40 protein-coding genes, 1 pseudogene and 1 riboswitch (1 of these 42 running past the window's edge) are annotated in these 57,671 nt (G+C 49.1%); of the genes and pseudogenes, 17 read left to right on the forward strand and 24 right to left on the reverse strand.

Annotated elements, in window-relative coordinates; translation table 11 throughout:
• A partial coding sequence (gene rbsK, locus ACK5NH_RS04055; RefSeq protein WP_416917909.1) for a ribokinase occupies positions 1 to 794 on the reverse strand: 794 nt, incomplete at its 3' end.
• 18 nt (positions 795 to 812) lie between these two features.
• Entirely contained in the window at positions 813 to 1,769 is a 957-nt protein-coding gene (gene rihA / locus ACK5NH_RS04060; RefSeq protein WP_416917910.1) for a pyrimidine-specific ribonucleoside hydrolase RihA, read from the reverse strand.
• Between the two features lie 207 nt (positions 1,770 to 1,976).
• On the opposite strand from rihA, the gene ACK5NH_RS04065 reads away from it, so the two are divergent.
• From ACK5NH_RS04065 to ACK5NH_RS04085, 5 genes are all read left to right on the forward strand, one after another.
• Complete coding sequence (locus tag ACK5NH_RS04065) at positions 1,977 to 3,338, forward strand: hypothetical protein (protein WP_416917946.1); 1,362 nt, start codon at positions 1,977 to 1,979, stop codon at positions 3,336 to 3,338.
• Between the two features lie 3 nt (positions 3,339 to 3,341).
• Positions 3,342 to 4,778 (forward strand): hypothetical protein, encoded by a 1,437-nt coding sequence (locus ACK5NH_RS04070; RefSeq protein WP_416917911.1) that lies wholly within the window; start codon positions 3,342 to 3,344, stop codon positions 4,776 to 4,778.
• A gap of 237 nt (positions 4,779 to 5,015) precedes the next feature.
• Positions 5,016 to 5,684: a hypothetical protein gene (locus tag ACK5NH_RS04075; protein ID WP_416917912.1), complete on the forward strand. Its 669-nt coding sequence runs from the start codon at positions 5,016 to 5,018 to the stop codon at positions 5,682 to 5,684.
• Between the two features lie 125 nt (positions 5,685 to 5,809).
• Positions 5,810 to 6,044: riboswitch (cobalamin riboswitch) on the forward strand.
• 108 nt (positions 6,045 to 6,152) lie between these two features.
• On the forward strand, positions 6,153 to 8,114 hold the full coding sequence (locus ACK5NH_RS04080) for a TonB-dependent receptor (protein WP_416917913.1): 1,962 nt from the start codon (positions 6,153 to 6,155) through the stop codon (positions 8,112 to 8,114).
• Positions 8,115 to 8,394: 280 nt separating this feature from the next.
• Positions 8,395 to 9,123 (forward strand): HDOD domain-containing protein, encoded by a 729-nt coding sequence (locus ACK5NH_RS04085; protein ID WP_416917914.1) that lies wholly within the window; start codon positions 8,395 to 8,397, stop codon positions 9,121 to 9,123.
• 55 nt (positions 9,124 to 9,178) lie between these two features.
• On the opposite strand, the gene ACK5NH_RS04090 is transcribed toward ACK5NH_RS04085, so the two are convergent.
• Complete coding sequence (locus ACK5NH_RS04090) at positions 9,179 to 10,084, reverse strand: LysR family transcriptional regulator (RefSeq protein WP_011624035.1); 906 nt, start codon at positions 10,082 to 10,084, stop codon at positions 9,179 to 9,181.
• Positions 10,085 to 10,284: 200 nt separating this feature from the next.
• Here ACK5NH_RS04090 and metE point away from each other — a divergent pair, with 200 nt between their 5' ends.
• Positions 10,285 to 12,567 (forward strand): 5-methyltetrahydropteroyltriglutamate--homocysteine S-methyltransferase, encoded by a 2,283-nt coding sequence (gene metE / locus ACK5NH_RS04095; protein ID WP_416917915.1) that lies wholly within the window; start codon positions 10,285 to 10,287, stop codon positions 12,565 to 12,567.
• A gap of 103 nt (positions 12,568 to 12,670) precedes the next feature.
• Here the strand turns inward: metE and ACK5NH_RS04100 are convergent, their stop codons facing one another.
• A complete protein-coding gene (locus ACK5NH_RS04100) occupies positions 12,671 to 13,333 on the reverse strand; it encodes a 3-oxoacid CoA-transferase subunit B (protein WP_011625148.1) in 663 nt (220 codons plus the stop codon).
• Between the two features lie 9 nt (positions 13,334 to 13,342).
• Positions 13,343 to 14,050: a CoA transferase subunit A gene (locus tag ACK5NH_RS04105; RefSeq protein ID WP_007645350.1), complete on the reverse strand. Its 708-nt coding sequence runs from the start codon at positions 14,048 to 14,050 to the stop codon at positions 13,343 to 13,345.
• 140 nt (positions 14,051 to 14,190) lie between these two features.
• Between ACK5NH_RS04105 and ACK5NH_RS04110 the strand changes: the two genes are divergently transcribed.
• The 4 genes from ACK5NH_RS04110 to ACK5NH_RS04125 all read left to right on the forward strand — a co-directional run bounded on the left by ACK5NH_RS04110 (position 14,191) and on the right by ACK5NH_RS04125 (position 20,556).
• Complete coding sequence (locus ACK5NH_RS04110) at positions 14,191 to 15,069, forward strand: 3-hydroxybutyrate dehydrogenase (protein ID WP_416917916.1); 879 nt, start codon at positions 14,191 to 14,193, stop codon at positions 15,067 to 15,069.
• Between the two features lie 154 nt (positions 15,070 to 15,223).
• A complete protein-coding gene (locus ACK5NH_RS04115) occupies positions 15,224 to 17,275 on the forward strand; it encodes a PHB depolymerase family esterase (protein WP_416917917.1) in 2,052 nt (683 codons plus the stop codon).
• Positions 17,276 to 17,659: 384 nt separating this feature from the next.
• Positions 17,660 to 18,772 (forward strand): agmatine deiminase, encoded by a 1,113-nt coding sequence (gene aguA / locus ACK5NH_RS04120; RefSeq protein ID WP_011624023.1) that lies wholly within the window; start codon positions 17,660 to 17,662, stop codon positions 18,770 to 18,772.
• Between the two features lie 77 nt (positions 18,773 to 18,849).
• Positions 18,850 to 20,556, forward strand: coding sequence for an amidase (locus ACK5NH_RS04125; protein ID WP_416917918.1), 1,707 nt, complete (start codon positions 18,850 to 18,852; stop codon positions 20,554 to 20,556).
• A gap of 178 nt (positions 20,557 to 20,734) precedes the next feature.
• Here ACK5NH_RS04125 and ACK5NH_RS04130 read toward each other — a convergent pair whose 3' ends face one another.
• Together ACK5NH_RS04130 and ACK5NH_RS04135 are read right to left on the reverse strand one after the other, a co-directional pair.
• Entirely contained in the window at positions 20,735 to 21,724 is a 990-nt protein-coding gene (locus ACK5NH_RS04130) for an alpha/beta hydrolase (protein ID WP_416917919.1), read from the reverse strand.
• A 2-nt stretch (positions 21,725 to 21,726) separates the two neighbouring features.
• Positions 21,727 to 22,902: an MFS transporter gene (locus ACK5NH_RS04135; protein ID WP_416917920.1), complete on the reverse strand. Its 1,176-nt coding sequence runs from the start codon at positions 22,900 to 22,902 to the stop codon at positions 21,727 to 21,729.
• Positions 22,903 to 23,059: 157 nt separating this feature from the next.
• On the opposite strand from ACK5NH_RS04135, the gene ACK5NH_RS04140 reads away from it, so the two are divergent.
• Positions 23,060 to 26,566, forward strand: a complete 3,507-nt coding sequence (locus ACK5NH_RS04140) for a PAS-domain containing protein (protein WP_416917921.1) — start codon at positions 23,060 to 23,062, stop codon at positions 26,564 to 26,566.
• A 102-nt stretch (positions 26,567 to 26,668) separates the two neighbouring features.
• Here the strand turns inward: ACK5NH_RS04140 and ACK5NH_RS04145 are convergent, their stop codons facing one another.
• From ACK5NH_RS04145 to ACK5NH_RS04155, 3 genes are all read right to left on the reverse strand, one after another.
• Positions 26,669 to 27,340: a response regulator transcription factor gene (locus ACK5NH_RS04145; RefSeq protein ID WP_011718251.1), complete on the reverse strand. Its 672-nt coding sequence runs from the start codon at positions 27,338 to 27,340 to the stop codon at positions 26,669 to 26,671.
• A gap of 131 nt (positions 27,341 to 27,471) precedes the next feature.
• The gene (locus ACK5NH_RS04150; protein WP_416917922.1) at positions 27,472 to 29,748 is read right to left on the reverse strand and encodes a TonB-dependent receptor; all 2,277 of its coding nucleotides are present in this window, start codon (positions 29,746 to 29,748) and stop codon (positions 27,472 to 27,474) included.
• Between the two features lie 192 nt (positions 29,749 to 29,940).
• Positions 29,941 to 30,867: an alpha/beta hydrolase family esterase gene (locus ACK5NH_RS04155; protein ID WP_416917923.1), complete on the reverse strand. Its 927-nt coding sequence runs from the start codon at positions 30,865 to 30,867 to the stop codon at positions 29,941 to 29,943.
• 351 nt (positions 30,868 to 31,218) lie between these two features.
• Here ACK5NH_RS04155 and ACK5NH_RS04160 point away from each other — a divergent pair, with 351 nt between their 5' ends.
• From ACK5NH_RS04160 to ACK5NH_RS04170, 3 genes are read left to right on the forward strand one after another with little or no spacing between them, the layout of a single operon-like run.
• Positions 31,219 to 32,430: an efflux RND transporter periplasmic adaptor subunit gene (locus ACK5NH_RS04160; protein ID WP_088210191.1), complete on the forward strand. Its 1,212-nt coding sequence runs from the start codon at positions 31,219 to 31,221 to the stop codon at positions 32,428 to 32,430.
• 2 nt (positions 32,431 to 32,432) lie between these two features.
• Positions 32,433 to 34,403, forward strand: coding sequence for a MacB family efflux pump subunit (locus tag ACK5NH_RS04165; RefSeq protein ID WP_416917924.1), 1,971 nt, complete (start codon positions 32,433 to 32,435; stop codon positions 34,401 to 34,403).
• 4 nt (positions 34,404 to 34,407) lie between these two features.
• Positions 34,408 to 35,841, forward strand: coding sequence for an efflux transporter outer membrane subunit (locus ACK5NH_RS04170; RefSeq protein ID WP_416917925.1), 1,434 nt, complete (start codon positions 34,408 to 34,410; stop codon positions 35,839 to 35,841).
• 86 nt (positions 35,842 to 35,927) lie between these two features.
• Here ACK5NH_RS04170 and ACK5NH_RS04175 read toward each other — a convergent pair whose 3' ends face one another.
• The 6 genes from ACK5NH_RS04175 to ACK5NH_RS04200 form a co-directional block, all read right to left on the reverse strand.
• Positions 35,928 to 37,052 (reverse strand): site-2 protease family protein, encoded by a 1,125-nt coding sequence (locus tag ACK5NH_RS04175; protein WP_416917926.1) that lies wholly within the window; start codon positions 37,050 to 37,052, stop codon positions 35,928 to 35,930.
• 188 nt (positions 37,053 to 37,240) lie between these two features.
• The gene (locus ACK5NH_RS04180; protein WP_416917927.1) at positions 37,241 to 37,618 is read right to left on the reverse strand and encodes a DUF4144 domain-containing protein; all 378 of its coding nucleotides are present in this window, start codon (positions 37,616 to 37,618) and stop codon (positions 37,241 to 37,243) included.
• A gap of 224 nt (positions 37,619 to 37,842) precedes the next feature.
• Positions 37,843 to 39,534 carry a DUF342 domain-containing protein gene (locus ACK5NH_RS04185; protein WP_416917928.1) on the reverse strand — a complete coding sequence of 564 codons (1,692 nt, stop codon included), beginning with the start codon at positions 39,532 to 39,534 and terminating at the stop codon, positions 37,843 to 37,845.
• Between the two features lie 565 nt (positions 39,535 to 40,099).
• On the reverse strand, positions 40,100 to 40,498 hold the full coding sequence (locus ACK5NH_RS04190; RefSeq protein WP_416917929.1) for a hypothetical protein: 399 nt from the start codon (positions 40,496 to 40,498) through the stop codon (positions 40,100 to 40,102).
• 162 nt (positions 40,499 to 40,660) lie between these two features.
• Entirely contained in the window at positions 40,661 to 41,212 is a 552-nt protein-coding gene (locus tag ACK5NH_RS04195; protein ID WP_416917930.1) for a GNAT family N-acetyltransferase, read from the reverse strand.
• A 128-nt stretch (positions 41,213 to 41,340) separates the two neighbouring features.
• Positions 41,341 to 41,796 (reverse strand): hypothetical protein, encoded by a 456-nt coding sequence (locus tag ACK5NH_RS04200; RefSeq protein ID WP_416917931.1) that lies wholly within the window; start codon positions 41,794 to 41,796, stop codon positions 41,341 to 41,343.
• Positions 41,797 to 42,374: 578 nt separating this feature from the next.
• Here ACK5NH_RS04200 and ACK5NH_RS04205 point away from each other — a divergent pair.
• A pseudogene (locus ACK5NH_RS04205) lies at positions 42,375 to 43,391 on the forward strand (IS110 family transposase).
• A gap of 561 nt (positions 43,392 to 43,952) precedes the next feature.
• On the opposite strand, the gene ACK5NH_RS04210 reads toward ACK5NH_RS04205, so the two are convergent.
• From ACK5NH_RS04210 to ACK5NH_RS04240, 7 genes are all read right to left on the reverse strand, one after another.
• On the reverse strand, positions 43,953 to 44,981 hold the full coding sequence (locus tag ACK5NH_RS04210; protein ID WP_416917947.1) for a methyltransferase: 1,029 nt from the start codon (positions 44,979 to 44,981) through the stop codon (positions 43,953 to 43,955).
• 225 nt (positions 44,982 to 45,206) lie between these two features.
• Positions 45,207 to 46,589, reverse strand: coding sequence for an alkaline phosphatase (locus tag ACK5NH_RS04215; protein WP_416917932.1), 1,383 nt, complete (start codon positions 46,587 to 46,589; stop codon positions 45,207 to 45,209).
• 73 nt (positions 46,590 to 46,662) lie between these two features.
• Complete coding sequence (gshB, locus tag ACK5NH_RS04220; RefSeq protein WP_416917933.1) at positions 46,663 to 47,610, reverse strand: glutathione synthase; 948 nt, start codon at positions 47,608 to 47,610, stop codon at positions 46,663 to 46,665.
• A gap of 85 nt (positions 47,611 to 47,695) precedes the next feature.
• Entirely contained in the window at positions 47,696 to 48,427 is a 732-nt protein-coding gene (rsmE, locus tag ACK5NH_RS04225) for a 16S rRNA (uracil(1498)-N(3))-methyltransferase (protein ID WP_416917934.1), read from the reverse strand.
• 8 nt (positions 48,428 to 48,435) lie between these two features.
• On the reverse strand, positions 48,436 to 49,212 hold the full coding sequence (gene endA / locus ACK5NH_RS04230) for an endonuclease EndA (protein WP_416917948.1): 777 nt from the start codon (positions 49,210 to 49,212) through the stop codon (positions 48,436 to 48,438).
• 127 nt (positions 49,213 to 49,339) lie between these two features.
• Positions 49,340 to 49,939, reverse strand: a complete 600-nt coding sequence (locus ACK5NH_RS04235) for a SprT family zinc-dependent metalloprotease (protein ID WP_416917935.1) — start codon at positions 49,937 to 49,939, stop codon at positions 49,340 to 49,342.
• A gap of 167 nt (positions 49,940 to 50,106) precedes the next feature.
• The gene (locus ACK5NH_RS04240; protein WP_416917936.1) at positions 50,107 to 51,264 is read right to left on the reverse strand and encodes a hypothetical protein; all 1,158 of its coding nucleotides are present in this window, start codon (positions 51,262 to 51,264) and stop codon (positions 50,107 to 50,109) included.
• A gap of 369 nt (positions 51,265 to 51,633) precedes the next feature.
• Here ACK5NH_RS04240 and blaOXA point away from each other — a divergent pair, with 369 nt between their 5' ends.
• On the forward strand, positions 51,634 to 52,431 hold the full coding sequence (gene blaOXA, locus ACK5NH_RS04245; RefSeq protein ID WP_342201708.1) for an OXA-48 family class D beta-lactamase: 798 nt from the start codon (positions 51,634 to 51,636) through the stop codon (positions 52,429 to 52,431).
• Positions 52,432 to 52,656: 225 nt separating this feature from the next.
• Here blaOXA and ACK5NH_RS04250 read toward each other — a convergent pair whose 3' ends face one another.
• Positions 52,657 to 53,568 (reverse strand): LysR family transcriptional regulator, encoded by a 912-nt coding sequence (locus tag ACK5NH_RS04250; protein WP_011621492.1) that lies wholly within the window; start codon positions 53,566 to 53,568, stop codon positions 52,657 to 52,659.
• Positions 53,569 to 53,690: 122 nt separating this feature from the next.
• Between ACK5NH_RS04250 and ACK5NH_RS04255 the strand changes: the two genes are divergently transcribed.
• On the forward strand, positions 53,691 to 57,671 hold the 5' portion of the coding sequence (locus ACK5NH_RS04255; RefSeq protein WP_416917937.1) for a biotin carboxylase N-terminal domain-containing protein. The gene runs 573 nt beyond the window's last position; only the first 3,981 of its 4,554 coding nucleotides appear in the window; the start codon lies at positions 53,691 to 53,693; its stop codon lies beyond the right edge, outside the window.

Below are 57,671 nucleotides of genomic sequence, written 5' to 3' on the forward strand. Positions count from 1 at the left end.
AAGCCCACGACTAGGGCGCCATTGAAGGTATCGCCAGCGGCAACCGTATCTATGGCTTGTACTTCAAGTGCCGGAATTAACCCGGTAAAGCCTGCGCTACTGATAAACGCACCTTTACTGCCTAAGGTAATTACCACAGTCGTCACCCCTTGTTGATGCAGCAGTTGGGCGGCTAAGTTGGCATCTTCTTCACTATTGACCTCAATGCCAGTTAACGCTTCGGCCTCGGTTTCATTTGGGGTAATAATGTCGACCCACTTGAGGTAATCTAGTTGTGAACTCACGGCGGGCGCGGGATTCAGCACTGTGGTAATGCCTAAGCGTCTGGCGGTTTGCAATGCATGGCTCACTGTATCCATCGGGGTTTCCTGTTGGATAAGCATAAACTGGGCATTGGCAAACAGAGCATAATGTTTGTCTATCTCAAGAGGGGTTAGATGGGCATTGGCGCCAGCGGCAATGCCGATGGAATTTTCGCCATTCTCGGCGACAAAAATCATCGCCGTGCCGCTATTCATATTGGCGACTTGCGTGATGCCATCGGCTTTTATCCCATCCTTGAGCCAATTGGCGCGCATCTCGTTTCCAGCGCTGTCTTGACCTAAGTGACAAATAAAATCCACTCGCGAATCGGCCTGACATAAGCGGGCGCAGGCCACCGCCTGATTCGCTCCTTTGCCACCATGCTCTAGTCGGTAGCTTTGACTCACTAAGGTCTGCCCCGGTGCGGGCAAATACTCAAAATTCATAACATGGTCGGCGTTGGCACTGCCTATAACGAGTATGTGACTCATGGAAGCGTTACCTTAAGTTCATCTGCGATTGAGATAGGTTGGTGTGTAGACCGCTAAACTGTCAACTAACAAGTCAACAAAGCCCTGTCTATCAATCCCGAATAGCACAGTGGCATTCGCGGGTTTACTCGTAAGCTGATAGCGATCGACGACTGTCATCCCCAGTGTGAGTGCGCTTTGGGTTTCAATGCCGACCCAGCAGTCTTGGGCATCAAACAATGCGGGGTTGAGTAACCAAGCTATAGTGCAAGGGTCGTGCAGCGGCGCGCCGACAAATCCCCACTTGGGATCTCTATGGTAAATCATAAAGAAATCTAGCAACTCGGCGACACATTTAGCCACGGGATTAGGAATGGCGCGAATGCGCTCGATATCTTCATCCATGATTTGTGCCTGATGGGTAACATCGAGGCCGCACATGGTAATGGGAATGCCGGATTTAAAGACGATATCGGCCGACTCGGGGTCGACAAAAATATTAAACTCGGCGGCGGGCGTCCAGTTACCCACACCCGCAGCGCCGCCCATCAACACAATGCGCTCAATCTTGGCGTGCAATTCGCCATGGCTGGCGAGTAGCAGCGCGATATTGGTGAGCGGCCCCGTTGGCACCAAGGTTACAGGCTTATCGCTTTGGCGGATTTTCTCGGCCATCAACTCGACCGCATTCACGGCCTGTGGTTGAAAACTCGGTGCAGGCAGAGCTGGACCATCGAGTCCCGTTTCACCGTGAACGTTATCGGCAATCATCAACTCACGGCTTAAAGGTTTAACCGCGCCGCCCGCAACTGGAATATCGCTGCGATTGAGCAGGGTTAAAATCCGTAGGGCATTATTGAGGGTTTTATCTGGGGTTTGGTTACCGGCGCTGGTGGTCACGGCCAGTGGATTTAGCTCGGGATGGGCGAGGGCTAAAATGAGTGCGATGGCATCGTCATGGCCGGGATCGCAATCCAAAATAATTGGGCGACTCATACTGTTACTCCTTTAAACAGCGGGAATGGAGGCTAAGAATAGCACGCCCACGTTTGCAGGCTAGGATGTGGCCGAGTCTTTAGGGCAAACTGTGAGCTTTTTCTGATTTCTATCAATAAGCTGCTACAATAGCGCCCCGCTTTAGGCAGAATCAAGTTCTCTAATGCTTTACCGATCATGGAATGATAAGGAAGTTCTGGCGTGTTGATGAATCGCAGTCAATTAACCTCGAGTGCACCCGCGCGTTTTTGGGGTTGGTTAGAAATACTCTTGACCTGTGTCCCTCTCTTTTTGGCTGGTGTTGCCGCGCTGTTTCTCTGGGATGGGGCGCAAAAGTGGTTTCTGGTCAATCAGTTACTAGAGCGTGGCGATGTAGCCATAGGTCGAGTGGTTGAGACGGCCTATCGCAGTGAGCGCAGTTCGACGGGCGTATATAACCAAAGATTGATTTGCTTGGTGGAGTATCGCACCGCAGAGGGCAACCTCGTTCGCCAATGGGAACTCGATGGCGTGAATTGCCAAGCGACCTATCAATTACGGCCGCCGCAGGGCGACACTCCTGGGGCATTAGTGCCCAACTACGGGCAAAGTTTTGTGCATTATCTTCCCGAGGTGCCAACACGGGCGAGCGCCGATCTTGAATTAACCCGCGATCGCGCCAAACTGGACTTCGGCTTTGGCATCGCAGGCATATTAGGCTGTTTGCTTGTCGGTTATTTCTGTTTGACGCTATTAAGGATCCGCTGGGCCGAGTTCCGTTATGTGCCAATACTTAAGGGTTTAGGGCAGCAACAGGATTACACTGGGATTATCCGTTCGCTTGAAACCTATCGGCAGCATCCCGCCGCGAATATTTTGGTCTGGGAGGCGGCTGAGCATTTAGGTCGCAGCCCTGAGCACTATCCGCGTTTGGTCGATTTATTCGAGCAAATGCAAACTTCACCGAGCAAAAAAAAGCTGGAATCGGTAGACGAATCTATTGTGATGATAAGCTTTTATCGTTTGAGTTCATTAGGATTTCACGACTTAGCGCTGGCGATGCTCGCCCGTAGTAAACAGGCGTTGTCGGCTAAAACCTTAGCCAGCTTTGTGTTGATGACGCGCACTAAGCAGTTGCTCTTTGCATTGGAATTAACCGCAGAAAAGTTAGCGGCATTGAAGGCGCTGTGCGAGGCCAAAGTACTAAGGTTCGGCTTGGCAGATGAAAAACAATGCTCCGTCGATTTTGCGGTGCACCTCGATTATTTACTCTGCTTGGCGACATTAGTGCTCGACAATACCGCACTGAATCGCCAAGTGGTGCAGGTTATCGGCCCAGTTCAACGGCTGCTCTTAACAGCCTTAACACAGGCGCAGGCGTTCGACACCCTAAGCCAAAACAGTGCGCAGGCGCTGGATAAACAAATTCAAGTTCTCTTAACCCGTATCGATTCGCGTCAGGGCTTTGAATACCAACTTAAGCCGTTACTCGAGTCGATATTAGCCAAATTAGCACAACCCAATCAGCAAACCGCGTTGTCAGTAACTAAAGTTTCAGCAACCAAAGTTTCAGCAAATACAGGGAAATAAGTAATGCAGTCTTATCCTATCTCACGCCCCTTGGCACTGGTGGCCGCCTTAGTGGCGTTACAATTAACCGCCTGTAGCCAACCTAAACCCGTAGCCGTCGTCGAAAATGAAAAGGAATCCTTGCTGCAATTTGATAACGGCAAGCTTATCCAGTTTCAGGAAAAGGCGAATCCGAACTATCGCCATATTCCCTGCGATTTACCCGCAGTTGAGACTGTGGTGACAAACAGCACGGCCTTCGCCGCATTAACTCAGTCGGGTGAGGTGATCACTTGGGGTGACAGTTTTGCTGGTGGCGATAGCCGTGAAGTGACAGAACAACTTAAGCAAGTGAAGCAAATTGTCCCGGTCAAAGACGGGTTTGCCGCGCTGCGTAAAGATGGCTCTGTGGTCTATTGGGGCAATTCGGGAAAATTAAGTCTGGACAAGGCATTGCAAGCGCGCATGACTAATATCACTAAGCTATTTGCCAACCGAGAGGCCCTAGCCGCGCTAGATGCCAATGGTAAGGTGCATACTTGGGGCTATGGGCCTTACGGCGGCAATAGTTTGCAGGTGCAAAATGACTTAGTCGATGTGGTCGATATCTTTGCTAAAGGGCGCAGTTTTATTGCCCTGAAAAAAGACGCCAGCGCTGTAGTGTGGGGTGAGGTTGAAAGTTCGACCAATATGAAGAAGTTGCAGTCGCAGCTGATGGATATTAAACATATCGAATATTTTCAAAATACCTATGCCGCTTTGAAAAAAGATGGCTCAGTGGTGAGTTGGGGCTGGCGCAGTGATGCTTATCCGATCCGCAGCGCTCTTAAGGATGTGGCGAGTCTCACGGCAAACAGTTGCGCGTTTGCGGTGTTAAGTCCGACGGGGGATGCCCATTTCTGGGGCGATGGCATTAACTGTGGCGTCGATTGGATCAAGAAAACCGATATCACAGGCGTGAAGGAGATTATCAGCGTCGGCCCGGGATTCTTGTTACTGCGTGACAACGCCACGCCGCAAATTCTCGCCGACGATACGGATTACGCCTATCTGTTTGGCTTTCATCATGCTCAAGCGATCCTCGACAAATATTGGCAGCAAGGCAGCAAAATTACCCTAGGTAAGTCCTCCTTTGCCTTTACGCGCCCCGACGGCAAAGTGGTACCCGTCGGTTATCGGGCAGATCTTAAAAATGTCGAGCAACTGATTGAACGCATTCCACGCCTCACTTGGCTAGCGCCGGCAAATGATGGTTTTGTGGGGATCAGTGAAAAGGGAGAATGGGTCTCTTGGTCGATGAATCTCGGAATGTTTGATAAATCACCGGTACAACCTGCCGATTCCTTGGTGGTTAAGCCGCTGGAATTCACCCCCGCTGCCCAATGTGAGACTCCAGAGCAACGGCAGGCGATTTTGAGTCAGGCAAGGCCGCAGCGGAAAATCAATTGGTCATTTGACTAACTCATTGTAGGGCATTTCTCTGCTGGTGAAAGTTCATTCACCAGCTTTTTAAATCCATCATCGACCCTATCTTTGGCTGCTATTTGCTGTTTTACAGTTGTTGTGACTGTATAAGTATCATTTTGTTTAGCTTTTTAACTGTTATCTTATTTACATCTTCGCTAGAATACTGGATGTTTTCTATGCAATTTCATATGTCGTATTAACCCATACCAATGCGATACAAGGATGATAATAATGAAATGTATACCCCATATGCAGGTGAGGTTATGGCAGGGCGCGAGCGTATTAATGCTGTGCAGCCTAATCGGATCTGAATCCGTCGAGGCGAAATTGGATATGCCTCGCAGCGAAAGTGGCGCGTCGCATACCCATGTATTGCCTGTCTTTAGTCAGCAATTAGGATTTAATCTGCCAAAGGGTTGGCGTCAAGCCTACCATGAGGAACGTGCGGGCATGTTTATGGCGGAATTTGTGCCGGAGCAGGAGGCGCTCAATCAATGGAGTGCACTGTTTTGTGTGCAAGGCTTTAAGGACATGGCCGAAAGCGTGAGCCCCGAGCAGTTTTTAGATGCGATGGCTGAAACTTACCAAGCGGCCTGTGACGGTGAAGTGGTGTATCAAAAACTGGGTGATACCCAAGTGGATGGTCATGAAGGTTTTCAGGCCATTCTCGGGTGTACCACAATGCCGCATGTCCATGGCGCAACTCAGTTCAATCCGAGTACCTTTACCTCAAATCCCCAAGGCGAAATTGGTTACTATACCGTGGTAAGTGGTAACAAGGACTTGTATTTACTGCATAAATCGATGCGTGGCGATGTGTTTTCTGCCGACAAACCTCCCTTGCAGGCGGCTAACAGTGCCGACTTTATTTCAGGCTTAGCGCCCTATTCATTAAAGTAGTTGTCAGTCGTGAGACGGATGAGCATGGACTTTCATCCGTATAGACGTCTATAATGCGCGCGCTCAGGCTTGATATGCCACGAGCCTTATTGGGCGTTAACTGGTTTTTCGCCCTCTGAACCTATTTTTAGTCAACCTTCTGTGGTGCTTGCGATGCATTCGTCGCGAGATAATCGGGAAGCCAGTGAAATTCTGGCACTGCCCCCGCAACGGTAAAAGGTGAGAGACGACCGCATTCGCAAGGTAGCTCAAGGTGAGCCAGAGAATCGAGTGTGTAAAGGTCAGTTTCGCGTTAGTCCTTCTATTGCTTGGATTAACATAGCCTAAGTCCGGAGACCGGCCCTAAAGGTGTTTTTGAGATTTCGGTGGGCAGATCTCAAAATGCGATAGTGACTGTCAGTATTTGTTACTGAATCAACGGTATCGTGGCGCCAATGCCCCGTTTTCCTTGCAGGAGTTAAAGGTAAAATGGGAACACATCCAACTAAAATCGCGCTGCTGATCGGCAGCCTTTGCAGCTTTTCTGTTATCGCCCCCGCCGTGGCGGCCGATGATGCCAGCGTTGCCAAAGTCGATGAGCATATCGTCGTCATTGGCCGTTCAGACAAGACCCCCTTAAATATTGCCGCCAATGTGAATGTGATTGATGCCGCTGCGATTGAGCAGAGTGGCGCAACCAGCTTGACCGAAGTGTTACGTGGTCAAAGCGGTATTCAGCTGTCCGACAATAATATTGGTACTAGTTTCGCGATGCGTGGCTTTAGCGCGAGCTCTGCGGTTAACAACACCTTGATTTTGCTCGATGGTCGCCGCTTAAATAATATCGATATCGCCGCGCCTAGCCTGAATGCGATTCCACTCAATTTAATTGAGCGGGTCGAAATTCTATCTGGCAGTGCTGGCGTGCTCTATGGCGACCAAGCGGTAGGCGGGGTGATCAATATTGTGACTAAGTCGCCTGAGAATACGGGCGGCAGTGTGCAATTATCCGGCGGCAGCTTTAATACCTACGAAGGTCGCGGCGATGTGTCGGGCGCAATCAATAAAGATTGGCATTACTTCCTGACCGGTAGCTACAACCAAGGCGATAACTATCGCAAACACAATGCCAATGAAACGGGTTCTATCCTTGGTCGTATTCAATATAAAACCGCCACTGACTCTTTCTTCGTTGAAACCAGCTATTACGATGATGACCGCGAAAATCCAGGCTCACTGACCGAAGATCAGTTCAACAAAGATCCGCAGCTTTCTTCAAATAGCAGCGAATATGTCCATGAGATGACCACAGCGGCGCGCAGCGGTTATCAGCATCAACTTAACCAGAATTGGGCGTTAGCTGCGGATTTGGATTATAGCGATACTTTAGTTAGCTCACTCAACTGGGGCGCGGGTAGCCATAACACTCGCTCACTACTGATGTTTAGTCCTAAAGCGCTCGCCAATTACAGTACCCGTCAAGGTGAGCTAAACCTAGTCACAGGTTTGGATATCAGCCGCGGTAAGGCCGAGTTTGACTCTATGGCGCGCAACAATGTGCAGGAAATGCAAAGTGCTTACCTGCAAGCTACTGTGCCATTAAGGCACACCTTAAGTTATGTGGTGGGCGGACGTTATGCGCGGGTGACCGACGATCTGGTTGATGGCAATGTTTATCCAAATGGCATCGATTTAGATGAAGATGCGACCGCATTCGAGTTCGGTTTAAACTATCGCCCGAGTGCTGAGCACAGATTCTATCTGCGTGGCGATGAAAACTTCCGTTTTGCTAAGGTCGATGAGCAAGCCTACACCCCGAAAGATGTGTATGGCTTAAAGCCGCAGACGGGCCGCTCCTATGAGGCGGGTTGGGATTGGACTGTTGCTAGCCAAAGCCTACGCGTCAGCCTATACCGCCTCGATTTAGAAGATGAAATCGTCTTCGATCCGAGTGCTGAAAAACCTGTTGGTGGCAGCTTCCAAGGCGCCAACGTCAATGCCGATGCCTCACGCCGTTATGGCGCGAGTGCCGATTGGGATTGGCAGGTCACTCAAGCCCTCACCTTAGGTTTGGAATATAACTATATCGATGCCGAATTTACCGACGGGGTGAATGATGGCAAGCAATTGTCTTGGGTGGCTGAGCATACGGGACGCGGTTATGTCAGCATGGATTTTGCCGAGCATTTCCAAGTGTTTGCCGAGGCAATTTACACGGGCGATCGTTTTATCGAAGGCGATAACGGCAACGAAGGCGATAAATTATCTAGCTATGTTTTAGGTAATCTAGCCCTGAACTATACCCGTGATGCTTGGTTAGCGAGCCTGCGTATCGATAACCTGTTTGATAAAGAGTATGTTAGCTCGGGTTACTACGGTGGCATTTGGGGTGATAGCTATTACTCAGGCCGAGGCCGTGATATTCGCTTGACTGTGGGTTACCGCTTCTAAGCTTGAAATAAATGCTTAACCGAATAAAGCCAGACTCAGTCTGGCTTTATTATTTCTGTTGTTTGGCTATGCGCAGAGAAAAATCCATTTTCTCGGTGTATTCTTTATAAGTTCAGCCTATTTTGAGATAGCCTAAGTCGTTGCTTGTGCTATAGATCACTTCATCTAAAGCATAGTCACAATTATTCTGCGACTTAGGGCTGAAATTCTCAGTAGTTTGGGTATGATGTGAGCGGTATTCGAATCATCTTATAGCTAATTAACAGGTGTAAAGTGTCTTATGACAGATCTTGAGCAACAGGTTTTTACTCAAGTGAGAGCCATCATAGCGAATGAAGAGCAAGTGATCGGTCGCCGTGGGATCTTAATTCCACTCAAAAAAGCGATCCTAGCCGAAGGCGACATTCGTAATGTGATCGATATTATTTCGAGCGATCCCGCGTTAGCTGCCCACATGTTGATGCGCAGTAATTCGGCGCAGGCTTCAGGCGTCGTAAATCCTAAATCTCGTTCCTTAAAAGACGCCCTAATCCGTTTAGGCCAGGTCAATATTTATCGTTATGCCTTCACCTTCTATTTGAAAGAACGCCTCGATGAATTACCCCAACCCTATAAGAAGTTGGTGCAAGGTTATTGGAAATTAACGGAAAATATCGCTATCGATGCGGTCGACAGCCTAGTCGATATGCAGGATGTCGAAGTTGACCCCGATGAAGTACAAACCTTGGCGCTGTTTAGCGTGTTCGGGCAAATCATTGCCTTAACGGCCTTTGCTTACTTAAATGCCAGCTCTGAGCAATCTTTCCCGTTAAGCGTGATTAAGTCATTGATTGATAATCAGCAGCAGACCTTAACCATCGAAGCCTTTGAGGCCTTAGATCTCGATCAGGATCTACGCCAAGAGTTTATGATCGCCCACAATTTACGCCAGACCCGTAATCAGAATTCACCTGGATTAATTCTGCGCCGTGTATTGTCAATGCGCGGTTTATTGCTTAATCCGCTCTAAGATCTTCTAATAAAACAAAGCCTGCGATTGCAGGCTTTGTTTTTATTTCAGTTAATTAATTGGATTTCTGCTGGCGAGCTAAGCCTTCGCTTGCCACCAATTGCAGCCAGTTTTGCACTAAGGCCGAGTTTGCGCTGTGGCGGCGATAAGCACCAAATAGTGGGCGTTTTAAGCCTTCTTGGCCAAGTTTGACTGAAGCTAAACTCAATCCATGTCCCTCATTGATTGACCAGTTGGGGAGGGCGGCGATACCGTCCTTGCAGGCGATGCGTTGCAATAACATCATGGTCAAATCGCAGGTCTTTTGTTCGCCCGCCTCAACACCAGCGGGTTCTAAAAAGTGGCGGTAAATATCTAAACGCGCCAGTGGCACTGGGTAGCTGATTATGGGTAAGCGAGCCAATTGCTTAGGCGTAACATAGGCTTCTTTCGCTAAGGGATGATCCTTGGCAACCACTAACTTCACTTCAAAATCAAACAAATGCTGATATGCGAGCGAGTGTCCCGGCACAGGATCTGAGGTCAGCACTATATCGAGTTCGCCCATTTCTAAGGCATTGAGCGAATCGAACAGATGCCGGCTCGACAGATCTAACTCGGCCTGCGGATGATCTTGCCTAAATTGCTCCATCACTGGCATTAACCAGCGAAAACAGCTGTGGCATTCAATCCCCACTCTGAGTTGATTGGTCTCTGTTTCCAGACCATTTTTCAGATCCGTTTCCGTTTCTAACACCTTAGGCAGGATCTCCTCGGCGAGGTGCAACAGGCGTGCGCCTTCCTGAGTAAAGGAGAGGGGTTTGCTTTTACGCACAAAAATGGGCGAATTAATTCGTTGCTCTAACTCCTTAATTTGATGGGAGAGAGCCGATTGAGTGACAAAACGTTTTTTGGCTGCGCCCGCCAAGCTGCCACTTTCCTTCAGTGCCATTAAGGTTCGCAGATGTCTTAGTTCGATCATGATCACTCCAAGTGAATTTCGCTCATGTTGTGCTTGAAATCAATTCGGTTGCTGGCATAGAGACTATCACAATAAACTTCTAGACGTCCAGACGCCCACTGTGATTTATCAAGGCTTAAATGCGAAAAATTGCCAAGAAAACACCATCAGCTGGGTGCAAGTGCCGAATATGGCTTATCTCAAATAAAGGAAGATATGGTATGCAATTAAACAGTCTTGGTTTTCCCCGTATCGGGCGTCGTCGTGAACTGAAATTTGCCCTCGAAAAATACTGGCGTGGTGAGAGCACTCAAGCTGAGCTGCATGAGGTGGCCAAGGAGTTACGCCGCACCCATTGGCAATGGCAAGTCGCCGCTGGGATTGAGCAAGTGCCAGTGGGTGATTTTGCCTTTTACGATCAAGTGTTAACCCTGAGTGCGACCCTGAACGCCATTCCAGATCGTCACCGTGGCGAGGGCGCTATCGATCTTGATACCTTATTCCGCGTTGCCCGTGGTCGTGCACCAACTGGCACCGATGCGCCAGCCTCGGAAATGACGAAGTATTTCAACACTAACTATCACTACTTAGTGCCAGAGCTTAAGCAAGACCAAGTGTTCTCTATCGCCTATGAGCAGTTTTTTGATGAAGTCGCCGAGGCGCAGGCGCTGGGTTACCAAGCCAAGCCAGTGCTGTTAGGCCCTGTGAGTTACTTGTATCTGGCAAAAACCGTGGGTCAGGATTTCGATAAACTCAGCCTATTGCCCAATCTGTTAAAGGCCTATGCCGACATTCTTGCGCGTTTTGCCGCGCAGGGCGTGACTTGGGTACAACTTGAGGAGCCGATTCTGGCACTCGAATTAGCCGCCGATTGGCAAGCAGCGATTAGCGAAGCTTATCAAGCGCTTAAAACGGCTCAAGTGAAGATTTTACTCACCAGTTACTATGGCAGCATAAGCCATCATCAGGCGCTGGTTTCCGCGCTGCCTGTTGCGGGTCTGCACCTCGATTTAGTGACAGCCCCAGAGCAATTGGCCTTGTTTGCCAATGCATTAAGACCAGATCAAATTCTGTCAGCGGGTGTAGTTAATGGCCGTAACGTGTGGGCGGCAGAGGTTGACCTGATTGTAGAGCGTATCGGCAGTGTTGCCAGGGACTTATGCTCACAAGACGGATCTCGCCTATGGATTGGCACCTCCTGTTCGCTGCTGCACAGCCCTGTGGATTTAGAGGTAGAGACAACCCTCACGCCAGCGCTACGTCAACAGCTCGCGTTTGCTAAGCAAAAGCTGTTGGAACTGGCCAATGTGCGTCAATTGTTACTGGCTCCTGAGTCTGTCGCGGCCAAAGAGATAGTTAACACTTGTTTGGCACGCCGTGAGGCTAAAGCACAGGCGGCGGATGCAAAAGTCATCGCCCGTGTGACTGCGCTGACCCAAGCCGACTATGAACGTGTGAGCGAATTTACTGATCGCCAAGCGGTGCAGCAGCGCAAGTATCGTTTGCCATTGCTGCCAACGACCACTATTGGTTCGTTCCCACAAACGCCTGCCATCCGTGGTTTACGTAGCCGCTGGCGCAAAGGGGAGTTAAGCGATGCCCAATATACCGAGCAGTTGCAGCAAGTGACCCGTGATACCATCGACCGTCAACTTAAACTCGGTATCGATGTGCTAGTACACGGTGAGGCCGAGCGTAATGACATGGTCGAATACTTCGGCGAGCAGCTCGAAGGCGTGGGCTTTACCAAAAATGGTTGGGTGCAGAGTTATGGTTCTCGCTGCGTTAAGCCGCCGTTGATTTATGGTGATGTGAGCCGCCCTAAGGCTATGACGGTTGAGTGGGCCGAATTCGCCCAAAGCCTGACGGACAAACCCGTCAAAGGCATGCTAACGGGTCCTGTGACGATTCTACATTGGTCGTTTGCCCGTGAAGATATCAGCCGCGATACCATTGCTACCCAATTGGCGTTGGCGATTCGTGATGAAGTGGTGGATTTACAAAATGCAGGCATTGGCATTATTCAAATTGATGAGCCAGCCTTCCGCGAAGGTCTGCCATTAAAGCAAAGCGAGTGGCAAGCTTACTTAGATTGGGCGGTGAATGCTTTTAAACTGAGTGCGGCGGGTGTTGTGGATGAAACCCAAATCCACACTCATATGTGCTACAGCGAGTTTAACGACACGATTGCCGCCATTGCCGCCATGGATGCGGACGTCATCACCATCGAGACCTCGCGTTCACGCATGGAGCTGCTCAACGCCTTTGAAGATTTTGAATATCCAAATGAAATTGGCCCAGGCGTTTACGATATCCACTCGCCAAATACCCCAAGTGTTGAGGCCATGGTGCACCTTATCGAAAAAGCGGCGCAAAAAGTGCCTGTGCGCCAACTGTGGGTTAACCCCGATTGCGGCCTTAAAACCCGCACTTGGGATGAGGTAGAACCCGCACTGAAGAACATGGTGGATGCGACCCGCGAACTGCGTCGCCGCCTCGGCTAAGCGCTGTAAAATCTGCAATCTATGCCTCTTTGGCATAGCGTAAAAACAGGGATACCTTAGGTATCCCTGTTTTTATTGGCGATTTGAAAAGGCATAGTTGAACTTATTCGTTAAACATCATCTCGGGGACATGTTCAGGTACCACCAATTCGCCAGCGGTGAGCTTAATAATCTCCTCGACACTCACGCCGGGGGCGCGTTCGAGCAGATGGAACTTGCCTTCTTTGATTTCGATAAAGGCCAAGTCTGTCAGTACTTTTTTGATGCAGCCCTTACCCGTTAGCGGCAGGGTGCACTCGGTTAACAGCTTGGATTCACCGTGTTTTGAGGCGTGGGTCATGGTCACAATTATATTGTCGGCGCCAGCGACAAGATCCATGGCGCCGCCCATGCCCTTAATCAGTTTACCCGGGATCATATAGGAGGCGATATTGCCCTGAGTGTCGACCTCAAAGGCACCTAATACGGTGAGATCCACATGGCCGCCGCGGATCATCGCAAAGGACTCGGCCGAGTCGAAGATGGCGGCGCCCCTTGCCATAGTCACTGTCTGCTTGCCGGCATTGATCAAGTCGGCATCGACCTCTTCCATGGTGGGGAAAGGGCCCATCCCTAGGAGGCCGTTTTCGGATTGCAGCATCACTTCAATGCCTTCGGGAATATAGTTGGCCACCAGTGTGGGGATACCAATGCCGAGATTCACGTAATAGCCATCTTTGAGTTCTTGGGCGACGCGCTGGGCGAGTTGTTCTCTTGAAAGTGCCATAACCAAATCCTATTTGCTGGAGGGGCGGGTAGTCAGTTGCTCGATACGCTTCTCGAAGCAGCCTTGGATAAGCCTGTCGACATAGATGCCGGGCGTATGGATTTCATCGGGATCTAATTGACCCGGCTCGACAATTTCCTCCACCTCCACCACGGTAATCTTGCCCGCGGTGGCGGCAAGCGGATTGAAGTTACGGGCGGTTCTGCGAAAGACTAAATTGCCGAAGGTGTCGGCCTTCCAGGCTTTGACTAGGGCAAAGTCGCCGGTGATGGATTCTTCAAGAATATAATGGCGACCATTGAATTCTTTGACTTCTTTACCCATTGCCACGTCCGTGCCATAGCCGGTCGCGGTATAAAAAGCCGGAATGCCGGCGCCCGCCGCGCGCATTTTTTCCGCCAGCGTGCCCTGTGGCGTGAGTTCGACCTCCAGTTCGCCAGACATCATCTGCGCCTCGAAGTTGGCATTCTCGCCAACATAGGAGGCGATCATTTTTTTGATCTGTTTATCGAGCAGTAAGATCCCCAGCCCGTATTCCGTGGTGCCGCAGTTATTGGAGACAACGGTCAGATTTTTGGTGCCCTTGTGTTTGATTTCTTTGATGAGATTTTCAGGAATACCGCAAAGGCCAAAGCCGCCCGCAATAATGGTCATCCCATCTTCGAGTCCCGCTAACGCATCGGCGTAGCTGGTAACCACCTTATTCAATCCAGACATGGAGTGCTCTCTTACGCTTGCTGAAAGTGTGGCGCTTACTATTACCCAATTTTTCGGGCGCTCCTATGGTACTAAGGTGCCAAATAAAACCGCGGCCAATTGCCATATTCTAGTGACATTGAGTCTGGGGCATTGAGGATGTGCGCCCCGCCATGCCTGTGTTCAAGGCATGGATAAAGGACTGTGAATGGATTTTAAAGCATCGGGAGACAAGCAATATGGAGGTTGAAAACTCAAGCTTAAAGGGTAAGGTAGGGCTGATCACCGGCTCCACCAGTGGAATTGGTTTAGCAACGGCCCATGTGCTGGCGGAGCAAGGTTGTCATCTGATCCTGCATGGGTTAATGCCTGAGGAAGAGGGGCGGCGCCTCGCGGCGGAATTTGCCGAGCAATATCATATTCACACTTACTTCAGTAATGCCGATCTGCGGGATCCCGAGAGCATCCATGCCTTTATGGACGCGGGCGTTAAGGCTTTGGGCAGTATTGATATTTTGGTGAATAACGCCGGTATTCAACACACTGAAAATGTCGCTCATTTCCCGATTGATAAATGGAACGACATTATCGCCATTAACTTATCGTCCGCCTTTCATACCATCCAAATGGTAGTGCCTGCCATGGCCGAAAAGCGTTGGGGCCGAATTATCAATATCGCCTCGGTACATGGCTTAGTGGCCTCGGTCAACAAGGCGGCCTACTGTGCGGCTAAACACGGGATTGTCGGCTTAACCAAAGTCGTGGCTATCGAGTGCGCCGAGCAAGGCATTACCGTCAATGCTATTTGCCCTGGTTGGGTAGATACACCGCTGATCAATAAGCAGATTGAGGCCATCGCCAGCAATAAGGGCTTAAGTTACGACGAGGCTAAGTACCAGCTCGTAACGGCAAAACAACCCCTGCCTGAGATGCTCGACCCACGTCAGATTGGCGAGTTTGTACTGTTTCTATGTAGTAATGCGGCGCGGGGTATTACGGGCGCATCGCTGGCCATGGACGGCGCCTGGACCGCGCAATAGGTTTACATCAAAGGCTGGCACAATCGTTTTTAGCTCAACTGGTTAGCATTACTTTAGCGTCTACTTCTAAAGACCCATATCCGTTTTAAGACGATTCACCTAGGTTTAGTTTGATGTCTATTTTCAAACAAAAATAACCTTAAAGGTGATAACAATGAAATGGAATAAATCGTGTCTCGTCGCCCAATTTCTACTCCTTGTAATTGGGCTTTTTTCATCTCTGACGTACGCCGGAAGTTGGCAACAGAATGTGGCCATTGGTGGTTTTAACAAAGTACATATCTATACTCCAGATTCTGACGCTAAGGTGGGCGACGGTAAGGCATTGATGTTAGTGCTGCATGGCTGCGTGCAACCCATCAACAACTATCTCACGGCCAATCTTGAGCAAGCCGCCGAAGCCCACGGTATGGTGATTGCCGTACCCGATGCGATGAATAAGGCGGGCTACAGCTGTTGGTCCTATTGGCAGGGCAGCATTAATCGAACATCGGGGGATTATAAAAATCTGATTAATTTGGCGAGTGCCCTGTCGGGTGATGCAAACCGTCATATCGACCCGACTCAGGTGTATATTGCTGGGCTCTCTTCGGGCGCGGCGATGGCAATGCAAACTGCCTGCGTGGCACCCGATGTGTTTGCAGGGGTGGCCTCGAGCGCGGGGCCAAGCATAGGGACGAGTTCGAATGGGGCGATCTCTACCTGTGAAACCGTATCCACATCCACCTTTAAATCACGCTGTGAATCCTACGCGGGTAGCTACAAGAGCTATTTGGGGACTCAGTTAGCCGTGATTGCTCATGGCAAAGCCGACACTACGGTCAACACTTGCTATAACCTGCAGAATGCCGATGGTTTTGCCACGGTTTATGGCGTGACTAAGTTAAGCGGAACCAATGCGTTATCTGAGGGCGCTGGACATACGGCATCGGAAACCCTGTGGAGCAACAAACGGGTGGCAATGTTGTGGTTCGATGGCTTAGACCATTCATGGTCAGGTGGGGCGGGCGCATCGGGGGATTATGTGGCCGACGACAGCATTAACTTTGCCACCTATTTAGGGAAATTTTTTGCCGAGAATAACCAAAGGGTAAACCGTAATGCCTTGCCTACCCTTACCAATGTCACTGGTGCCGATAACGCGGGCGTGCTGACTGTTTCTGGCATGGCTAATGATAGCGATGGGTATGTCGCGCAGGTAACTATGGGCATTTATTTGCTCGACGGTGCGGGCCAAAGCCTGATCGGCAATGTGAGTACCACAAGCCTTGGTAGCGACGGCAGTTTCCAGCTATCTAGCCAGAGCTTGAGTGATGGCCTATACAAGCTGGTGGTACAAGCAAGCGATGATGTGTCTGCGCTTAGCGCGCCAGTGGAGTTAACCGTACGTGTTGGGCCTGAGCCTGCGAATGCTGCGCCAGTACTGAGTAATATTCAGGTGAGTGTTTCAGGACAATGCGCATCGGTGACGGGCTCGGTTATCGATGCAAACCAAAATTTAGCCTCGGTGACCGTTAGTTTTAGTTCTGGTCAGCAAGTCAGCGCGAGCATTAATGGCACTCAATATAGCGCTCAAGGCTGTAATTTACCGGGTGGTGCGAATCTTGCGACCGTGATTGCGATGGATAGCACGCAACTCTCTAGCCAAGACAGCATTAACTTTACTATCGATGCGGGCGTGACGGGGGATTACAACACCCATATTAATCTTGGTCATATTACTTGGGGTGTAGGCTATTCCGCCTGTTATCTCGCCTTCGGCACAGGGCAATTTACCATGCGTGAATATGCGGTGGGCAGCTCGCAATGTCAGTGGGTTGCCGATGGCAATACTAGCTGCGCGGGGCCTCAGCAGGCATGTACTGGTAGCACAGGTGGTAGCACTGAGCCTACAGATAGCGACAACGATGGCATGAGTGACAGCATAGATAACTGCCCCAATGTCGCTAATGCGGATCAGGCGGACAACGATGGTGATGGTATCGGCAATGCCTGTGATACCACACCCAATGGTGATACCTATCAATGTACCCAAGTCACGGCGACAAACTATGCCCATGTTACGGCGGGCCGCGCGACCAGCAGTGGCGGTTATGCCTACGCTAAGGGGTCGGGTCAATTAATGGGGCTTTATAACACCTTCTATAGCAGTACTTTGGCAAATACTGCTGCCAATTACTATGTGGTTGGTAGCTGTCCTAACTAAGTGAAGGTTGATTAGGGGGAGGCCCTGACTGGGTTATGTAAGCTTGATAACAAAGGCGAACCTTATGGTTCGCCTTTTTGCATTGGCTTGGGTGGATGGCGGGGGCGGCTACTGACAGCAAATAGCGCATTATCCTGTAAATTCTCACCAATGCCCTGCATAGCACTATTCAGCGAAAGCCGTCTTAAATGATAAGATAGGCGCCAGAATTTTTATGAGGTGAAAACTCACCTAGTGAAGACGTGGCAATTTTGACCTAATGCGCCGCGTGATGAATGCGGTTATTCGATTTATTGATTTGATTATGTTAGGTGTATTTCTATTCTGTCGTCCTAAATGGGGCGTACACCCTTATAGATGTGAGCATTACTGGAGACAAAACTCATGACAAACGCGAATGTGGATGCCACGCAGTTAACGACTAAGCCATCACAAGATGGTTTTTATATGCCCGCCGAATGGGCGGCGCAGCAAGCCGTATGGATGATTTGGCCATATCGTCCTGATAACTGGCGTTCTGCAGGTGCTTATGCTCAAGCGACCTTTGCTAAGGTGGCCGATGCCATTGGTGGTGCAACTCCCGTTTATATGGGTGTACCTCAGGCCTTTTTAGCTGAAGCTCAAAAAGTGATGCCTTCCCATGTGACTCTGGTCGAAATCGACAGCAACGACTGCTGGGCTCGCGACACTGGACCTACTGTGGTGGTTAATGCCGAGGGCGAATGCCGTGGCGTGGATTGGGGCTTTAATGCTTGGGGTGGTCACAACGGTGGTCTGTATTTCCCATGGGATAAGGACGAACAAGTTGCCGCACAAATGCTCAAGCAACATGGTTTTGCCCGTTATAGTGCACCGTTGATCCTCGAAGGTGGCTCCATCCATGTCGATGGTGAAGGCACCTGTATGACCACGGCCGAATGTTTACTGAACGCCAACCGTAACCCAGACCTGACGAAAGAGCAGATCGAAGCCTTACTGCGTGACTATTTGAATGTTAAGCAGTTTATCTGGTTGGAAGAGGGCGTTTATATGGACGAAACCGACGGTCATATCGACAACATGTGCTGTTTTGCGCGTCCAGGTGAAGTGATCCTACACTGGACTGACGATGAAACCGATCCACAATACCCACGCTCGAAGGCTGCGCTGGATGTGTTGCAAAACACCGTTGACGCCCAAGGCCGCAAGTTAAAAATTCACCTGCTGCCACAACCGGGTCCGCTGTATTGCACCGAAGAAGAATCAAAAGGCGTAACAGAAGGCACTGGCGTACCGCGCACTGCGGGCGAGCGCTTAGCGGGCTCTTATGTGAACTTTTTAATCACCAACGACCGTATCGTATTCCCACTGCTTGACCCTGCAACCGACGATATCGCTGCGCAAAAACTGCAGGACATTTTCCCTGAGCACAAGATTGTGGGTGTGCCCGCGCGGGAGATTTTATTAGGTGGCGGCAATATCCACTGTATTACCCAGCAGATCCCTTCTGGAAAGTAAGTACACCAAGGAGAACAGTATGACGCTTGATGTCACTGTTATTGCACCACAATTGGTTTTCTGCGGGAGGGCGTAAGATGTTTGAAGTGACTGAAGTTTCCATTGCCGAGCTGCGTGAAGCACTCGAATCTGGCCGCACGACTGCGGTTGAGTTGGTGAAATCCTATTTGGCTCGAGTGGCGGCTTACGATGGCCCTGCCACTGAGACTAAGTTGAATGCGTTAGTGGTGCACAATCACGATGCGCTCAAAGAAGCCGAGGCTTCCGATGCACGCCGTGCCCGTGGCGAAACCTTAAGCCCGCTCGATGGTATTCCTTACACCGCTAAGGACAGCTATTTAGTGAAGGGACTGACGGCGGCGTCTGGCAGCCCAGCATTTAAAGATTTAGTGGCCCAGTACGATGCCTTCGCCGTCGAGCGACTACGCGCCGCGGGTGCTATTTGCTTAGGCAAAACCAATATGCCACCCATGGCGAATGGCGGCATGCAGCGTGGTCACTATGGCCGCGCCGAAAGCCCCTACAATGCGAACTATCTGACTGCGCCCTTTGCTTCGGGTTCTTCCAACGGTGCGGGCACAGGAACGGCGGCAAGCTACTCGGCGTTCGGTCTTGCCGAAGAGACATGGTCGAGTGGTCGTGGCCCTGCGTCCAACAACGGTTTGTGTGCCTATACGCCGTCTCGCGGCGTGATTTCGGTGCGCGGTAATTGGCCATTAACCCCAACCATGGACGTGGTCGTGCCTTATACCCGCACTATGGCGGATATGTTCGAAGTGCTCGATGTGATTGTGGCCGATGACCCTATCACCCGTGGCGACCTCTGGCGTCTGCAACCTTGGGTTCAAATCCCTAAAGCTTCTAGCGTTCGTCCAGAATCCTATCTGGCACTAGCCGCTAGCGCCGACACCCTTAAGGGTAAGCGTTTTGGCGTACCGCGCATGTACATCAACAAAGATGAACTCGCAGGTACCAGCGAAAACCCAGGTATCGGTGGGCCAACGGGACAACGTATCCATACTCGCCAATCAGTTATCGATTTGTGGGAAGCGGCGCGTAAAGCCCTAGAAGCCGCTGGTGCGGAAGTGATTGAAGTCGATTTTCCGCTGGTGTCAAATTGCGAAGGCGACCGTCCCGGCGCGCCGACCGTGTTTAACCGTGGCATAGTCACGCCCCAATTCCTCCATGATGAATTATGGGAACTTTCAGGTTGGGCGTTCGATGAATTCCTGCGGGCGAACAACGACCCTAAACTCAACAAGCTTGAAGATGTGGTGGGACATTTGATATTCCCCCATGATCTTGGCACCTTACCAAACCGTGAGGGTGATTTGGCGGCTGGCATGGAAGAGTATGTCAACATGGCCAAACGCGGCCTGAAATCCTATGACCAGATCGATAGTATTCCCGATGGTCTGCGTGGTTTAGAGAAGACCCGTAAGCTGGATCTCGAAGACTGGATGGACGGACTTAAGCTTGATGCCGTGCTGTTCCCGACCGTGGCCGATGTCGGACCTGCCGATGCGCATGTGAATCCGGCTTCCGCCGATATCGCTTGGAGCAACGGGGTTTGGGTGGCTAACGGAAACCTTGCGATTCGCCATTTAGGCGTGCCGACTGTGACTGTGCCTATGGGCGTGATGGCCGATATTGGCATGCCAATAGGATTAACCTTCGCGGGCCGTGCCTATGACGATAACAATCTGCTGAAGTTTGCGGGCGCGTTTGAGTCGACGGGCAATAAGCGTATGGTTCCGCCGCGTACACCGCCGCTGAGTCAATAAGCTTTAAGCCGCAATACTGAGAAATACAAGACGGGATGGGTAACAATACCCATCCCGTTTTTTGTTGCGTTCATTCATGATTTTAAATAGTTTTTCTGGCAAATTCCTACTTAAAAAATAAGCACCTACAAGCATATCTTGGGTGTAGGTGCTTTGAGGGAGAGTCTGAATGGGCGAGCTAGCGAGTGGTAGCGGTTATGGGTTCTGCTAAAAACGCGGCAATCATGCGGTAGGTGGCAAGGCATTCTTCCAAGACCAAATCATGTAGCAGCATATAGGCGTGGATCATATCTTCAAATTGATGGTGCTGCACCTGCACGCCCGCGGCGATTAAGGCGTTGGCATAGGCAATACCTTCATCCCGTAGAGGGTCGCAGCCCGCGGTAAATATCAAGGTGCTAGGCAGCTTGGCATTGAACTCTCCATGTAAGGGGGAGGCTCGTTTGACTCGCTCGACATCCTTAGCCACCTTTTGAAAATACTGCTCGAAGTACCATTGCACCCTTGGGGTTTCAAGTAAAAAGCCTGTGCCATTACTCTGATAGGAAGCGCTCGCCATAGTGTAATCCACGCTGGGATACACCAAGATCTGCTTGGCGATGTTAAGCGTGTTGTCGCTGAGGCTACGTTGGCTGAGGCTAGTGCATAGCGCGCCACCGGCACTGTCGCCCATGATGCTAACACCTTGTTGATATTGCACCTCAGTCAGCACACTTTGATAGTGGCGCAGGGCGTATTCGCAGTCTTCAAGTCCCGCCGGATAGGGATGTTCGGGCGCGAGGCGATACTCGACACTGATCACCACACATTGAGCTATGCTGGCAAGGTGACGACAGATAGGGTCGTACAGCTCAACACTGCCGCACATATGGCCGCCGCCGTGAAAATGTAATACTACGGGCAGAGCTTTGCTCGGCGCTGGGCTATATACACGGCAGCCAATTTCCCTGTCGCCATGCTGCGGATCCTTAACTTGCCATGCCTTATCGGCGATATAGTTCACCTCAGGTTTGGTGCTCATCAGGGCTGCGAGTTTGTTTAAGTTTTCCCGCAGCAACTGTGGGTTGTATTGAATATTTTGCTGTTTCGCGAGGGCGATATTCTGGTTCGCTAACTCAAGAAAATCCCTCAGCTTTGCTGAAGCGGTACCGCGTGGGGAAACTTGCATGCTTACTCCTTAGCTTGTCCGGTTTCGGGGAGAAAATAGCTGCCAACAAACACTGTGGCGCTTAACAGAGTGATCAGCACAAACGAGGCGAAGTAACTGCCATTATTGATATCCACGAGCTTGCCAAAGAGCCAAAGCACTAAGGTCGAAATTAAATAGCTGATAGACCAAAACAGGCTAAAAATTACCGTGATTTTTTGCCCCGTCATCTTAGGCAATTCGTGGGGAATCGAGACCAAAGCCGTCACGGGCAAAAAGATGCAAAAGCCCAATACTATGGCGCATAGGGTTTGCAGCCAAGGCGCCGAGCCGAAGGAGAGCCCTAATACCGTTAAGAAAATCAGCAGGCCACTGAGGCGAATAATCGGTAGGCGCAGGGGCTGTTTACGACTGTAGAGTATGCCCGCTATGGTGCCGATAATGCCAAAGCCAATCACCCACTTACTCTGGCTGATGCCCGCCAGTGGATAAAAGGTGAACAGGCAAATATAAAAGGATAATAATCCCGAGTAGGTGAGGGCATAGGCCCAGTTAAAGCCGTCTTTTAAACCATCGAGATAGGTATATTGGTTGGTGTCATCCACCTGCGCCTTGGCTTGGTGGCTTGGTGTTTGCTCAAATGTCACCAGTAACCACAGCAGTGCCAGTACCAGACTTGCCAAGGAAAACACCAACAGGCTTTGTTGCCAGCCGCCGCTAATGGCATTGATGCTCGGCATGCCCCAAAGCACGATAGCCGTCCCCACATTAAAGGCCACCGCATTTAACCCATTGATCACTGGGCGCTCTTCGGGGGCGAACCAATGCATCACAATCGGATTGAAATAGACGATCATAAAGGCGCCGCCCAGTCCCATTAAAAAGCGGCTCACTAGCAGTAACTCATAGTTCGGGGCGTAGGGCGTCATTATGCCTGCCACTATCAATAGCGCCGCGACTAAAAACGCATACTTTACCCCCAATTTTAGGGTGAGATAGGCCGCTGCAAAGGTGCCGACAATTTTGGCTAAGGTGACTGCGCCGCTCAATAAACTGGCGGAGGCATAGCTCTCAATACGCATCGAGGCCATGATGTTATTCATACTCGCGGTGCCGCCAACCCATGCCATAGCAAATAAGACGTAACTGGTAAAAACCAAGCCTTCTACAAGATATTTATGGGTGATTTTTATCGGCATAGTTGTTTAATACCTCGAGTTAATATTGGGCGTAGGTTAGCCGATGGGGGGGGATAAATAAGTACTACCTTAGTGCACTGGTGTGTTATCAAGTGTTTAACAATTTGTTTATCTAGTGTAGTTTTGCAGGGTGTACACAGGTTGATTGGGGAATATCTTGCTCGCGTGGTTGTCTGTTGATACTTGGTGGATCAGCGTTATATCGATTGCCTATTTGGCGGTGTTATTTATTGTTGCCCAGTGGGGGCAAAATCAGGCGATAGATCAATGGCGTAAACGGCCGTGGGTGTATAGCTTGTCCTTGGGGGTATGTTGTACTTCTTGGGCGTTTTACGGCACTGTGGGGCAGGCGGTAACGACAGGAGCTTGGTTAGCACCCATCTACATAGGTTCGATAATCTGCTTGGTGCTGGCATGGCCTATGTTGATGCGCACACTACAGATTATCAAAAGCCAAAACCTGACCTCCATCGCCGACTTTATTGCCTGCCGCTTCGACCGCTCGCCCAAAATCGCCGCGAGTGTTGCCATGGTGTCCCTCTTTGGCACTATTCCCTATATCGCGCTGCAACTGAGGGCGATAAGCACTAGCTTCGACCTCTTAACCGGTACCTTCCAATCGGGGATTAGCACAGCGTTTATTGTGACTATCGTATTGATTATCTTTAGTATCTTATTCGGTACGCGGCAACTTTCGGCCAGTAAACATAATCAAGGGGTGGTACTGGCCATTGCCTTTAGCTCTATTGTAAAACTCTTTGCACTCACCACAGTCGGGCTGTTTGCGACTTTCTATGTGTTTGATGGTTTTGGTGATTTACTCGCTCGAGGTCAGCATTTGCCATCCAGTTCTGAGGGCAATTCGGTCTATTTTGTGCTGTCACAAATTCTACTTGGTGCCATTACCATTTATGCGTTGCCGCAGGAATTCCACATGATGATGATTGAAAATCATCATGCCAAAGAGCTAAAGGCCGCCCGTTGGATGGTGCCCCTCTATCTGTTGCTGATTAATGCCTTTGTATTGCCGATTGCCCTTGCGGGGCAGATAAGCTTCCCCGGCGGCAGCGTCGATGCCGATACCTATGTGCTGACCTTACCGCTGTTTTATCAGCAGGCTTGGCTTGGGATCTTGGTTTATATTGGTGGTCTTGCGGCGGCAACGGCTATGGTGATTGTGGCTGCGATTGTACTCAGTACCATGATTTCGACCGAGATTTTAACGCCGCTGCTGCTGAGATTGCCGAAATTTAGCTCGCAGCAGACGCCACAGCTCTCGGGGATATTGCTCAATTTACGGCGGATATCGATAGCGGCGATTCTGCTATCGGCCTTTGCATTCGAGCGTTATATCGATCAACAGAATCACTTGGCTAGCATTGGCTTGTTGTCCTTTGTGCTGTTATCGCAGTTTTTTCCCGCTGCCGTGGGCGCACTCTATTGGCGCCGCGCCACGACTCAAGGTGCCTTTTGGGGCATGCTGATGGGCAGCCTAGTGTGGCTCTATACCTTGCTGTTGCCCGCGACCTTCCCCGATGCGCTTTGGGTCACCCAAGGGTTGTTGAATATCCCATGGTTAACCCCAACCGCGCTGTTTGGCCTGACGGGGCTGGATAATATCAGCCACGGCCTGCTGTATAGTCTGCTCGCGAATGTGGGCTGTTTTGTGCTGATTTCGTTGATGAAAGAGCAGAGTGTGGGGGAAGTCCTTCAAGCCGATGTGTTTGTTAACCGCAAACAGGTGGCGCTGGAAAGGCATCTCTCGGTTGAGGATCTAGCGAGCCTGTTACACCGCTTTATTAATAAGGAAGAAGCCGATGCGCTGCTGGCTCGAGCGAAAGTGCTTGGGTCTGAATTGCAATTAGCCACACGGCGTGAGGAGCTGGTGGATTACACCCGCCTTAAGTTGTCGGGGGTGCTTGGGTCTGCCTCGACGCGGATGGTGATGAATGCCGCCTCACGCTCCCAGCAAGTGCCGCTGGAGGATGTGGTCAGCATAGTCGACGAGGCTAACCAGATCTTCGAGTTTAACCGCGAGCTGCTGCAATCTGGGGTAGAAAACATCGAGCAGGGCATCAGCGTGGTCGATGCCGATATGCGCCTAGTTGCATGGAACAAACGCTATATTGAATTACTTGATTATCCAAAGGATTACGTCAAAGCCGGTATACCGATAGAGAAGCTACTGAGGTTTAATATCGAGCGCGGCATTATTGTGGGCGATGAAGCCCACGAGCTGGTGGAAAAACGCCTCGCCCATATGCGTAGCGGCAGCCCGCACCATTTCCAGCGCACTATGCTCGATGGCAAGGTACTGGAGATCCGTGGTCAAGCCATGCCGGGAGGCGGCTTTGTCAGTACCTTTACCGATATTACCGACCATATTCAGGCCGAAAAAGCTCTGCAACTGGCCAATGAAACTCTTGAGAAACGGGTCGAAAGCCGTACCCGAGAGCTCGCCAAAGCCAAGGCCGAGGCCGAGGCGGCCAATAGCAGTAAGACGCGCTTTTTAGCAGCGGCGAGCCACGATTTAATGCAACCCTTTAATGCGCTCACCCTGTTTACGGAAATGCTTAAACAGCGGGTCACTTCCACCGAGCTTCAGGATTTAGCCAACCATATCGAAGCCTCACTGAATGTGGTGGAGAGCCTATTATCAGATCTCGTAGAAATCTCCCGCCTCGATAGCGGCAGTCTTAAAACCGAGCAGAGCCAGTTTGCGCTCGATGATTTACTCTCGACCTTAGTCAATGAATTTAAAGCGTTATCCGCCAAGCAGGGGATTGATTTTTCCTATCAGTTTTCCTCCTGTTTAGTGCAAAGCGACCAACGTTTGCTGCGACGAATTATTCAAAACTTCCTCTCCAATGCGTTCCACTATTCTCCGGCTGGGGCGTTGAATCGGCAAACGCCGCTTGCAGTGAATGTCGGCGCTGCCCTGCCTAAGCCATCTGAATCTACCTTTGTGCCTAAGGTGCTACTCGGCGTAAGGCGGCTCGAACACAGCCTGCTTATCCAAGTGTGGGACAATGGCCCCGGCATACCTAAAGATAAGCAACAGGCAATTTTTGGGGAGTTTGAGCGTCTAGAGCAAACGCGGGAGATCCCCGGGCTTGGACTGGGACTGGCCATTTGTGATCGCATCGCTAAGTTACTCGGGCTTAAGATTGCTTTGCACTCTGAGGTGGGCAAAGGCACTTGCTTTAGTGTTGAAGTGCCGCGCCTCTCTGCCATAGAAAAGCCTACAAATGTCGTTAAACTTCGCAGCGAAGAAGAGTCTGTTAGCGATAGCTTTAATATCAGTGTGTTAGTCATAGATAACGATGAGTTGATGCTAAAAGCCATCTCCTCATTGTTGTTAGGCTGGGGCTGCCATGTACTCACTGCGCGGGATAAAACCAGTGCCGAGCAGCAACTGGCGCAGCCCGTTCTACCTAAGCTTATCATTGCCGATTACCACTTGGATGATGACCAAAACGGTGTCGATCTAGTGCAAAACCTACTCACCAACCCGGTGTTTAGTGGGCTGCATCCGACCTGCATCATCTGTTCGGCAGATCCGTCTGAATCCGTGCGGCAACATACCAGCAGCGCACAGTTCAGTTTTGTGCGTAAACCCGTTAAAGCCACCGCCTTAAAACGATTGATTAAGCAATTGTCTTAACTCTGCACTATCGTGCTTCTGGCTTAATAAATACGGATAAAAAAAACAGTGGCTCAGTGCCACTGTTTTTCTTGAGGTTTGGATTCCGCGGGCAGAGTTTAGTTAGGCGCTGATCGGCGGTTTATCGTTGCTGGTTATCATCAACTGTTGGAAGACTAATCCCGCCTGAGTGCGGTTGTAGACTTCGAGTTTAACCAGTATTGCCGACACGTGTTTTTTAACCGTGGTCTCTTTAATATCAAGATCATAGGCGATCTGTTTATTTAAGCGTCCATTGGCAATGCTGGCCAGCACTGTGTACTGCTGTGGGGTTAATTGCGCCAGTTGCTTCGCTAAACGTTGATGCTCGGCAGCGGTTTGCTGATCGACATTGATATCCGTGTGTTCCGGTAGCCAGACTTCCCCTTCGAGTACAGTGGCTATTGCGGTGGAGATCTGGGTTAAGCTGGCGGATTTGGGGATAAACGCACTGGCGCCAAAGTTAATGGCCTTACGGATAATCTCGGGCTGATCATCGGAGGACACCATGATCACCGCGATATCGGGAAAATGATTCTGTAGTAGGGTTAAGCCGGTAAAGCCCTCATTGCCGGGCATATGTAAATCGAGAAAGATCAGTTCAATATCAGGATTATTTTCAACTAGCGTAATTAATTCTTGAAAGTTTTCCGCTTCCAATACTTCCGCTGTATTCACATTCTTGAGAACAGCTTGTGTTAAGGCTGTACGAAATAATGGATGATCATCTGCAATGGCGACTTTTATCTGAGACATAATCCGTTCCCTTTATTTTTTAAACCCAGTTTAATCCTATTGGAAATTAATGCTAGATAATATTTAAAGCCGTTAAATTAATAACCGACTCATGGGAGTCGGTTATTATTATGCGTCAATAACATTATATTCTAGAAATTATAGCCAACAGTGAGAGAGATAGTCTCTGGATCGCCATAATAACCAATTAATGTATTGTCACCGCCTAAACCTGGAATATATCCGCCATTACCATCTGGGGTGACGAAGGCGTAGTTACCGACCAGATATTCTTCGTTAGTGACGTTTTTCCAATGCAGACCCGCTTGCCAGTGACCGTTGTTGCTGTACCAGTTCAAGCCGAGGTTTAGCAGGCCATAACCGTCTTGGCTCAACAGGTTATTTACTACGGCTAAGTCGTAGTCGCTGCGATAGTAGTAGTTACCGTTGGCTACAAAGCTGCCGATATCCGTGTCGATATTGTAGCTAAATCCAACGTTTGCCGTGGTATCTGGGGTGTTGGTGATAGTGTAAGTGTCGCTGATATCGATGCGGTTTCCATCGCTATCGTAGGAGATCACTTCCTCGAAGCTGGCATCGATTAAGCCCAGAGTCGCGAACAGGTTCAATGACTCAGTCGCAGCGTATTCTACTTCGAGTTCTAGACCCGTGGCCGTCGATTTACCAATGTTGCCTAGACGTTGGTTAAGATCGGACGCGTTTTCACCGGGTAATACGGTCACGAACTGTCTGTCTTTATGGTCTAAATAGAAGGCGGTTGCGTTAACTCGCAGCCTGTCAAACCATTCACTCTTCATACCCAGCTCATAGGAATCAACGACTTCTGGGTCTACTGCGGGTTCAGGTCCCGTTGCCCTTGGGTTAAAGGTGCCCGATTTGAAGCCCTGTGAATAGCTGGTAAAGAGCATCATATCGTCGGTGAGTTGGTACTCTAAACCTAAGCGTGGATTGAGTTTCGACCAGGTTTCTTCATCATCTAACACCTTAGGAATACTGGCGTTGATGGCATCTTCATCGCGAACATATCCTGGGACCCAGCCTGTTTCGGGGTAAATCGTAGTAAACATGATGCCGTTATAGACAGTTGCATCCTTCGTTTCGCGGGTATAACGCAAACCGGCGGTCATCGACAATTTATCTGTGATGTCGTAAGTGCCTTGAGCGTAGGCGGCATAGCTTTCACTGTTGTTGCAACCACGAACTTCACGAGTGAGACCACCGTAAGCTTTGTAAAACTCATACAGGATGGAATCGAACATCCCGCAGGAATCGCCTTTAAAGTAATAAAGGCCTGATACGAGTTTCAAATTTTCGCCGTCGTAGTTAGCTTGGAATTCTTGGCTGAATTGCTCGTCATCGTAGATGGCTGGAACGTCCAATATACGCAGGCTGGTGTTGTCAAAGTCGATGTTGGTGGGCGAATAGCTCTCGCGGGATGAAGTCACGGATTTCAGTGTCCAGTCATCGTTCAAGCCGTATTCAATGGTCAGCCCCCAACCTTCGGTTTCTACTTTGTTCCAGGTTGGCATACTGGTGTAAGAGTCGTATTTGCTGTCTGGTACTGGGGCATCGGTCAGGACACTGGGGAGCATACGGTAGCCCCCCTTTGAATTCGACTCATCTGTGGTCTTGTCGTAGTTGAGGCGCATAAACAGGATGTCGGTTGGCGTATATTCTAAGCTCACACGACCAGCCATAACATCTTTGTTATAGTTTTCAGTATCTTGATCTGGTAATGCTGAGGTAATGAAGTCACCATAACCATCGCGATTTAAGCTTGCGAAGGCGCCACCAATATACAGCTTGTTATCAATTAAAGGTAATTGACCTGCTATCTTGTAGTCTTGCTGGTTGTAGCTGCCGATGGTTGCATTGAGGTTTAACTCAGCATCACCGCTCATCTTCTTGGTCACGTATTTGACCGCGCCGCCGATGGTATTTTTACCATAGAGGGTGCCCTGTGGACCACGCAGTACTTCGATACGTTGCACATCGAGGATATCGAGCACCGCACCCTGAGGACGGGCGATATACACATCATCAATATAGATACCGACGCCGGGCTCATAGCCCCAGAGCGGATCTTCCTGGCCGACACCGCGAATAAAGGCCGTGAGGGTAGAGTTTGTGCCGCGACTGGATTGCAGCGTGGTGTTGGGTGAAAATTGCTGGATTTCAGTCATGACACTGATGCCATTTTCCGCCAAATCGTCAGCACTGACCGAGGTCACTGCAACTGGTACGTTTTGCAGGCTCTCAATGGACTTACGGGCGGTGACTTCAATGCGTTCTAAGGTGGCTTGCTTCTCCCCGGTGCTATTTTCATCCTCAGCAACAGCATATTGTGCTGCCAATGCAGATGAGATAGCTAAAGCAATGCAACTCATTTTGATAGTATTCTGTTTCATACAGATTTCCCGTTGTAGTATTTATTTTTTAAAGGTTGGTACTTACTACTATTTTTCTGATTCACATTGACTCTATAGTAATTATTTAAAATTTAAATCGGTACTATAGTAGTATGTGTTTTTAACTCATTGTTTTTATTTTTATACCGATACGTTGAATATCGATACTCAAGGTTTATTTATTATTAAACCCTATATTCCCCAAAGATTGATTATTTCTGGCATGCTGCTGATAGGTGCTTTTAGTAAAAAGTCTCCCGTGTTGCCGCCGTGTTTAATATCCGGATTAACGGCAATGCCATGGCCCATATTATTTATTTCGACTAACGAAATAAGGTTATTGCCACTCGTATCGGACCAAGTGCTAACACTATAGTCGGCATATTGTTCGACTCTTGGTGTTTTATTCGCTTGGGTTAGTGCGACCCACTGGGCCGAGAGTTGTTTGGCATTTTCAGGATTCACCACCACATCGTTTTGCCCGGTCCATACGGTTAAGGCTGGCCAGTGCTGTTGGTTCGGATGCACCTGCTTGGCAAAACTCACCAGTTCTTCAATGGATTCGGCGGGGCCCTTTTTCATGCAGGAAATGGCTTTGGTCAGGTTATCCGCGCAGGGGTAAGGCAGGCCTGCGATCACCGCGCCCGCAGTGAATAAATCGGGATAATTCACCAGTGCGGCGCTGGCCATGGCGCCACCGGCGGACAGGCCAATTACATAGACGCGCTTCGCCCCGGATTGGGATTGGGCTTTGGCTATCATGTTTTTCAGCGATAGCATCTCGCCGCTATCCACCTGTGTATCCTGCGCTGAAAACCAGTTATAACAACGCTTTACATTGTTCTCAAAACTCTGTTGTGGCACCAGTAAGCTAAACTTTTTCTCTTTGGCAAGGGCGGTTAAACCGCTATTGTTGGCCAGTTCCACGCCATCCTGCACACAGCCGTGTAGCAGCACTACGAGCGCATCTTGGCCTGGGCCTTCGGGCGATAAATAGGAGGCGGTTAACTCACCGGGATTGGCGCCAAATTCGCTAAATGCCTGATACTCACTCTGGGCATAGGCGGGGGTGAATAACAGTGCGCTGAGGCAAGTGGCAATGAGTGTCAATTTGCGCATAGGAGTGCTTCCAAGTTCATGATAGTGAGAACTTGCTGAATTTTGCGGCGCCTGACAATGGCACTTTAGTTCCAGAGCCTGATGATGCCCTGTGCTGGTTGGCGCGTTGTGGCGAATGCCAATAAGGTTGAGGCAATAACCCATCGCAAACGAATCAGGACTCGTTTGCGGGAATTGTTACGGCCGTGATCTCTGTTTCAAACTTCTACACAGATATTTGCAAATCTTTACCTGATATCGACATTTCCTTCGTCTACTGCGTTGAGCTAACTCTATATACTGATTGCAATATTTTTCCTCCCGCAAGATGCAAGCTTGCGCCCATTGGCATTGATGGACACCTAGATTCAGATGAAAAAATCCTCAAAGCGTAAACTGATATTGATCTTAAGTGGTTTAGTCCTCCTCGGGGGCGGCGCTTATTTTCTGTTGCATAAACCCGAGGCGGCTCCAAGTTATGTGACTGAACCCGTTAGGCGCGGCGACATTGAAAACTCGGTGCTCGCCAATGGCATGTTGCAGGCCTCTAAGTTGGTGAGTGTGGGTGCGCAGGTCTCGGGGCAAATTCAGAGTTTGCCTGTGGATCTTGGCCAAGAGGTGAAGAAGGGCGACCTTATCGCGCAAATCGACAGCCTTGCCCAGCAAAACAACCTGCAAAATGCGCTGGCCTCCCTTAAAAGCATCAATGCTCAATACCGCGCTAAGCAGGCACAAATACGTCAGGCAAAACTCGAATATACCCGTCAGCAGGAAATGCTCGCCGATAAGGCTAGCTCCCGCGCAGACTTTGAAGCCGCCGAAGCCACTTTGACGGTTTATCAGGCCGAGCTTGAGCAGTTACAGGCGCAAAAACAACAGGCTGAGATCAATGTCGATAGCGCAAGAATCGATTTAGGTTATACCAAGATCACCGCGCCTATGGATGGCACGGTCGTTTACTCTGCGGTCGAAGTAGGCCAAACCGTAAACGCCAATCAAACCACGCCAACCATAGTCGAGATGGCGCAGCTCGATACCATGACGGTTAAGGCGCAGATCTCCGAGGCCGATATCGTCAATGTGCATCCGGGGCAGGCGGTGTACTTTACGATTCTCGGTCGTCCCAACCATCCGTACCGCGGCACCTTAAGGGCAATTGAACCCGGTCCCACCTCCATGGATGGTGACGATAGCAATATGAGTTCCAGCGATTCGGACGCCATCTACTACCACGGCTTATTCGATGTCGAAAACCCCGACCGTACCCTACGCATTGGCATGACGGCGCAGATCTCGATTGTGCTTGCTAAGGCCGATGATGCGCTGTTAGTGCCATCGCAGGTGCTGCGAGCCAAGCCTCGGGATAAAGCGGCATCGGCAAGCGATCGCAAATCCCGTGGGCCACAGTATCAAGTGCCTGTGTTGGTGAATAACCAAGTGCAATATGTGGATGTGACCGTTGGGATTAATAACAAAATCAATGCCGAAATCCTGTCTGGCCTGAACGAAGGCGACCAAGTGGTGCTCGGAATGCCCGCCGACGGTTCGACCATGAAGTTCCGTGGCCCACCAATGAGGTTTTAAGCGTGAGTAAGCCATTACTGGAAGTCTCAGCTTGCTACCGCAGTTTTCAGGCGGGTGAGCAACAACTGACTGTACTCAAAGATATTAATCTTTCCATCGCCCGTGGTGAGATGGTCGCGATTGTCGGCGCCTCGGGGTCGGGTAAGTCGACCCTGATGAATATCTTGGGCTGTTTAGATAAACCCTCAAAGGGCTCGTACTTTATCGATGGCCAAGATACCTCGCAGATGGATGTGGATGAACTGGCCAAGCTGAGGCGCGAGCATTTTGGCTTTATTTTCCAGCGATATCATTTGCTTGGCGATCTTAATGCCGTGGGTAACGTCGAAGTACCCGCCGTGTATGCGGGTAAAGATCGCTTAGAGCGTCGGGAGCGTGCGGAAAGCTTGTTATCGCGCTTGGGTTTAGGTGAGCGCCTCGACCATAAGCCGAATCAGCTCAGCGGTGGCCAGCAGCAAAGGGTGAGTGTGGCGCGGGCGTTGATGAATGGCGGCGATGTGATCCTCGCCGATGAACCGACGGGCGCCTTAGATAGCCACAGCGGCGAAGAAATGATGCGGCTGTTGCAGGAACTGCACCGTGAAGGCCAGACCATCATCATCGTGACCCACGATATGCACGTGGCCCAGCATGCCGACCGTATTATCGAGATTAAGGACGGGGTGATTATCAGCGATGAGCCTAATCCCGCCTCAAATATTGCGGCTGCGCCTAAGGCCGAAGTGATCCCCGCCAAGACTAAGGCGCGCGCCCGTGTGGCGGCTTGGGATAGATATGCCGAAGCCCTGAAAATGGCGCTGCTAGCGATGTCGACCCATAGATTACGCACCTTTTTAACTATGCTCGGGATTATTATCGGTATCGCCTCCGTGGTGTCTGTGGTGGCGCTGGGGGAAGGCTCGCAGCGGGAGATCTTAAAGAGCATTAGTTCAATGGGCACCAATACCATAGATATTCGCCCTGGCTCAGATTTTGGTGATAGGCGCTCGGCAAGGGTGCGAACTTTGACCGCAAGCGATGCGAATGCACTGAAAAATTTACCCTATGTCGATAGTGTCACCCCGAGCATTGGCTCGAGTGCGACTGTGCGTTATGGCAATAAGGCGGTCACAGCAACAGTGAATGGCGTGGGGCCCGAGTTCTTCCGGGTTCGAGGCTATGAGCTTGCCCAAGGACAGTTTTGGGACGATGACAGTGTTAATGCGTTAGCCCAAAATGCGGTGATCGACGAAAACACCCGCAAACAGCTGTTCCCTAACAGTAGCGGCGCTATGAACTCTGCCATTGGAGAAGTGATCTTCCTCGGGGATTTACCAGTGCGAATCATCGGCGTCACTCAGCCTAAGGAAAGCGCCTTTGGTAACAGCGATGCCCTTAATGTGTGGGTGCCTTACACTACGGTCTCTGGCCGTATGGTGGGCAAAAAATACTTAGATGGGATTACCGTGCGGCTCGATGAGTCGGTGCCGAGCAATGCGGCGGAGCAGGGCATTATTAGCCTGCTGAAGATGCGCCACGGCACGCAGGATTTCTTCACCATTAACACGGACACCATTCGCCAGAATATCGAGAAAACCACCGCGACCATGACGCTATTAATCTCGGCGATTGCGGTGATTTCCCTCGTGGTGGGCGGCATTGGGGTGATGAATATCATGTTGGTGTCGGTGACCGAACGTACCCGCGAGATCGGCGTTCGCATGGCGGTGGGAGCTCGCCAGAGCGATATTCTGCGGCAGTTTTTAATTGAGGCCGTGTTGGTTTGTCTGTGCGGCGGCGCGCTTGGGGTGGCCTTGGCCTATTTGATTGGTGTGGTATTTGCCCAAGCGGGAGGCAGTTTCCAGATGATTTATTCGACGACTTCTATTGTTGCCGCCTTCGCCTGCTCTACCTTAATCGGGGTGTTGTTTGGCTTCCTGCCCGCTCGTAACGCGGCGCGTTTAGACCCTGTTGATGCCCTAGCTAGAGAGTAACTGAATGAATAATCGAGTTTTAACGCATCAAAATGAATTAAGCCGCCGTGTCGGTTCAACGCTTAAGGTCAGCGTGATTGCCATCAGCATCGCGCTGCTCTCGGGTTGTGGCGCGCTGATGCGCTCCGACTTTGAGCCACCTGCTTTACAGGTACCTGAGCAGTGGCAGCACACCCAAGTAAATGGTCAAGTCAGCCTAGACCCTTGGTGGCAGAAGTTTAATCAACCCGAATTAAATCAGCTGATTAGCCAAGTGCTCAGCAGCAATAATGACCTGACGCTCGCCACTTTAACCTTGCAAAAGGCGCGTTTACAGGCGGGGGGGGCGCGGGATGATTTATATCCACAGCTCAGCTCCAATAATACGGCCTCAGTGAATAAACCACTGGAGGGCGGTAGTTCGAGCAGGGCATTTCAGGCGAATCTGTTGGTAAGCTATGAGGTGGATCTCTGGGGCAAAGTGTCGGCCAATATCGATCAAGCCCAGTGGACTGCGCTGGCAAGCCTAGAAGATCGGGAGAGCACGGCGCAGAGTCTCGTCGCGACGACGGCGTCGCTCTATTGGCAGATTGGTTATCTGCATCAACGGATTGAACTGAGCAATAAGAGTATTGAACACAGTCGGCAAACGCTGGCGTTAACCCAGCGCCAATATGCCTCGGGCGCCGTGACAGAGCTGAATGTGCTCGAATCCCAACGCAGTTTAGCGGGGCAAGAGGCCTCCCACAGTCAATTGTTGCAACAGTTGGTTGAAGCCAAAAATGCTCTGGCGATCTTACTCAATCGCGCCCCGGGGCAAGTGGCGGTTGAGATCAAGCAATTGCCGGATAGCACTGTGCCTGAGATTGGCGTCGGCATTCCCGCTGACTTGGTCGGCCGTCGCCCCGATGTGAAGGCGGCCCTGTATCAATTACGCTCGGCGCTGGCCAGTAAGGATGCGACCTATGCCAGTTACTTCCCAAGCTTGAGTCTGACTGGCAGCTTAGGGGAGTCGACCTCAGAGCTAAAAGAGTTATTGCGTAATCCCGTGGGGAGTTTAGGTGCGGGTTTAGTGCTGCCCTTTTTGCAATGGAATCAAATGCAAATCAACAATGATATTGCCGATATCGACTATCAATCGGCCATTGTGAGCTATCGTAAAACCCTTTACAGCGCCTTCGAGGATGTAGATAACGCCATCTCGGCCAAGCAGCAATACGCTTACCAAGGTGAGAAGCTTGAGCAGCAATTTAGCGCTGCTGCCCAGACCGAAGCCATTTATGAGAGCCAATATCGCCATGGCGCTATCGGCATTCAAAATTGGATCGATGCGCAGGAGAATCGCCGCAGCGCCGAGGCCGCATTGCTGGAGAATCGCTATAACCAATTAACGGCTCAAGCGACGCTCTACCAAGCCCTCGGCGGGAGCGACATCGCGCCGCTGTTAGAAGATAACTAATTGAATAATTGATAAATAAAAACCGCGATGCCTTAGGCTATCGCGGTTTTTTTATTATCTCGCTTTTATATTAATGCGTGTCGTGATTAGCTGCGCAGAATATGCAGTGGCAGGCTTAACATATCATCGCCCGTGCCCGCTAAGTGCCAGATGATGCCGACTAGGGCCGCAACGGTGACCAGATACCAAATGGTCGAGAAAATCTGCCCATATCTGTCCAGCGGTAACAGGTGGCTTTGATGGCGGGTACGCCACTCGAACACTATCTCTAAACTACCGATAAGCAATAGGAAACCGAGCAGGGCGAGGCCCAAGGTATAGCTGATATAGACCCCAAAGGCGGCGCCAATCACGCAGGCGATTAAGCCCATGATGCTGTTCATCGAGAAGCTAATGCTCTTTAAAATATGGCCGCCATCGAGGGGTAAAATCGGCAATAAATTAAACAGGTTAAGTAGCGCGTTAAAGGCCGCAAGCCCTGCAAAGAAGACATTGTCCGTCATGTGGTAAGCGATAAGCGAACCCACCGACATCAACAGGCCGAAGGTCGGCCCCATAATCGAGATGACCACATCCTGCCAGCGGGTGTTAATCTTTTCATCGCTGAGGGCGAGTCCGCCCATAAAGGGGATCAGGTAAATCCCTTTGGTCTTCATCCCAAAATACTTCATCGCGCGGATATGGCCGTATTCGTGGAATACCAAACAGGCGATAAGCGCCAAGGCAAATTGGAAGGAAAACAGCCAAGAATAGGCCGCCACACTTGCCCCCGCGAGTACCACTTTAATCACTTTGGCACTTTTTAGCAGCTTAAAGCCGAGGGATGCTAGGCCGACAAAACTGATTTTTTGTGTGTTAGTCACTGGGACTTCTGGGGTTTGGCGCTCGATATCTTTCTCGGTGCGGGTGCCTTGGGCAATCACTTCCTCATCCACGAGCAGGCGATAATCAAACTTAAATGGCTGCCAAACCACATCGGTCTCGAGGCGTATAAGAATTTTGTTTTCAATCAGTTGTGTTTCGCCAGTCTCGCTGACTAATTGGCTCTGGTGTTGGGTGAGTTCAAATTCATGGACTTTGAGGCCGCCATTTTCTACCGATGCGGCTTTTTGCGAGACTAAGGTATTGTCCCAAAAGAGTTGTTGCCAACCTGCGAGTGAGCCTTCCAAACGCAGCGATTTGCCTAAGCAGTCAATCTTAAGTAGTTCCAATTTAGGGTCCGTTTGTATGTGTATCCGAATGATGCCCAGCGATAATTTGGCATATGATATCAATCGCTTTGGGCACAACGGCCTGAGCCGTGTGTGACAAATTATGCCTGTGAAATGGGGCCGATGGTATTAGCTTTTAGGATCATCTTGGTTTTTATTGTTATCTCGAGTGATTTCTTTGAGCAGTGTTAGTCATCTAAGCTGCGGACAATTTCCATCCCTTGGGCCAAGGTGGTAAAGGCTAACTTGGCAACGCAGCACTGACCTATGGCATTGGCGTGCTTTTGTACCCATTTGATAAAGTCGGTAAGGGGCAATTTTTGCTCTTGTTTGAGGAGCTTAGGCAGCTCACCAACAGGATCTTCGTGAATGGTACTTGGGGTGGCGCGGATCAGATATTGATTACCGAGACTGTCGAGTAACAGATCCGTATCGATAAATTGGTGCTGATATAGGCAGGCAAGCTCTAACCAATCCCGCTGATGGGCAAGGTAAAGTAGTTCGTCATTTTGAGTGAGTTTGACTACCGCAGGCCATTCAATGTCTGCCATTTTCACTTGAGTCATGGGCTATCCCGTGGGCGATTTTTATTTGCTGAGCCATTTAACCAAAAAAGCTTTCGCTAAAGAGCTATATTGAGGTCAGTATGCCACCGACGCAGGCGAAGATGAAAGGCGTTGGGGGATTTTCTCTGTAAGTCTTGCCTAAGCGGACTGAAATGGTGGGCGAGGGAACAAGCTAAGGGTTCATTCCAGAATGATGAACCCTAGCGGGTGTTGGCAAACCCGAGTTAATGGCTTGCCGCTTGCGCCTTAGGTTTAGCGTTGTAATCGAAATGAATCTCTTGATTAAGATTGGTTATCGAGCAAGTGCCGTGTTCGCGGGTGGTTCTGTGATTGGCTTGACCAATATGGAATTCGGCATTGAGGAACACATGCTTAATCACATCAATACGGTACTTGTCATAGTAGCTTTCGACTTCCAGCTTTAATCCATCGAACTCTAACTCTTCGCGGGAACGTTCAGCTAAGATCCGATTCTTCTCATCGAGCATCATCTTGATCTGTTCGATCATAATAGGATCATTTTGCCATTCGGATTTAGGCGGAAGCTTTTTCAGGCGAGCTTCAATGTCGAGTGTAGCCACCACCATCGCATGGACGCTCTCTTCAAGCTGCTTAAGGTTTTGTTTGAGTTCGCCCTGCTCCATAGCACAGAACACTTCGGTTTTGGTGCCTGCGGTGGCGCCAATCACCACGGCGGTGAGGCCTTTTTCTGCATGTACCACGCCACCGACTAAGTCACCACGGCGACCGCTAGTATCGCTCACTGTGAGCGTGCCTGCGGTTTTGGTATTGCTGTGGAGTAGTTGCTTAGTGATCAGTATATTACCCTTGGCTGTTAATTGGGAATATTGCACGAATTGGGCGCTGATCTGCCCTTGAGCCGTGATATTGGTGGAGAACTCATTCACCCTGACTTGCCGGCCAATAACGCCTTTACTCACGGTAATATCACCATCGGCCTCTAGGGTCGCCGAATCCACAAAGCCCATCACGGTAATATCGCCAGAGCTTTTAACCATCATGCCTTCGTGCACATCACCTGTGATTAAAATACTGCCTTTAAAGTTAATATGGCCGGTACTGATATCCACATCTTTAAGCTGCAACACATCGTCGACATTCATGCCCGTACGGGTTTCAACCGGTTGGCCAGCCACTGTGGCGATGAGTTTGTTGGTGTCTTTCGGGTGGAAGTCAGTGCCAGTACCAGGTTGCAATACCAGATCTTTCCCCGGTTTTTGTTTTAGGACTTCGCCCTTGATGTTGTAGCCGGGAGACCCTTCGGTTGCGGGATGCTTAATCATTAACAGATCATTGGGTTTGACCATGATCATCGCGCCAAGGTTGCGCATATCCACAGTGCCATCTTCACGTTCCTGCGGCTGCAATAGGCGTTCACGGGCTAAGGAGACCTTGCGTTCCAAGACTGCATTTTGACCATTTATCGCAGGTTTACCTTGGGCGATTTCACTCTGGCAGCTTTCACCCGGCTTTAACTTGGTCATTTTTTGCAGCAAAGTTTGAATCTTAAGCTTGCTTAAACCCATGCACACATTGTCTTTTTTCAGTTGTGTGAGAATTTCAGGCAAGTCGACGGCTTTACCTCCCCAAGGGGCGGTTAAGGTCATAGTGGCTTGCATTTTGTCTTGGCTGATCTCGATTTTAACGCTGCCATCGCGGCGCTCTGCCAGTACGGCAAATAGCTCGAATTTGCCATCCTCTTGATGGCATAGGGAATTGGTTTGCGCGATCACTTTATCTATCGCAGGCTCGAGTGGAAATAGGGCGGCAAACTCAGGCACAGATAATAAACGCATCACATCATCACGGGTGATGGGACCGTGTTCATTCGGAATTAGTCGTAATTCCGCCTTAGTTTTATCGCTGCTTAGCTCAAGAAGTTCAGGGGCCAACATAGAGCATTCCTATCCATTTGTTTTATTTTTGTTTTAGTAGCTAACCTGAGTATAACAGTAGAAACTTTGCTCAAAGAAGCCTTTTTGGTACGAAAAAACGTAAATGTTGGTGTTTTGTGGTGTGCAGCCTATTTGTTGATTTTTAAATAGATTTTTATTTGAGATATTACAGATAACTTAGTGTTATCTTTGGTTTTTTGCGGCGGATTTAGCACGGGGATAAAATTAGCTGATTTTTGGATTTAACAAAAAATCAAACTTTACAACTGTACTCACTATGCTAGGGAAGAGTGTAAAAAGGTAAAGCGCTCGGTAATTCAGTGCTTGCTGCATTTGATACCGTTCACAAAACCATGAAAATCTTGTATAGAGAGCGGCTAGTGTTCGGTTGCGGGACACGACTTTATTGAGGAGTTCTTAAGGGGATAACTAGTCTATCCAAACGAGTGCGGCGCGTTAAAAGCTTCGAGTAATCTAACTTTGGGCAAAAGTAAGCTAGGTGCTTTGCTTCAATTCGTGGGATTAGGATTAAAAATTCGATGGTTTAACATTTGATTACCCTTTTCTACTCACAGATTACGCCCCCATGAGTCAGTTCAAATTTTGGGGCTTTATTGCTTGGCCATGTTGCCTTTTCTATGGGGGATTCAAAGGTCGTCAGCCAAACTTCAAGCTCACCGGTGCCTGATAAACACCCCATGTAGGAAAAACACATGCCGCTATTTATCATGTTATTGGCAAATTGAATTGCATCTTCAAGAGAGCCTTCTTCCTTGTTATGGGTGAACGTTTCATCGTCCCACACCCAGTTAATTGGTGCCCCATTTTCATCACAAGCAAGGTATCTTACGTTTTCATAACCTTCGCTAGCCGCTCTTAATGAGTCCAAAAACTTTTCTCTGATTTCTGTGAATTTCTTTTTGAATGCTTCAATGTCGATATTTTCACTAATAATGTGCTTCATACTCGCCTTAGAGGTTAACGCCGAGCTAAGCGGCAGTTTTTAAGTTGCAGTTTTGTGGAAAATTTTTGCGCAGCAATACCACAAAACCGCGACTTAAAAACTGTCCAGTGCAGAAGGCACGATGTTTCAGCGCGACTTGTTAGACATATTTTTGTCTGCTCTCTACAAGTGCAACTCCATAGTTTTCTCTAACCTAAACATCTCATTGTTATCATTGCCCTCTTGACCATGCTTATTATGTTCATGAGGGTCAGGATTGTGCTCATTATAAAACTCAACAATCTTGAAACCACATTTGTTCACATAGAAGTGTATGTTTCTCTTTTCAAAGTATGGCGTGACAGTTTCCCAGACCTTGGTCTGGGGATATTCCTTTTCGATAGAGGTCCAAGCCCTCAAACCTAAGCCTCGACTTTGCTGAATAGTTGAGATAAAAAAGAATAATAGGGAGTTTCGACATGTATTGTCGTCAATGACTACGACAGCACCACCAACACGTTGGCCATCCGCCAAAATCCAGTATGTTACGGCACCAGGTGCGTTAAAAGACTGTTCGATGTCTTCATTAGATGGAATTGGTTCGTCAAGTGGATGCCCGAAGTCTGCCTCTGCAGCCACTCGAAAAGAATCCTGCAATGCCAGCTTAAAATCGTTGAGGCTACTCACACCGGCTTTCAGAATTTCGACTTTATCTTTGTCTCTTGATGCTATCAACTTAACTCCCTCACACCATTTCCTAATAGCTTTAGCACTTGGTTAGTTAATCAATCTGCCTAACGCCTAAATAACAGGCTAAGTAATGGTTGGCTAAAATGTGAAACGAAGTGGAGCGCAGCCAATTGTTACGTGTCCTTGTTTATTTTCTTGTTATGTTTCTTAGCAAACTCCTGTAAAAGCATTGAATAAGCAGATTGTTTATCTACTGTTTTTCCATCTTCAATGACTTGGTAGGTGTCATACAAGCCACCATGCTCATTGAGATAATCAATCACTTCAAAGTAGAAAGACTCAATTAATTCTTTATCACGACTATTAGTCGGTAATTCTAGTTGAATGCCAACAGTTGCAACTTTTGCAAATAAGCTATTCCGCAATGTACTTATAGCGCCATCGACGTCTTTCTTCTCTTCAAGCCTTTTTAAGGCATATAGAAAAAAACGACCATTATCTACATGTTCTTTAGTATACGAAGCTCCATTCATTTGAAACGTCAATACAGCACCACTAAATAGTCCCACGACAAAAACTAAGATAACAAATAGACCAACTCCAACCCATGTTAAAACTTTAGACTTCACAGCATCCTCCTTGAAACATAACGTTTTATTCGTGCGCATGCGCGTTTACCTCGTTAGATTAGTGAAAGCGAGCACAGTTAACTGTCTGTATATAAAGAACTTATCAGCTTTCTATCAAATACACCACATGGAAAAACGCGCATGCGCGTTTTTCAAACCTATTAACTATTTTTGGAAAAGTATATACAAATGATTTTAAAGAGTTTTGTTAATTTTAGGCTGGATAAACGCGCAAACTAATGAGTGTAAAAACACTCAAAAGCATCTAAATTTAAATACGACTGCATACCCATACATTGTTAGTCGCTTTACGGTAGGGCCAAATATTAGGTAAATAGATGAGATTTTTTAGGGCAATTCATTCGTAAGTTTTCGATTCACTAAATAAATGCTAGCAAGCTTTGGGGCAATAGCTTTTTAGCTAAACGAACAATGTAAGGGGTAGCTAAGATTGTCATTGTTACACCAGTGACCTTCTAAAACATGGATAATGGAATGGACCCATCCACTTTTAATCGGCCTCGCAATGGGCCACGATGTAGTCGCTAAAACTCATCAGAAAGAGGACGGGTCCACCTATGAAGATTACTACAATCGGTTTAGATATCGCAAAGTCTGTTTTTCATGCTGTTGGTGTCGATAAAGCAGGCAAGTTAATCAAAAAGAAAATGCTTAGACGCAAAGACTTGCTGCCCTTTTTCGCGAAAATTGAGCCTTGCCTTATCGTTATGGAGGCGTGTGGCGGCGCGAGTTATTGGGCCAGAGAATTTGAGCAATTTGGGCACGTAGTTAAGTTAATTGCCCCGCAGTATGTGGTTCCTTTTAGGCAAGGTAATAAAAATGACTACAACGATGCGCTAGCCATTGCGTAGGCTGCGCAGCGGCCCAACATGCGGTTTGTAAAACCCAAAAGCGTCGAGCAGCAAGATGTGCAACTGCTCCACCGTATGCGCGAACGATTAACTAAGCAATCAACAGCCTTAATCAACCAAGTGCGAGGCATGTTAGCAGAATACGGCATCGTGATAGCAAAAAGTAAATCGGCTTTTAAAGCCCAGTTACCAGATATTTTGGTCGATGAAACCAATATGCTGACCATCAAGGGTAAAGCCATCTTTTATCAGTTATATGATGAGGTTATCGACATTGAAAAACGGCTTAAGAGTTGTGACACCCAAGTACTAAACGAAACTCAAAACAATGTGATTTGTCAGCGATTACAAACTATTCCTGGTGTTGGGCCTGTCACCGCTACGGCGATTTATGCTGCAGTGGGTGACGGTAAAGACTTTAGCAATGGCCGACATTTTTCAGCTTGGTGTGGCTTAGTACCTAAGCAGCACAGCAGTGGCGGGAAAGATAACCTCCTCGGGATAAGTAAGCGGGGAAACGCCTATTTACGTACGCTATTCATCCACGGCGCCAGAGCGGTGTTTCGACACAGTGGGAGTAAGTCAGATAAGTTGAGTTGTTGGGCTATCCAGCTAGCGGAGCGCCGAGGTTTCAATCGTGCGTGTGTGGCCGTCGCGAATAAACTCGCCAGAATGTCATGGGTTATCGCGGCACGTGAAGAAGAGTTTCGGCTCGCGATGTAACAACATCAAATGTACTTATTATGTTAGCCATTAACTAACCAGCAAGTTGCTAAGACACTTGATTTGATGATGAGAAAGTCAGACTGATCTACTAAAAACCTTACGAAAACACAGGCTCTGATGAAGCCGCAGGGATGATAAGGACAGTAGAAGCAAATATCCATCAGGGCCAGAGGAATCCCTCAATAACAGGCCGAATATATGGGTGCAATGAACTCTTCTCAAAATTGATATCGAATGTCTTGCAAACCGGATGGGTCCATATATGTTTTAGTAGAGCCCTCAGGGACGAGTTAATGGCGTGTCACTGGGGAAATAATGACAATAAGTGCAGTACAACTGGCGACAAATTTGTCTTGCTTTGGGGCATAAGCTCTTTAGCAAAATTCACATCTGAGTTTGTAATTAAGATTGCCATTGTTCCAACATTTTGATTTCAATATGGCTGTATCCGATTGGAACGTTTATATTCTCGTTAATCTGAACGAGTCTTTATTCCTTGGTACATCATCGAGTTAAATATGTTTGCCCCACTCACAATCGAGCGAGCGGGGCGAAAGATTAGGCCTGTTGGAAGGAATAGAGTTTGTACTTGTTATTCTCAGCTGGCACGGTTAATTGGCCAAACTCGGCGGCTATGGTGTCTGAATAGGGGAGGTGGCGGTTAGCGACGATTTGCCAAATCCCTTTTGATTGCAATTGCTTGGCGCTATCGGCAACAAAACCTTGGGCAATGCTGGTGGTGCTGGCAAGGCCATCGTGGAACGGTGGATTGGAAATAATACCATCGAATTTTCCACTGGTTTGCGCCAGTCCATCGGAGGGATAGACCTTGGCCGTCATGCCGTTTGCCGCCAGCGTGAGTTCACAGGAGGCCAGCGCCATGGCATTGATATCAATACATTCTAGCGACAGCGTCGGTTGTGCCTTTAACAGTGCAGCGGCAATGACGCCTGCGCCGCAGCCAAAATCCAGTACTCGGCCAGAAAGCGTTGGCAGATGCGATAGCAATAGCTCTGTGCCTTGGTCTAAATGCTTTTCACTGAACACACCGACTAAGTTGCAGATGGTGATATTACCCTGCGGAGTGGCAAGTTGATACTGGCTGGCCCAATCGCTGAGTTTAATCTCGGGCGCGGTATCGATTAGGCGGCTGCCAAAGAGTAGGCAATGGCGCGCGTTATCGAGTTTGACGCCGGTGGCAAAGTATTTCGGCAGCAGTTTTACTAAGGATTTAACCCCGCCTTTGTTCTCTCCCACGACTAAGAGTTGACCATCGGCCACTAAGTGCTGAGCGGCTAGATTAAACAAGTAGGGCGCTAACGGCTTCGCCTTAGGAAAGTACACAATCACAGTGTCGTACTTATCCTGGTGGGGCAGTTGATGGCCAAAATAACAGCGCAGTTTGGCATTGGCCTGTGGCGCTAAATGCAGGTAATGGTGGTAATCCAAGGCGAGGGCATCGACGGACTGGGCGACATCGAGCAGTGCCTTGGGCAATGAGTCTGCCTCATGGTTTAGCACTAAGACTCTATGTTGGCTCAGGGTTTCCTGATTGCGGATAATGATTTGCGATGGATTCGTTAACACTGCATGGCTACCGTAAAAAATAAGTGCGGGCATTATACCCCTTATTCGGCTACGAGCCAGCCTGCATGCCACCGACTTAAGGGATGCAGCAAAACAGCGCTCACTCGAACGGTGCGGAATGAAAGCCAATAAAAAAGGCAACTGTGTAAACACGGTTGCCTTTTCTCTGTTAGCCAGTGCGATATTCGCGTGGGCTAACTCTTATCCCTAGCCAATCGCAGCAAATTAGCCCTGAGGCTGCACTGGTGCTGGAGTTGATACCTGTGTAGGAGCGGGAGCTTTTGGCTTTTTAGGCTTAGGTAACAGGCTAAAAATCTTATTGGCGATATCTGTGTTGTCTTGATGACCATTAAATAGCTCAGAGGCTGGGCCTGCGGCAAAGACTTGCACGTCGGTACCCGTGTGGCCGCCGGTTGTCCAACCCGTATCGGTACGCTTATCAATCACATGGCGAATCGCAACGGCCATGGTTTCTAAGCCCTGCATTCTGGCAACATTTAACTTAGTCACTTCTTCTTCGGTCAATTCAAAGCCTAGCCCGCGGGATAGGTCGGCTTGCCAAGTATCACCACCAAGGGCTGCTTGGGCTAAGGTATCTGAGCTTGCCGAGATATTACGCAGGATCTCTGGATTCCAGTTGTAGTTGCCATCGGCACCAATCGATAACCCGCCTGTGTTATGGTCGGCGGTGATCACCATTAAGGTATCGGGATTTTGGCGTACGAATTGCTCGACGACTTCAATCGTATTGGCAAATTCATCCATTTCACCCATGGCGGCGGCGATATCATTGTTGTGTCCCGCCCAGTCGATAAGGCTACCTTCGACCAGCAGCACAAAGCCTTGCTCATTTTGCGACAGTAAACTGAGGGCTTTTTGAGTCAAGGTGCTAAGTTTTTTAGCATCTTTTTCATCAATAGCCCAAGGCAGTTGCACTTCGGCAAACAAACCTAAGACCTTAGGCTGGGTAATGCTGGCCAGATCGTCAAAGCGGGTAATGTGTTGATAACCCTTGGCGGTGAACTGGGCTAACAGCTCTGGAGGAAAGTACTTTTGCCCGCCACCTAAAAATACGTCGGCGTTGGTTTCAAGGTAACTTAATGCTAGTGCATCGTAATTTTTACGGCTCTCGTTGTGAGATAAAAAGGCCGCTGGCGTTGCATGGTTGATTTGCGACGTGACCGCCACACCCGTACTCAAGCCTAAGGTTTTGGCCTTTTCGAGTATGGTGGGCAATGGCTGTTTTTGCGTATCGACCGAGATAGCGCCGTTATAGGATTTAACTCCAGTCGCGAGGGCGGTCGCGGCTGCGGCTGAGTCGGTCACATAACCACTGACGTTAGCGGGATAAGTGCTTGCCATACCAACCAATAAACGGTCGAACACGGTTTGTTCGACTTCTTCGGTATCTGGATTGTCCTTGTAATAACGATAGGCACTGGTGTAGGAAGGCCCCATGCCGTCGCCAATCATGATCACAATATTTTTGGGGCGTGAGGGGGCTTTAACTGGGCCAGTCTCATTCGCTCCTGCTTCAACTGCAAGTGCCGAGGTGGAGAGCCATACACTCATACCAAGCAATAACAGTGGCGCTTTGGTGAAACTCATATCAGATCCCTAGAAGTCGTAGGCGCTCTTTGGGCGCCTTCAATGAATAATATTATCTTGTAGGTGTACAAGCTTATTGGGCAAGACGGGCTTCGATGGCATCGAACAGCATGCCAGTGATGTCCACATCGAATGCCGCTTGGATTTCACGGATACAGGTTGGGCTTGTGACGTTAATCTCGGTCAGCTTGTCGCCAATCACATCCAGACCCACAAAAATCAGGCCGCGTTTTTTCAGCTCTGGGCCAATGGCGCGGGCGATTTTCCAATCAGAGTCAGATAACGGCTGGGCAACACCGCTACCGCCTGCGGCCAAGTTACCGCGGGTTTCGCCTTTTTTCGGAATACGGGCCAAGGCGTAGGGCACGGGTTCACCGTCCACCACCAGAATGCGCTTGTCGCCCTTAGTGATTTCAGGAATAAAGGCCTGCGCCATGGCGTATTGGTTGCCGTATTGGGTCAAAGTTTCGATGATCACCCCAAGATTCGGGTCGTCCTGCTTCACGCGGAAAATCGAGGTACCGCCCATGCCGTCTAATGGCTTGAGGATAATGTCGCCCTTGGCTTGGTGGAACGCGCGAATGCGATTGGCATCGCGGGTCACTATGGTCTCTGGAGTAAATTCGCTAAACCATGCGGTGAATAATTTCTCGTTGGCGTCGCGCAAGCTTTGCGGTTTATTCACAATCAGCACACCTTGCTCTTCGGCACGCTCTAGCATGTAAGTGGCGTAGATAAATTCGGTATCGAACGGCGGGTCTTTACGCATTAACACCACGTTCAGCTCGCTCAATGGCGTGTCTTGAGATTCGCCTAGCTCATACCATTTACTCGCATCATTGATAACAGTTAACGGACGCATATTGGCCATTGCCACGCCGTTGACCATGGCGAGGTCGGCCATTTCCATATAAAACAGTTGGTAACCCCTTTCCTGCGCCGCCATTAGCATGGCAAAACTGGAGTCTTTCTTAATGTTGATCTCACTGATGGGGTCCATCACTATGCCGAGTTTTATCATTAATCTGTTCCTTATTGGTTGCCGTCGCAGGCAAAAAGCATTTATAGATTAGCCAGTAACCGATTCGCCAGCTAGCGATTAACCTTTAACCTAAATCACCGAATCTGAGTTGTAGCGCGGTGATCGCCGTGAGTGAGGCGGTTTCGGTGCGCAGCACTCGGGGGCCGAGTAACACATCGGTAAACTGGTAGGTTTCCGTCATGGCGATTTCTTCCGCCGATAATCCCCCTTCGGGGCCAATCAGCAGGCGTACACGGGTATGGGATAAATCTAAGCCATTGATACCGTGCGCCGCCCTTGGGTGCAAGTTGAGTTTGAGCGCGTTGGTCGGTTCGCTGCACCATTCCTGTAATTCCATCGCGGGGCGAACGATCGGCACTTGGCTACGGCCGGATTGCTCACAGGCGCTGATCACAATCTTTTGCCATTGCTGGATTTTCTTTTCGAGACGCTCACCATTGAGCTTGACGCCGCAGCGGTCAGAAAACAGTGGCGTAATGGTATTCACCCCTAGCTCGACGGATTTTTGAATGGTGAACTCCATCCGATCGCCGCGGGAAATCACTTGGCCTAAATGCAGATTGAGGGGCGACTCCGAGGGATTAGCTTCACACGACAGCACTTTTACCGTGACCGACTTTTTACCCGCATCGACAATTTCGGCAAGGTAATCATTACCATCGCCATTAAACAGGCTAATGTGTTCGCCACTGCCCATGCGCAACACTTTGCCTATATGGGCTGCGCCATCCTCATCTAAATTCAGCTGTTGATTTACGGCTAATGGCTGAGGTTGATAAATTCTTGGAACTCTCATTGTCGACCTTATTCGGCTAATTGTTGGCGCAGTGGCGGCGCATTGCAGGCATTCTGCACAAAGGGATTATGATTACCTTGGATCTGCGCTATGGCGTTATCGCGTTTGCATTCAATAGTATCAACTGGATAGCTTTTATCCCATGCTTTGAACAATTTTAATTGCTGCGAGGCGATTTTAAGGCCATAAGTTTGCTGCATATACAGGTAAGTACGGGCAATCTTGCCACGGGCATTAACGGGCGGCTGGGCTTGGCGATTCTTAAAGTCGATGACCATAGTGCATTGACCATATTGGTCGGCCTTACCGTTCCATTGGCTAAAACGGAAGTTGCTGCGATCGCCGTTCACTTCACCAATTGCGGGCACCAGATTGTGCATGTCCGCTTCCATTTTATTGAATTCTTTGCTGTTATCGGCGCAGTTTTTACGGCCGCCCTTTTGCCAGCATTGTAATTGATGACCAAATTCCCAGGCCGGGACTATATGTTCCCACTCGATGCGGTTGGCGCGGGTTTCTTGTTTACGCACTTGATAGCCACAGCTGTTGAGATCCGGTTTCCAAGATTTACCCTTTATTTGGATATCACAGCCACAATAAAAACTGACCGCTGGCAGTGTGCCCTGGCGACTGCCCTTATATAAAGATTGGGACAAAACCTTAGCTTGGCTAAAACTATTTGGGTGTGAAGGAGAAGCATGGACTGAGGCTGAAACCACCAGCCAACTGAATAGGCACAGCAAGGCTTGCCGAGACCTTAAGGCTATCTTGGAGTTGTTCAATATTTATCCCAAAAAATAATCAGTACTACGCGAGCCTGTGGCTCGTCTCTTATGCCTGAATGGTAAGGGAAATACTGTGCCTTATGCAAATAGCTCGTACTTTTGACCGAGGGTTTTGCGTCAATGTTTGCTATTCGGCAGCTTCGGTAAAGGTGAGGTGGGTATGGCAGCGTTTACACAGATAACGAGTTTCACCGCGCAGCACTTTATTGTGGCGACGGATACTCAACCGAACTGGGCCGCAGGCGCAGCGGTACTCAAAGTCTTTACCTTTAACCGACTGAGTATCGAAACTGTGGGTGGTATTGGGGCTCACCTTAAACAGCTTGAGCATGATGGATTGCCACTCGCGGCCATGGGGCTTAGTTTTGCCAAAGAGTTGGAAGCAGAGTAAATGGCTTATTTCGTGGGGCACGACTTCGGCTAAAAAGGCTTCGCTATTTTCCCTGAGTAATACGGGATTAAAGCGCAGGCGATTCTGTTGCAAATGGGCCGTGCCCGCACTCCGTCCCCGCAGGGCAAATTGGGTCAGCGGCCGTGCAAATGGGCGCTTAAAGTAGATTTCCGCCTGCTGATAACAATCTTCGATGCGCGCAAGAATTTGCTGCTGTAACGGCGTCAGTGGCTTAGGCTGGCGTTGGGGTGTGCAGGCTTTCGCCGTATTGGACACAGTAGCTGTAGAGACGGCTTTACGACGCAGGCTATTGAATAAGGATCTCGGGTTAAACATAGACTTAGGGGCTAACTCTTATTTTGCAAAGCATCAATTAAACAACATCTCTAGCTATCGCAAGGCATCTATTAGGATTTGACCAGCACAAAGCTCTCATTCAAGGCTGACTAGGCAAGCGTTCGCATCATATCGAACGCTTGCTTACTATGCCAGTCTTGCGCCTGTTACAGGCTCGCCGCAGCCTGCATCACCATAGTACGTACTTGCTCGACGATGGCTTGCTCGGTGGCGTTGTCGTAGCCCTTCACCCTCGGGGTGTGGATATGGCCGACTTTGGCAGGGCTGTTGAACTTTTGTTGTAACACAATGGCGCGGTAGGAAATCTCGTTAGAGAGATAACCACCGCCAGAGCCTTCGACCGAGGTTTCATTTTGCAGTTCGCTTAGGGAGCTGGCATTAAATTCGCCGCGCGCTAGGGTCGTCACTGTATGGTTGTCGTTGACTTTCCATTGGTCGTCTTTGACCTGCATGGCCGCGACGGGCAGCGAAAACTCAACAAACTCAGGGCCGATAAAGTCTTTACCGTTGAGTTTGGGGGCGACAGGCGCAGTTGTGCTCCCACCTGTGTACAGATTCTGGTTATCAGGCGCGGCGGCGCTACGGTTACGTCCTGGGAAGCGTTCAAGGTCAAAATCACTGCGCCCCATGCTAACCGTAAATACAAACTGGGTTTTGGGATCGCGGTATATCGGGCTGAGTAGCGACTCGATAATGCCTTGGTCGAAATCCTCAAAGCGCACCGGGATCATCGCAGTTTCGATTTGGGCTTTTTTGCCGTTAATATCAAACCTAAAACCATCGAGGGCGAGGGCAACTAGACCTGAAGGATTACTCTGGCTGATATCTTTATCGAGGAAGAAGGGGTCGAATCCCGTCAGGAAGATTTTCACCTGCACATCGTCATCGTATTGGATATCGCTAAAACCGCGGGATGCCTTTTCGACGGCGCTGGCTAAAATCTGTTGTTGCCAATCGGCCATTTTGAAATTGGCACTATTACTCTTGATGCTATTTAACATTGAGAGGCGTGCCCAGTAGAGGGATCTGTCGTCAAAGTGTCCTGACTGCACATCGCGCACCGCCTGTTGCCACAGTCTGTGCCCTTGGCGAGCGGCCAGTTGGGTTGCATCGCGCTCATTCTTTTGTGCAGATAATTGATTAGCCAAGCCTTCATCCAAGGCTTGATAGCGATTGACCACCTCAGCCATGGCTTTTTCAGCGGTGGGAATGCGGGAAACTTCCACATCTCCGAGGAGTTGTACGGCAGCTGCGGTTTGCACCACTGTGCCGGCGAGGATAAAAGCGAGACTGGGCTTTAACATTGGCGTTTCCTTTTTATTTTAATCACTTATTTTGCTGGAAAAGGGCGATGTTCCTAAGGCGTTCTGGTTTGCTTCATCCTAGAGCGGATGCAACTTATGCCAAAAAGTCACAATGATTGCTTTGAGTATAAGAGTTTACCTAAAGTGATTCGAGGATCTTATTCCTGTTTTGTATATAGATGTTATCTAAGTGGCGTTTTTAGGTTGTGAGTTCGTTTCGTTGACCGCGAGCATTGGCACTATCCCGTTTTAGCCGCGTGCCTTTTTTCTGCCACAATTGGTCAGCAGTTTGCTAGGGAAAGCGGGCCGAGACAGTGGTAACCTTAATGCCTTATTTTTATGGATTTTTGCCTTGAGCAAGGGGACGTTATGCGTGCATTAGCCTTATCGGCTGTGTTGTTAGTGGCATCGATTATCGGAATGCCTGCGGAAGCAAAGGAGTGGCAAGAAACTCAGAGTTGGAATACTCACTTTACGGAACATAAAACCCAAGGCGTGGTTGTACTCTGGAACGAGAATAAACAGCAGGGTTATACCAACGATCTTAAACGGGCGAACCAAGCATTTTTACCCGCATCGACCTTTAAAATTCCCAATAGCTTGATTGCACTCGATTTAGGTGTGGTTAAGGATGAGCACCAAGTCTTTAAATGGGATGGACAGACGCGCGATATCGCCGCCTGGAACCGCGACCATGACTTAATTACCGCAATGAAATATTCGGTTGTGCCTGTGTATCAAGAATTTGCTCGCAAAATCGGCCAAGCACGTATGAATAAGATGCTGCATGCCTTCGATTATGGCAATGAGGATATTTCGGGCAATTTAGACAGCTTTTGGCTCGATGGTGGCATTCGGATTTCGGCCATCCAGCAAATCGAATTTTTACGCAAGCTGTACCACAACAAGTTGCATGTCTCGGAGCGTAGTCAGCGTATCGTTAAACAAGCCATGCTGACCGAGGCGAATGCCGACTATATTATTCGGGCTAAAACCGGATACTCGGTCAGGATTGAGCCGAAAATCGGTTGGTGGGTGGGGTGGGTTGAGCTCGATGATAATGTGTGGTTCTTCGCGACCAATATGGATATGCCAACTTCGGATGGTTTAGGACTGCGTCAAACCATCACTAAAGAAGTGCTGAAACAAGAAAAAATTATTCCTTAGAAGTGGTTAGTTGGACATTTTAGCTAAAAATCCAGGATATAATCTGTAAAGATTTATAGACAAGCTCACTAACTATCAATGCACTATCACTCAAAGTATTAGTCGCCAATCCACTAACAACTCATGTATTCGCACTTAATACATTGACGCCAAAAGCCTAGCCTTAACTTGCTAGGCTTTTTGTTATCTAAGGAAATGGCTATACGAGTAAATAGCGATAACAACCTAGCCCATCAGGGATTGCAGGCTTTCTTGGCTACTAAAGCGTTTGACGAAAAAGTCCAAGAAGGCACTGATATTAGTGGCTAATTGGCGGCGGCTGGAATACACACCGTAGACCTTAAAGGGCTCGATTGGCCATTCTTGCAGTATGGGCACCAGTTGACCATTTGCTAGTTCTGTCTTGCAGGCGGAGTTGGACAGCATGGCAATCCCGAAATCATCTAGGGCTAACTGTTTGACCATAATTGGGCTATTAACCCTAACCTTACGTTGAAAATTCACCATGGTCTTACGCGCGCCTTTACCTAAGGGCCAAATGGGCGCTGAGCGTGATGTCCCGAGTAGGATGCCACTATGTTCGCTTAATTCCTTGGGGGTTGCAGGCGTGCCGCGGGCTTTTAAATAGGCTGGGCTTGCAACCAGTATGGGTTGGCGCTCGAACAATAATCTTGCAACAAGATCAGAGGATTGCAGTGGCCCATATTTGATAGCTATGTCATATCCTTCACCCACTAAACCTATATCGTTGTCGGTAAACTGGACATCTAATTCCACATTGGGATATAAACGCATGAATCCGCTACAGAGGTTAGCGATTAATTCTTGGCTAAAAGAGACTGGAATAGCTATCCGTAATGAGCCTGACACATCATCATGGGTACTCTCGATAACCGCCTTGGCCGCTTCCACCTCATTGCGAATGGAATCACAGTGTTGATAAAAGAGTGCCCCGACTTGGGTAAGGCTTAAGTTACGGGTGTCGCGTTGTAATAATCGCACGCCAAGTTCTTCTTCGAGCTGCGCGATTTTGCGACTTATGGTGGATTTTGGGTGGCCGGTTTCACGTGCAGCTTGGGAGAATCCCTTGGCTCTCACAACGGCTGCAAATAGCATCATACCGTTTAAATCTGGCATGTTTTTCCCACTGTCTCATATTTGGAACATAGCGTCTTATGCAGTTTAATGGCATTTGGCGGGATAACAAAGTTATATTTATTGGCTAAAAATTTTCAGAGGCTAAAGCAGAGGATCTTTTGATGACCAGCAATAATCAGCCCACACACATGACTCAAGCCCAAACGCCCGATCCGCTTTTTTTACAAGCCGAGCATTTGGCAAAAGATTTTTCTCTGTTTCCTAAACACAGTAAACAGAGCTTATCAGAAGAAATTAAAGGTCTTTTGAACGATGATGCCATTCAGGCAAACTTGAAAGACTTGGCATCTTTAGATGTCGATGGTTACGTCGCAAAAGTGATCCAGCCAACCCAAGATAAAGGTCGTCCTGGCGCTAAACGTATCATTGCTGATCTGAAAGGTCGCTTGATTACCGAAACTCACTTGGGCTCTTTCTATAGTGCTGAGGTCGAGTTGAATTTTGGTTCACGTACTCGTCGTATCGGTTTTATTGCCCAAGAGCGTACAACGGCTAACGGTGCGTGGATGCCGGAGCATCACTACGCGGCCTGTAAAGCAATTCGTCACTTTGCTGAATTGTCTATGCCTATCGTTTACCTTATCGACACACCAGGGGCCGATGCGGGCGAAGTGGCTAACAGCCAAAACCAAGCTCATTCTATTTCTAAGGCGATCGCTGAGAGTGCCAACGTTGACGTGCCGACAGTCGGTATCGTTATCGGTGCCGGTTACTCGGGCGGCGCGATCCCATTAGCGGCGGCTAACATTCTGTTATCGCTGCGCGATGGTATTTTCAACACCATTCAGCCACAAGGTTTGCAGAGTATTGCGCGTAAGTACAACCTGTCTTGGCAGGAATGTGCTAAGTCTGTTGGTGTATCGCCAGAAGAACTGTACACCGCGGGTTGTATCGATGGCATCATCGATTTCTCGCCAGGTGACCGTGACGAGCGCCAGCACAATTTACGCCGCGCTATCATCAGCAGTATCGAAGCTGTTGAACGTGCTGCAATCAACTTTGTGCGTGAATCTAAAGATTTACGTGAACACTATGACCGCAGTTTAACGCGTTTCCTCAACCCATCTAAAAACTTGATGGCATTAGAGTTAAACGCGGAGTTGGCTGTGGCCACTAGCCCAACCAACCACCACAACCTGTTTGGTAGTGCTTACCGTTACCTGCGTTATTTAACGCTGCGTAGCCGCATTCATTCCATCTCTCAGGAGCAATACGGACGTTTGTCACGTGTTAGCGTGCCTGAAGGTGACTTGTTAGCACGTATCCAGCAAGAGCAAGACCGTGTATTCCAAGCTTGGTTATCAAGCCCAGATAAGCTGGTTTACGATGAAGATCTAAACAAGCTGTGGGCGAACTTTATTGCTAAGCGCGATGAAGTGTCTACCGAGCGTAACATGCTGACTCGTTTGATTTTGGGTGAACCAAAAGAGAACTACAAAAAAGCACGTAAGGCGCTGTTATTTAACATTGGTTGGTCTTTATATCACCGCTGGAAGAGCAACGCGGCAAACAACTTCAAGGGCTTAATCCAGCACCTTGAAAATCTGCCAAAGTCAGTCACTCAAGCCAAGTGGCCTGAACTGAATCAACTGACGGTGCTCGATGTGGTTGTGAACGACGAACTGCGTGAAGACTTCATTTGGCAATGTCATAACATCCTGATCTTTAACTCACTGTACGACAACGTTGTGGGCAGCTTAGCGTCTATCGCGAAAGAAGCCATGATGGCGAAGAGCTTATCGCGCAACTCAGTGAACAATCTGTTGCACAAGTCAATTGACCATGCGCTGTCGACTCAGGATACCGCTAACGATAAGGCGAAATTCTACAAGTGGCTTAAGTATTTTATGGGCCAATCTAACCGTGCCGATTTATTGGTGCGTGTAGAGCAGTGGAAGAGTGTGGGCTTCCCACAACTTAACGACAGTTTATTCGTTATCCTGACTTACTTCTTCGAGCGTTTACTGCCTGAATACTTTGACAGTGAAAGCGATAACAGCAAGTACACTGGCGCGATTAACCCTGTGCGTATCGGTCGTCGTAAGGACTTCTGGAACCGCTTGACCATGGGTTATCAGGACTTACTGATCCAAAAAGTATTACGTGACGAAAAACGTACCGGCAAGATGACATGGGAAAATGTGATTAAGCAATTCTTCACTCATTTTGAAGAAATCAATGGCGACAAAATGTCGGCCAACTTGCTTAACTTCCCAGGTTTCCGTCTCTCAATCGAAGATGCGTTAGACAAAGGCATTCGTCCTTGCGGTCTGATCACGGGTATTGCTGACTTTAAAGAAAAAGGTCAAAAAGTCCGTGTTGGTGTGGCTGTGTCTAACACCGCATTCCAAGCGGGTGCCTTCGATATGGCGAGTGCCGAGAAATTCTCTGCGCTGCTGATCGAGTGTGCTAAGCGTAAGCTACCTGTTGTTTGCTTTATCAGCTCAGGCGGTATGCAGACTAAAGAAGGTGCTGCGGCACTATTCTCAATGGCTGTTGTGAACGACCGTATCACTCGTTTCATCCGTGATAACGAACTGCCAGTATTGATGTTCGGTTTTGGTGACTGTACCGGTGGTGCGCAGGCGAGTTTCGTGACTCACCCATTAGTGCAAACCTACTACCTGTCTGGTACTAACATGCCATTTGCGGGTCAAATGGTGGTTCCAGCTTACTTGCCTTCGACTTCGACACTGTCTAACTACTTGTCGAAAGTACCAGGTGCAATGGCGGGCCTAGTCCACAACCCATTCAGCGAAACCTTAGATAATCAATTGGCGAGCATCGATCCTCTGATGCCAATGCCAACGGCGAAGATCAATGACGTGATTATCAACGCTCTATCAACACTGGTTGTTGAAGCGCCTGTTGAAGAAGAAGTGATTGTTCAAAACGATCCACGTAAGTTAATGAAACCAATTAACAAAGTATTGGTTCATGCCCGTGGTTGTACCGCTGTTAAGTTGATCCGTAAGGCTCACGATAACGATATCAATGTGGTATTAGTGGCGTCAGATCCTGACATGACCGCCGTACCTGCGGATATGCTGAAAGACTCAGACAAGTTAGTGTGCTTAGGGGGTAACACCTCTGACGAAAGTTACCTGAATGCCTACTCTGTACTGAAAGTTGCCGAATACGAGCAAGTTGATGCACTGCACCCAGGTATCGGCTTCCTGTCTGAAAGCCCACAATTTGCAGCATTGTGCGTAAACAATGGGGTTAACTTCGTTGGTCCTAGCGTGCATTCAATGACGACTATGGGTAACAAGTCGAACGCGATTAAGACTTCACAAAGCCAAAACGTACCAGTAGTACCAGGTTCACACGGTATTCTGACGAATGCTGAGCAAGCAGTGAACGTGGCCAATGAAATTGGTTACCCAGTGCTGCTCAAAGCGGTACAAGGCGGTGGCGGTAAAGGTATCCAGGTCGTTAAACGTCCTGAAGATATGATTGGTTTATTCCAAAAGACCTCTACCGAAGCGGCTGCGGCCTTTGGTAACGGCGACTTGTACTTAGAGAAATATGTGACGTCACTGCGTCATATCGAAGTGCAGTTACTGCGTGACAAGTTTGGTAACGCTAAGGTTCTTGGCTTACGTGACTGTTCTGTTCAGCGTAACAACCAGAAAGTGGTCGAAGAATCTGGCTCAACCATGTTGCCAGATGAGCTGAAGAAACAAGTTCTGGATTACACTCGTGCCTTAGGTGATGCGACCGATTACATGGGCGCAGGTACAGTTGAGTTCATCTATAACTTAGATGCAAACGAAGTGTACTTCATGGAAATGAACACCCGTCTGCAGGTAGAACATCCAGTAACTGAAGCAACTTCTGGTATCGATATCGTGAGCGCGCAGTTTGATATCGCTGCGGGCCGTTCAATCGAGAACCTAGAGCCGAAAGAAATCGGTTATGCGATGGAAGTGCGTGTGACGGCAGAAAAAGCCGCACTCGACAGCCATGGCGTTCTACAACTGATCCCAAATCCTGGCAAGATCACCGAATGTGTATTCCCAGATCATCCAGATGTGGAAATCATCTCGATTGCCGCCGCGGGTAAAGAAGTATCGCCATAC

This window comes from Shewanella sp. (assembly GCF_047975355.1).
GTDB lineage: Bacteria > Pseudomonadota > Gammaproteobacteria > Enterobacterales > Shewanellaceae > Shewanella.

What these genes read in the sequence shown, in the direction of transcription:
- rihA (WP_416917910.1), bottom strand. Translation starts at nt 1,769, where the DNA reads ATGAGTCGCCCAATTATTTTGGATTGCGATCCCGGCCATGACGATGCC.
- ACK5NH_RS04065 (WP_416917946.1), top strand. Translation starts at nt 1,977, where the DNA reads ATGAATCGCAGTCAATTAACCTCGAGTGCACCCGCGCGTTTTTGGGGT.
- ACK5NH_RS04070 (WP_416917911.1), top strand. Translation starts at nt 3,342, where the DNA reads ATGCAGTCTTATCCTATCTCACGCCCCTTGGCACTGGTGGCCGCCTTA.
- ACK5NH_RS04075 (WP_416917912.1), top strand. Translation starts at nt 5,016, where the DNA reads ATGAAATGTATACCCCATATGCAGGTGAGGTTATGGCAGGGCGCGAGC.
- ACK5NH_RS04080 (WP_416917913.1), top strand. Translation starts at nt 6,153, where the DNA reads ATGGGAACACATCCAACTAAAATCGCGCTGCTGATCGGCAGCCTTTGC.
- ACK5NH_RS04085 (WP_416917914.1), top strand. Translation starts at nt 8,395, where the DNA reads ATGACAGATCTTGAGCAACAGGTTTTTACTCAAGTGAGAGCCATCATA.
- ACK5NH_RS04090 (WP_011624035.1), bottom strand. Translation starts at nt 10,084, where the DNA reads ATGATCGAACTAAGACATCTGCGAACCTTAATGGCACTGAAGGAAAGT.
- metE (WP_416917915.1), top strand. Translation starts at nt 10,285, where the DNA reads ATGCAATTAAACAGTCTTGGTTTTCCCCGTATCGGGCGTCGTCGTGAA.
- ACK5NH_RS04100 (WP_011625148.1), bottom strand. Translation starts at nt 13,333, where the DNA reads ATGGCACTTTCAAGAGAACAACTCGCCCAGCGCGTCGCCCAAGAACTC.
- ACK5NH_RS04105 (WP_007645350.1), bottom strand. Translation starts at nt 14,050, where the DNA reads ATGTCTGGATTGAATAAGGTGGTTACCAGCTACGCCGATGCGTTAGCG.
- ACK5NH_RS04115 (WP_416917917.1), top strand. Translation starts at nt 15,224, where the DNA reads ATGAAATGGAATAAATCGTGTCTCGTCGCCCAATTTCTACTCCTTGTA.
- aguA (WP_011624023.1), top strand. Translation starts at nt 17,660, where the DNA reads ATGACAAACGCGAATGTGGATGCCACGCAGTTAACGACTAAGCCATCA.
- ACK5NH_RS04125 (WP_416917918.1), top strand. Translation starts at nt 18,850, where the DNA reads ATGTTTGAAGTGACTGAAGTTTCCATTGCCGAGCTGCGTGAAGCACTC.
- ACK5NH_RS04130 (WP_416917919.1), bottom strand. Translation starts at nt 21,724, where the DNA reads ATGCAAGTTTCCCCACGCGGTACCGCTTCAGCAAAGCTGAGGGATTTT.
- ACK5NH_RS04135 (WP_416917920.1), bottom strand. Translation starts at nt 22,902, where the DNA reads ATGCCGATAAAAATCACCCATAAATATCTTGTAGAAGGCTTGGTTTTT.
- ACK5NH_RS04145 (WP_011718251.1), bottom strand. Translation starts at nt 27,340, where the DNA reads ATGTCTCAGATAAAAGTCGCCATTGCAGATGATCATCCATTATTTCGT.
- ACK5NH_RS04150 (WP_416917922.1), bottom strand. Translation starts at nt 29,748, where the DNA reads ATGAAACAGAATACTATCAAAATGAGTTGCATTGCTTTAGCTATCTCA.
- ACK5NH_RS04155 (WP_416917923.1), bottom strand. Translation starts at nt 30,867, where the DNA reads ATGCGCAAATTGACACTCATTGCCACTTGCCTCAGCGCACTGTTATTC.
- ACK5NH_RS04160 (WP_088210191.1), top strand. Translation starts at nt 31,219, where the DNA reads ATGAAAAAATCCTCAAAGCGTAAACTGATATTGATCTTAAGTGGTTTA.
- ACK5NH_RS04170 (WP_416917925.1), top strand. Translation starts at nt 34,408, where the DNA reads ATGAATAATCGAGTTTTAACGCATCAAAATGAATTAAGCCGCCGTGTC.
- ACK5NH_RS04180 (WP_416917927.1), bottom strand. Translation starts at nt 37,618, where the DNA reads ATGACTCAAGTGAAAATGGCAGACATTGAATGGCCTGCGGTAGTCAAA.
- ACK5NH_RS04185 (WP_416917928.1), bottom strand. Translation starts at nt 39,534, where the DNA reads ATGTTGGCCCCTGAACTTCTTGAGCTAAGCAGCGATAAAACTAAGGCG.
- ACK5NH_RS04190 (WP_416917929.1), bottom strand. Translation starts at nt 40,498, where the DNA reads ATGAAGCACATTATTAGTGAAAATATCGACATTGAAGCATTCAAAAAG.
- ACK5NH_RS04215 (WP_416917932.1), bottom strand. Translation starts at nt 46,589, where the DNA reads ATGAGTTTCACCAAAGCGCCACTGTTATTGCTTGGTATGAGTGTATGG.
- gshB (WP_416917933.1), bottom strand. Translation starts at nt 47,610, where the DNA reads ATGATAAAACTCGGCATAGTGATGGACCCCATCAGTGAGATCAACATT.
- rsmE (WP_416917934.1), bottom strand. Translation starts at nt 48,427, where the DNA reads ATGAGAGTTCCAAGAATTTATCAACCTCAGCCATTAGCCGTAAATCAA.
- ACK5NH_RS04235 (WP_416917935.1), bottom strand. Translation starts at nt 49,939, where the DNA reads ATGTTTAACCCGAGATCCTTATTCAATAGCCTGCGTCGTAAAGCCGTC.
- ACK5NH_RS04240 (WP_416917936.1), bottom strand. Translation starts at nt 51,264, where the DNA reads ATGTTAAAGCCCAGTCTCGCTTTTATCCTCGCCGGCACAGTGGTGCAA.
- blaOXA (WP_342201708.1), top strand. Translation starts at nt 51,634, where the DNA reads ATGCGTGCATTAGCCTTATCGGCTGTGTTGTTAGTGGCATCGATTATC.
- ACK5NH_RS04250 (WP_011621492.1), bottom strand. Translation starts at nt 53,568, where the DNA reads ATGCCAGATTTAAACGGTATGATGCTATTTGCAGCCGTTGTGAGAGCC.